The organism is Vibrio sp. 10N.286.48.F5 (assembly GCF_041469785.1).
GTDB lineage: Bacteria > Pseudomonadota > Gammaproteobacteria > Enterobacterales > Vibrionaceae > Vibrio > Vibrio crassostreae_C.
This window is the reverse complement of record NZ_JBFRLG010000007.1, coordinates 115,343-173,013: the sequence shown is the minus strand read 5'-3', so window position 1 is coordinate 173,013 and position 57,671 is coordinate 115,343. Positions and strand designations below refer to the sequence as shown.

Below are 57,671 nucleotides of genomic sequence, written 5' to 3'. Positions count from 1 at the left end.
GTGGCGACCTACCTGTGAGTGTCGCTGTTGTTCCTACTCAGTTTACGGGTGATTTAGCGAAATCTGGCGCTTATGAACTAAGCATCTCGGAAGAGGGGATTGCAATTAAAGCGTTTGATAAAACGGGTGCTTTCTACGCAGTTCAGTCTATTTTTGGCCTAATAGATAGTCAGAACGCTGAATCATTACCACAACTGTCAATTAAAGATGCGCCGCGCTTTGATTATCGTGGTGTGATGGTGGACGTTGCTCGAAACTTCCACTCAAAAGATGCCATCCTAGCAACGCTAGATCAAATGGCGGCATACAAGATGAATAAACTGCACCTTCACCTAACGGATGATGAAGGTTGGCGTTTAGAAATTCCAGGTTTACCAGAGCTAACGGATGTAGGGTCTAATCGTTGTTTTGATTTGGATGAACAAAGCTGCTTACTGCCTCAGCTAGGTTCTGGTCCAACAACAGACAACTTTGGCTCTGGTTTCTTTAGTAAAGCGGATTACGTCGAGATCCTAAGCTACGCTAAAGCGCGCAGCATCGAAGTTATCCCTGAAATTGATATGCCAGCACACGCTCGTTCAGCTGTGGTATCAATGGAAGCGCGTTACACTCGTCTCATGGCGGAAGGCAAAGAAGCAGAAGCGAACGAATACCGCTTGATGGATCCGCAAGATACATCGAATGTAACCACGGTTCAGTTCTACGATAAGCAAAGCTTCATTAACCCATGTATGGAGTCATCAACTCACTTCGTCGATAAAGTAATCTCTGAAGTGGCGGCAATGCACCAAGAAGCGGGCGTACCGCTAACGACTTGGCACTTCGGCGGCGATGAAGCGAAAAACATCAAGTTAGGCGCAGGCTTACAAGATATTAATGCAGAAGATAAAGTGGCTTGGAAAGGCAACATCGATTTGTCTAAGCAAGATAAGCCGTTCCAACAATCACCACAATGTCAGTCATTGATCGCTGATGGTACTGTAAGCGATTTCGGTCATCTACCAAGCCACTTCGCAGAACAGGTTTCTAAGATTGTTGCTGAGAAGGGTATTCCCCACTTCCAAGCATGGCAAGATGGTCTGAAATACAGCGAAGGCGAGGAAGCATTTGCGACCGAAAGTACACGCGTGAACTTCTGGGACGTTCTTTACTGGGGCGGAACTTCATCAGTATACGATTGGTCAGCAAAAGGGTATGACGTGATTGTCTCTAACCCAGACTACGTATACATGGATATGCCATACGAAGTTGATGCAGCTGAGCGTGGTTACTACTGGGCAACACGTGCAACCGATACTCGTAAGATGTTTGGCTTCGCACCAGAAAACATGCCACAAAACGCAGAAACATCATTAGACCGTGATGGCAATGGTTTTACTGGTAAAGGTGAGGTTGAAGCGAAACCTTTCTACGGTCTGTCAGCTCAACTTTGGTCAGAAACAGTACGTACTGACGAGCAATATGAATACATGGTGTTCCCTCGCGTATTGGCAGCAGCAGAGCGCGCATGGCACCGAGCAGATTGGGAAAACGACTACAAGGTTGGTGTTGAATACTCTCAAGAAACTAACTTAGTGAATAAGCAAGCGTTGAACAGCGACTTTAATCGCTTCGCGAATATTCTTGGTCAACGTGAGCTAGCTAAGCTAGAAAAAGCGGGTATTGATTACCGACTACCAGTTCCAGGTGCGAAGGTTGTTGACGGTAAGCTAGCGATGAACGTTCAATTCCCAGGTGTAGAGCTGCAATACTCTGCTGATGGCGAAAACTGGCTAACATACGATGAGCAACAACGTCCATCAGTTTCTGGTGAGACTTACATCCGCTCTATTTCAGAAAGTGGTGAGAAAGTAAGTCGAGTGACCTCAGTTAAATAATCGATAAGCACTATTAGTAGAAGAGCTCCTGACCTTTATCTTATTCAAGATAAAACGGGAGCTCTTTTTGTTTACTGCGAATTAGGTGCATATCCAAAACTGAAACATATAGAAATCGCCTTTGGTAATATCATCAACAATGCACATAAGGTGACTTTAATCCCAAAAGTGACGCGCTTCTCATTATTCTCTTCAAAAAATAAGCTCCCTGTAAAAAACTCTAAATCAGATGTGATTCAACTATCTAGATCTAATTTTTCTTCGTGAAATAACGTGATCCCGATCTGTATATTTTTCCATCTTAAGTTTTTTATCAATTTTTATGTTTTTAAGTTGTTGATTTTAAAGTTTTAAATAACTTGTCTTTTTTTGATAGTGAGAGGGATCACTCTGCTGTCCCTTTTATTTTTAAACGCGAATTAATTCGAGCAACATAGATTTCATGCCAGGGAGGCTACCAACTACTCAAGCGGTGAAGGTGAATGATGTACCGAAGATGTGCCGCTGAAAAATTAAACTAAGGCAGTTTACTATGAAAAAAATTATCGCTCTAAGTGCTCTTTCTCTTGCTTTCGCTTCTAGTGCTTTTGCTGGTTCTTCTTACGTAACGGGTAACATCCAAATTCATGACGATGGCCGTATCCACGGTTCTGACATGACTTCTACGCTAGAAGCTGGTCACACGTTTGACAACTCTCTAGGCGGCTTCACGGTTTATTCTGAGTTTGATGGTATCCAACTGGGCAAACTTGAATCTGAAAATGGCGGTGCAGGTAATACTACTCCAGGCATCACTGTAGGTGGTGAGCAATCTTTCAACATCACTGACAACCTATGGGTTGCTGCGGGTTACCAACACCTATTCTCTGCAGGCGAAAGCATTCAGTTCCGTCCACTAGTTAAGATCGGTTACAACTTCGACAACGGCATCTCTATTAGTAACCGTACTCGTGCACACATCGATGATACTTCAGCTAATGCTGACACAGACTACCGCATGGATAACCGCATTGCTTACACAGTGAATGCTGACCTAGCGCTTAGCTACAACAACGTATACATGATTGATGCTGAAGCGATGGACCACGAGTTACGTGCAACATGGACTCGTCAAGGCGTTCAACCTTACTTTGAGTTCCGTAGCCAAGCTAACGGTGTAGATTTCGCAAACGGCGATTCTAAGCAGAACAACGCATTCGTATTCGGTGCTTCTTACGGCTTCTAAGCTGATTCGCTTGGTTGCTTAGTCTATTAGATTATTAGCCGAGTGAGCTTCTTCGCTAAATAGCTTTTTGCTAAATAGCTTGCTAGCTAATTAGCGAGGGGAACATAGCGGTACTAACAGCCCGGTTGGTGCCGCGACAAGATTTGCTTTACTGTCCAAAAGCAAAGAGCCTAGCAAGTAAACCACAGTCTTGGGATTACTGAATGCTAGGCTCTATTTTTATGACTTCTTTTTATTGCTGTGTGTTGGTCTGTTTAGGTTCTATTTCCCGTTGTAGTGACGGTATTCAAACACCTGACCTTTTTCATTAAACGCATACACAGAATACTCGTCTTTCTTATCGCCATATTCCATGCCTGGCGAACCCATTGGCATACCCGGAACCGCTAAACCAATCGCATTACGTGGTGGGTTTTCTAGAAAGGCTTTAATGTCATCTGCTGGAATGTGTCCTTCAAATACGTATCCGTCGATCTCTGCAGTGTGGCAAGAGGCTAGCTCTTGTGTTATCCCTAGTTTTTGCTTGATTGGGTTCATATCATCGTGGAGCTTCTCAGTAACATCGAACCCAGCATCTCGCATATGTTCAGTCCATTCTGTGCAGCAGCCGCAGTATGGAGATTTGTGGTTTAGAACATCAGTAGCTAAAGCTTGTCCTGAGATTGCAGCGAGTGCAGTAAGAGTCATAATTTTACGAATCATGGTTAACCTCATGAATATGGTTTTTGTTGATATTAGAATGAGTGGGTTTGAACAGTCTTAATCTGTTGGCATTGCTGACTACGGTGATTGATGACATCGCCATCGCAGCGCCTGCAACGACAGGGCTAAGTAAAAATCCAAAGAATGGGTAGAGCACACCAGCCGCAATTGGAATACCAAGTGAATTATAGATAAAGGCACCAAACAGGTTTTGCTTCATGTTTCTCACGGTCGCTTGGGAAAGCTCAATCGCGTTACTGACAGACAGTGGCGACGAGTTGAGTAGCGTCATTTGCGCACTTTCAATCGCGACATCACTGCCACTGCCCATTGCTATGCCTATATCTGCTTGAGCAAGTGCAGGCGCGTCGTTAATACCGTCTCCGACCATGGCAACACTCTTATATTGCTGTTGCAGCTGAACAATGTGTTGAGCTTTCTGCTCTGGAAGCACTTCTGAAATCACTTCGTCGATACCGACGTTTTTACCTATCGCTTGAGCTACAGAGTCGTTGTCGCCCGTTAATAGCACAGTGTGAATTCCGGCGGATTTTAGTTGAGCTATCGCCTGTTTGCTATCTATTTTTAACGCGTCTGAAATGCCCAATATGCCTTCCAGTTTTTGGTCAATCGCAATGAAAATAGGCGTCCACGCTTGCGAGCGGCAAAGCTCGATGAAATCCGCGCCAACCTCTGTATTGATACCTAATTGGGTGAGGTACTTAAGCGAGCCAACTTGCACTTTCTTGCCGTTAATTGTTGCTTGAACCCCAAGCCCTCGTTGGTTTTCAAATTCGCTGTGTGGGAGTACTGAAACTTCCAAGCTCTCTGCATATTGGCAAACGGCTTTGGCAAGTGGGTGCTCAGATCCTACTTCTACTGAATAAGCACAAGCCAGTAATTCTTGTTCTGATAAATCGCCATAAAAGGCTTGCTGAACGGTTGGCTTACCTTGGGTTAGGGTGCCTGTTTTATCAAACACGACAGCATCAATTTTGCTTGCAGATTGCAACACATCGGCATCTTTGATCAGAACGCCAAACTCAGCGGCTTTGCCAACGCCGACAGTAATTGAAAGTGGTGTCGCAAGGCCTAAGGCACATGGACAAGCGATGATCAGCACTGTGGTTGATACCACTAACATGTAACTGGCGCTTGGTTGTGGGCCAACAAAAAACCAAACTAAGGCGGCAGCAACTGCGATTGCGACCACAACCGGAACAAAAACGGCTGAGATAGAGTCGGCAAGCTTGGCGATTGCTGGTTTACTGCTTTGCGCTTGGCGAACCATTTGAATGATGCGTGCCAACATAGTGCTTGAGCCAATTCCTGTCGCTTCAATAACTAAGCTGCCATCACCATTGATAGTGCCCGCTGAAACGCCATCACTCATCGATTTAACGTTGGGAAGTGGTTCACCGGTCAACATGGATTCATCGATGTAAGACTCACCCGATACCACAACACCATCAACTGGCACTTTCTCACCCGGTTTGACGCGTACTTGCATGCCTACTTGGATAGCTTCTACAGCAATAGTTTGTTCTTTGCCATCGACAATCACCACCGCTTTTTGAGGTTGTAGGTTAATCAAAGCTTGTAGTGATTTTGTGGTGCGAGCTTTGGCTTTGGCTTCAATGTAGTGGCCCAAAGAAATTAGACCAACGATCATCGCACTCGCCTCAAAGTAGACATGGCGAGAGGCCTCAGGGAACCATGACGGAATCAACACAACTAGCATGGAGTAGAACCATGCTGCGCCTGTACCCAAAGCAACTAACGTATCCATGGTCGCGCGCTTGTGCATCAGTGATTGCCAAGCATTGGTGAAGAAGCTACGACCTGAAGTGGCTAGCAGTACCAAACAGACGACACCGATTAAGCCCCAAGCCAATTGGTCGTTAAATGTAGCAATAGTCATGCTGCCACCAAACAGACCCCACGCCATCAGCGGAGCACCGATAAGCAGCGCGCTTACCGAATTTTTTAGGAAAGCTTTTTGGGTACGAAGTTGTTGTTCTTGCTGTTTTTGTTGTTGAGTCGCCGCGTCATCAACGAACTCTGCACCATAACCTGCGGTTTTTACGGATTCTATTAGCGCGCTTTCGATGACGTCTCGTGTTTTAGAGGTGAAAACTAAGGCTGTCTGTTCTGCGAGATTGATCTGAGCTTGGTCGACGAACTCATTCTTTTTCAGTGCTTTCTCTACCGAAGAAACACAACTCGCACAAGTCATCCCCTCAAGAACAAGGTGATAGGTATATTGGCTAGCTGCGGTTTTATCTTCACTCTTTTTATCTGCTTGTTCGTCTTCTAAATCTGAACTCGATGAAAGGTCATTCGTTTCTGAGTAGGGAGCTGCGTGGTAACCCAGGCTTTCGACCAGCTTAATCACCTCAGACTCAGAAAGCAGAGTAACCAGTGATAATTCCTGTTTGCTGACTTCTAGGTTTAAGGCTTGCTCAGTTTGTTCAAGCGCTTTAGTCAGTTTGCTCACACACTTGCCGCAACTCAGACCGGATAGCGAAAGGTGCAGCTGATTACCCATAGAATAGCCAAGCGTTGCTAACTGTTCGTTGAGCTGAATGTAACTAAATGGAGTCGAAATATCGATGTAGGTCGGCGATATGTCATTAATCATCGTGCTGTCGAGATCGCTAAACAGTGTGCGAACTTTCTTCGCGCAACCCATGCAATTTAGGCCGTTGAGCGCCGTTGTGTAGTAGTTCATATCGATACTCCAATTCTCATCTACGCCTAACATAAACCTTCCCGTAAGGGTAAGGTCAAACATAAATTCAAGAATTTGATCTTGGTGGAGTGCTAGCTGGTGGTTTCAGTTTGGAATGGAAGAGGGAAATTAAGAATGTGCGGCTATAATCTACTTGCTAAGACTATCTATTTACGACTTTAAGGGCGTAATTGGCCTTTCAATAACGGCTTTCGTACAACAACAGCGCATTAATCATTCACTACTGATTGTAGATTTAAGCGGTGGTGATAAAATAGCGCCCAAAATTTAGTGATGTTTGACTATTGCAGGCCTTGTAATGGCGAGCACTAAAAGAATCACCTACATAATCAAGGTATTTAAATGACGGTTAAAACTCGTTTTGCTCCTAGCCCAACTGGCTATCTTCACGTTGGTGGTGCACGTACTGCACTTTACTCTTGGCTATTCGCTAAAAACCAAGGCGGTGAATTCGTTCTACGTATCGAAGACACAGACCTTGAGCGTAACTCTCAAGAAGCGGTTGATGCAATTCTAGAAGGCATGCAATGGATGGGTATGGAATGGGACGAAGGTCCTTACTACCAATCTAAGCGTTTTGACCGTTACAACGAAATGGTTGATAAGCTACTTGCTGAAGACAAAGCATTCAAATGCTACGCGTCTAAAGAGCTGCTTGATGAAATTCGTGCAGAGCAAGAAGAAAACAAAGAAATGGCTCGCTACGATGCTAACCACCCTAAAATTGTTGCAGCAAACGAAGCAGCAAAAGAAGGCGATGCGTGCGTTATCCGTTTCCGTAACCCTAAAGAAGGCAGCGTAGTATTTGATGACCAAATCCGTGGTCGCATTGAAATCGCAAACAGCCAACTTGATGACCTGATCATTCGTCGTACAGACGGTGCACCAACTTACAACTTCGTAGTAGTAGTGGATGACTGGGACATGGGTATCACACACGTTGTTCGTGGTGAAGACCACATCAACAACACACCTCGTCAAATCAACATCTATGAAGCACTAGGCGCGCCAGTTCCAACGTTCGCTCACTGTGCAATGATTCTTGGTGATGACGGTGCGAAACTTTCTAAGCGTCACGGTGCTGTTTCTGTAATGCAATACCGCGATGAAGGTTACCTACCAAATGCATTAAACAACTATCTAGTTCGTTTAGGCTGGTCTCACGGTGACCAAGAGATCTTCTCTCAAGAAGAGATGATTGAATTCTTCAGCCTGAACGCTATCAGCAAGTCTGCTTCTGCATTCAACACTGATAAGCTACTTTGGTTGAACAACCACTACATCAAGACATCCGAGCCTGAGTACGTTGCAAAATACCTGCAATGGCACCTAGACGCACAGAAGATCGATACAACAAACGGTCCAGCTATCACTGAAGTGATCAAGCTAGTTGGCGAGCGTTGTAACACGCTTATCGAACTTGCTGAGCAATCTCGTTACTTCTACGAAGATTTCTCTGAGTTTGAAGCTGGCGCAGCGAAGAAGCACCTACGTGGTGTTGCTAAAGGCCCACTAGAGCTTGCGCTTGCTAAGGTTGAAGCGCTTGAAGATTTCACGACTGCAAACATCAAAGACGGTGTTATCGCAGCAGTATGTGAAGAGCTAGAGATCGGCATGGGTAAAATCGGTATGCCACTTCGCGTAGCAGTAACAGGCGGCGGTCAGTCTCCTTCTGTTGATGCAGTGATGGAGCTCGTTGGTAAAGAGCGCGTAATCGCTCGTATCAAGATGGCTCTTGAGTTCATCGCTGAGCGTGAAGCTAACGCTTAATTTGAGCGATTGATAGAATCAAAAAAGGGTCAGTAACTTGGTTACTGGCCCTTTTTATTTACTTAGCGTTTTATGTAGCTAAGCTTAGACTTTCTTGAAGATGATAGAGGTGTTGATTCCACCAAAAGCAAAGTTGTTGCTCATCAAGTATTCAACATCCAATTCGCGACCTGAGCCCGTGATGTAATCGAGCTTGCCGCACTGTTCATCGACATTCTTAAGGTTTAGGGTTGGGCTGAACCAACCGCTATGCATCATCTCTAGGCTGAGCCACGCTTCAATTGCACCACACGCACCAAGCGTATGGCCAAAGTAACTCTTAAGAGAGCTGATTGGTACTTCACCAAAGATATTCGCTGTCGCGTTACTCTCTGCAATATCACCTTTTTCAGTCGCAGTACCGTGCGCAGAAACATAGCCAATCTTCTCAGCTGGAAGTTGTGCGTCTCTCAATGCTTTCTCCATACAGATTTGCATGGTTTCCATCTGAGGTTGAGTCACATGAGCCGCATCACAGTTGCTCGCAAAACCTATGATTTCTGCGTAGATCTTTGCGCCACGAGCAACAGCATGTTCGTACTCTTCAAGGATCAGGGTTCCAGCGCCTTCGCCGATAACCAAGCCATCACGCTCGCTGTCGTATGGGCTAGGGGATTTCTTGGGTGTGTCGTTTTTTAAACTGGTAGCGAAAAGGGTATCGAAAACGGCAGACTCAGTTGGGCATAACTCTTCACCACCACCGGCAACCATTACGGTTTGGTAACCATGCTTGATCGCTTCATAGGCGTAACCAATGGCTTGGCTTCCTGAAGTACAGGCGCTGCTGGTGGGAATCACGCGGCCACGCAGACCAAAGAACAGACCTACGTTTACCGCGGCTGTGTGTGGCATCATTTGAACGTAAGTGGTTGCTGTGATTGCTCGTGTCGACTTCTCGTTCAGCATTACTCCGAAAGCACCAACCGCATCGGTACTGCCAGTTGAAGAGCCGTAAGCGATACCAGTTTCGCCATTGGTCAATACATCGTGACCAATTAAGCCGGCTTGCTCCAATGCATTCTCAGTCGCAACGGTAGCTAGGCGTGATACACGGCCCATGCCACGCACTTGCTTACGCTTGTAGTGTTTAGGCAGTTGGAAGTCATCAATAGGCGCGGCAAGTTTTGTGTTGAGACCATCATATTGCTCGAAGCTTGGCATATATTGAGTCGCATTTTCACAGGCCTTTAGCTTAGGCTCTATCTGTTGCCAGTCGTTACCAAAAGCAGTAACACCAGACATTCCAGTTACAACAACGCGGCGGGTCATACTAAGCCTCCATTTACTGAAATCACTTGGCGAGTTACGTAGCCTGCAATATCAGACATTAGGTAGCTGACTAGGCCAGCTACTTCTTCCGGCTCACCCATACGGCGCAGTGGTACTTGAGGAAGTGCATGATCTTTCACGTGCTCGTCAACCATACCTGTGTCAATTAAGCCAGGAGCGACACAGTTTACCGTGATCTTGCGTTTTGCGAGTTCTAGAGCAAGAGACTTAGTTGCGCCAATCACCCCCGCTTTTGCTGCAGCATAGTTAGTTTGACCACGGTTACCCATAATGCCGGATACCGACGCTAGAGTGACGATACGGCCACCTTTACGCTTTTGAACCATAGGCATTACACAAGGGTGAAGTACGTTGTAGAAGCTATCTAGGTTGGTATGGATCACACCATCCCACTCTTCTTCCGTCATCGCGGGGAATGCAGTGTCACGAGTAATGCCCGCGTTGTTCACTACACCATAGTAAGCACCATGTTCAGCGATATCAGACTCAAGCTTTTCGCGACACTCGCTTCGTTTGCTGATATCAAATTGAATAAGACGTCCAGCGCCACCCAGTTCGGTGATCGACTTTAGCGTCTCTTCAGCACCTTGCTTGTCACCCATGTAATGAACGGCGATTTCAAACCCGTCTTTCGCGAGTTGAATAGCGATCGCTTTACCAATACCTTTACTGGCACCAGTGACTAAAACCTGACGGCTCATGATGGGCTCCTAGTTTTCATTTCTTGTAATTTTTGTTCGGTCGGCACGTAGACGTTGAGTTGGCATTGAGCCACTAACTCACCTCGGTCTTCGACTCTTGCGGTAAACACAGCCATACCGCTGTCTTCCATCATCTGTTCGGCGTAGATATCAAGGGTCTGACCTTGAGTAAACTCATCACACAGTGATTTATAGCGACGAGAGCCGAGTAAGAATCCGATTGGGGGCGTGGTGCCGTTTTTAAGTGCGTGATATCCAGACCATGCCGCTACAGACTGCGCCATAAACTCGATTCCAACATATGCTGGTACCGTTTGAGATTCGGCGTCAAAGAACAGATTATGGTCACCAATATCGACCTGACAGTGGATCGACAACGCCTCTACGCTGATAGCACGATCGATTAATATCATCGGATCATCGTGAGGGAGAAGTTGGTCTACAGAAGGGATATCAGTCATTTACTACACCAAAAATCAGGCTAATGTTGTTGCCACCAAAAGCAAACGAGTTGCTTAAGATGTTCTTTGCTTTAAGTTTCTGTGAACAGTTTACCAAATCAATCTCAATATCTTCAGCTTTATCCTGACATTTTTGTAAGGGAAGCGGTAAGTCATATTTCAAAATATGCCACGCAATTGCAGCCTCAATCGCACTTGCTGCGCCTAGAGTATGCCCGGTCAGCGGTTTGGTAGAACTGACGGGAACCTTGTTTGCAAAAATACGATGAATGGCTTTACTTTCCATCGAGTCATTGAGTGGCGTTGCTGTACCATGTGCATTGATATAACCAATGTCTTCTGCGTTTAACTGTGCAGAATGTAACGCTTTTTTCATTGCTTGTTCAGCACCATTGCCTTCAGGGTGAGGCGCTGAAATGTGGTGTGCATCAGAGCTGTCACCACAGCCCAATAAGGCAATGTTTGACGTGTCTTGTGCTGCATTAACACTGGCTAGTTTTGTTCTGCTGAGCAACATAAATGCCGCCGCTTCGCCGATATTGATACCATCACGAGAGGCGCTAAACGGCTTACAATGTGTTGTTGAGAGTGCTTCTAGGCCATGAAAACCGTTGAGTGTCAGCTTACATAAGGTGTCCACACCACCGACTAATACAGCATCAGCCATGCCTGAATCTAGCAAACGTTGTGCAGTGAGAAACACACGACCACTGGATGAGCAAGCCGTAGATATGACGTAGTTTGGCCCCGTTAATGCGCAATACTGGCTAACGAACTCTGAGGTATCACCAAGCTCTTGTTTTGAGTAATGGTAATCTGCTGGAAACTCGCCGTTTGCCAATTTTTGTTTGAAGACTGCTTCACCATCGGAGATCCCAGATGTGCTGGTGCCAATAACAACAGCAATTCTATCTGCGCCAAACTGAGATTTGGCTTGCTCGATAGAATCTTCAATTTGGTGAAGAGCCGACAGCGCCAGTTGATTGTTGCGAGTGGCGTATTGCGTAAGATCTGAAGGAATCGGTGGTAGTTCACCCGCGATCTGACCAACGACAGTGTGTTTACCATCGTTCAGCATATTGTGCACTTCGACCATATTTGATTCACGCTCGTCTTTTAGACAGCCATGAATATCGGCAATCTCTGAGCCTAGCGCTGAGTGGAAACCACAGTCTTGGATGTAAATAGGCATAGTGTTCAACTCTTACTTGGATTGTCGACAATCGTTGAGTTCAACGTTTGTACGGTGATGTTGTAGCCCAGGGTCAAATGTTTGAAAACAATGTCGCCTGCCGTTTTGTGTGTACCAGGATCTGTTTGGTAATCAATTTGAATGATTGCCTGTTGGTTTTCATCAAATACGGTTCTTGTTTTGTCGGTATCGACTAGGTGCCAACCTATGCTTTGTAAAGGCTGAGCCCATGCTTCAGCCGGCCATAAGGTAAGCATTAAATTAAATAGCACCTGTTCAGGTTGTGGCAAAGTTGCACCAAGCCCAGACAAAACCTGCGTATCAATTACTTGATTCTGGTATTGCAGCGATAGAATGCGAGTACCCCAAGAGGAGAACCCCGCCAAAACCACTTTACCTGGTGTGACTTCGACTTGAACCGGAAGCTGCTGTGTATCATTTTCCCACGTAGCGCTAATCAACTGACTGGCTGTTAATGAGTATCCCAGTTCAGCTGGCAGTGGTAGTGCTAGATCGGTGTCTTGATCGATAGACACGCTCGCACCACTTGGCTGCTGAGAAACCATCGAGCAGGCACTCATTAGAATGCCCACTAGTATGGCGAAGGTTACCTTTAATGTCTGGATCATCTAAAAGCCTCTCGAGTAATTGGTCCTTCTACGTTTTTACTACTGTTGATCGCGAGTGGAGAAAGCAACCACGCGACGAAAATACCAGTTAGGACGGTAACACCGAAGCTATGAATGGCATGAGTTTGACTCAACGATAATAAGCCAAACGAGAGTAACGTCGTGAGGCCTGACAAAGTAATCGCCAATAAGGTGCTTAGTGATTTCTTTTGCTCAGCAAAGAACAGGGTATAATCGATACCAATCCCTAAAATTAGAATCAGTCCAAGCAGGTTAAACAGATTCAGTGTCGAGCCTAAAATGCCCGTGACCGCCAAACCTGCTACGCCTGCAATCAATGAAGGCAACAGCATTAACAGGCTTTGCTTCACACCATAGCGCCAGCCTAACAGCATGCCAATAGCTGCCAATGCTATCAATAACAGCTCGGTAATCTTGACGCGGTACTCAGCAAAAAGAGAGGAGATTTCATCCGCTTTATTGAGGTGTTTCACACCTTGCTTCTGAGAAAAATCTGACTCCAACCACTGTGAGAACAGCTCAGCATCAGTAACGTCTTTTATCAAAATGACCGACGCTGCTTGCCCGTCTATCGGCTTTAACCAAAGTGGTCGAACAGGTTCTGACACTGGTGATTCTAAAAATCCAGATACCGTGATTGCTTCGAATTTTGGTAGTTCTGGAAACGTAGGCCAACCAAGCGTGTTCTGTAAGATATGGCTTTGCTGGCTGTAGAGTTGTTCAACCAATTGATAGTTATCATGTTGTTCTTGTTTGCTTAACAATTGTTGGTTGATGCTGCGATATCCGGAGATACCTTGGCTATCGACCAAAGAATCTAAGCTCGTGGTGATCTCAGCCAGTTTTTTTAGCAGTTTTTGGTCGCTCTTGGCGGTCACCAGCAGCATATTTTGACCGCTGCCTAATCCTGAGATATCAGTAATGGCTTGCTCTTGCTGTTTGAGTTGATCTGGCATCGCTTGAAGTTGACGAATATCGTCGTCGTAGCGAATTTGGCTGAGTGATATCAAACTAACGACAGTCACTATTAATGGTAAGCCAATTCTAAATTTTTGGTTGCTCCAGAGGCTTAACCAAGTATGCCAAAGCTTCGATAAGGGAAGAGGTCGTTCTTGGCTTGGTTTTGCCGCTAAAACCGGATACCAACACACCACACTGGCGTAAGCTGCGATCAGTCCAATCGACGAAAACAGAGCCAGTTGCTGCAAGCCTGGGAATGGCGCAACCAGTAGCCCTAAGTATCCGATTAAGCTGGTGATTAAACCTAGAGTGATGGCAATGAAAATATGCTTTAGGCCTTTATCGCTCTGCCAGTGGCTTCCTGCGGCCAAACGGTCAGTGAGATAGTGAAAAGAGTAATCGATGGATACGCCAATCAAGCTAGCGCCAAACACCAAGCTGAATAGATGCACCTTACCAAAGATAGCGACAGTGCTTGCCAGTGCAACCAATAATCCTGTACTGATTGAGAGTAAAGATAAGGCAAGTGGTAGCGCACTACGAAATGTCAGCCACACCAATAAAATAACGCCTGCCAATGAGCCCAAACCAATGGTACTGATTTCTGATTTCGCGCTTTCGGTACCGTAATTGGCGTAGAACACCACACCAGTATGCTGCACCTTGACGCCAAATTGTTTTTCGACCTCGCGCTCAATTGAATCAAGATCTGGAAGTTGTTCTTGAATCGCCAAGCTATAAGGTGAGTCCGCCAGAGTAGCCGTGACTAAAATATGAGTTTGCTCATTCGACTGGGCCGTGAGATAGCCCTCTTTCAGAACAAAGTTACTTGATTGGACGCCAATAGCACTGATGTAGTCGCGAAATAACAAGAATGGGTCGAGAGATAACTCTGCTGCAGTGACGCCTGAGAATGGATTGTACAGAGACTGAATGACATATTGAGCTCGCGAATCAGGCGAGTGTGTCAGCGTCTCTTTTTGTTGTTGGGTCAGCAGTTGAGATCGGTGACGAAAATAGAAATCGCTCCACTGGCTTTGAGTGCTGGCGTTGATTTTACCTTGAACTTGCTTAAACAGAGTTGGCTGACTTGAAAAAGTTCTTTGGTTGAGAGCTTTTTCAAAAGCGTCGGTCGCAACCATGGTTTGTTCGATATCGGGAGCGCTTATGATAAATACCACTTGCTCGCTCATCGAGCTGGATATCTGCTGAAAGGCTTGCTCTACCATTGGGTCTTGCTGGTTTTCGGGCAGTAACTTTAGAATGTTGCTTTCAATCGGTACCGACGAAGAAAAAGCGAATTGTTTGGTCAACAACCCGCTAAACAGCATTACAACAACAAGCCAAACAAGGGCAAGACTAGAGTTGGAATTGTTTCGCTTCAGCATCTGATAATACTTCCGGTAGATGGCTTAACTGACTGAATTCGATCACTGTTCTATCTCCACGAATCTCTTTCAACTCAATACGTTCAATATCGCTGTTGCCTTGCAGCGTGATAGCCTCAAACACCGCATTCATCGGTGCATTTTTGGGCTTTAGAGTCAGTGTCCATGCTTGTACATTTTCATCAGAGCTGGTGTTAGTTGCGGGCTCAAAATTGAGTGCGAACTGTTCCTGAAGTTTTTGCGTGTCCCCATGAAACACTGACAAGAAGATATGGCTGAAATAAAACGCCATTGGATTTTCTTTGTCGGTGATGATTTTTGCGGGTTGATCGGCAAACCTTTGGCTCAGTTTGTTATCGGTGAGCACTAAGTTCACGGGAAACGGAGTGGTTTGTGTCCAGAGTAAGCCACTTGATTTGTCTAACAGAAATGTACCTTGTGACGTTAAAGGCTGGGCGAACATCTCCATATTACGTGTTTGAGTGAACTCACCACGCACAATACTATTTTCGCTGAGCACCGTCTGCAGCTCTGAAATAGAATTGACAGCAGCAGAGTTTTCTTTGGCGCTTACAAGGCCGCTTGCCATCATCGCAGTAAGTCCAATTAGCGCGATATTGATGTATTTGCGACTGCGTTTAAACAGATTCATGGTTCACCTGCTGTGGGTTAGAGGTTTGTGTTTGATGTTCAGTTGCTAGAGGTAAGCAACCAAATTGGTGCCAGTGTTCGACTTTGTCAGTAAACACTTTGGGTGAGGCAAAGCACATCTCTTGTTCTTCGATGGTGACGGCAACCTGCATGGTGTGAGCACGTGTCATTCGAGCACCGGTTAGAGCATCATGAATTTCATAATCGACGCGCAGGCGATTTTCCCACTCGGTGAGTTTCGCCGTTACCTTAATCTTGTGATTAAACGGTATCGCCTTAATGTATTTCACGCGGGTATCGATGATAGGCCACATGTAGCCAGAATCCTTCATCTCATGGTAGTTGTACTCAATCTTATCCATCATGATGCGCCTAACTTCTTCAAAGAATCGGAAGTAGTTGCCGTGATAGATCACGCCCATTGGGTCGGCATCTTGGAATGAGGTGATAAGCGTCACCTCAGATTGTAATGGGTGAAGGATTTCAGACATAAATCGCTCTCAACAATATTGCGTAAAGGGTTGGCTACTTTATGAGTAAAGTGACCAGTGCTGACTTTGAATACGAGCAATGAAGTGGCGTAGATCGCCTTCAAGTGGTCGATCTTCTACGATAAATTCAAACTCCTTAAGCACTTCGTCGCGAATGTGCTTGAGGTTCTCACTCATGTGGTGCTCATCAAGCTCATTGTGGCGCTTACGAAGTTCGAGTGCTTGTGTCCCCGCCAGTAGTGACGCTGCTGCCACTTGTTCGGTTAGCTCTAGAACGCGTAAACAGTCACGAGCTGCGATGGTGCCCATACTCACTTTATCTTGGTTGTGACACTCAGTTGAGCGAGAGAATACGCTTGCTGGCATGGTGTGTTTCAATGCTTCTGCTGTCCAAGCTGAAACGCCAATCTGTACTGCTTTAAAGCCGTGGTTGATTGGCTTACGTTCGCCTTCAGCACCCGTTAGGTTGAATGGCAAACCGTTGTTGAACTTGTAGTCCATCAGCTGAGCCATTTGACGGTCAAGCAGATCAGCAAGGTTCGCAACTGCAGTTTTTAACGTATCCATCGCCATTGCAATGTGTCCACCGTAGAAGTGTCCACCGTGCAGTACGCGCTCATTATCACCATCGATAATTGGGTTGTCGTTGGCACTGTTTAGCTCGTTCTCGATCATTTGGCGTAGCCAAGGCAGAGAGTCTTGAACCACGCCGATAACATGTGGAGCACAGCGCAGAGAGTAACGATCTTGGAGGCGATCACTGTTACTTGGCGGGCGATCCGCTTGCAGATCATCACGCAGCCATGCAGCAACTTGTTGTTGACCAGGATGAGGTTTGACTGCAAACAGCGCTTCATCGAAATGGAAGTCATTGCCGTGCATACCGACTGATACCATAGCGGTGATCTTAGTTGATAGCTGAGCTAGATATTCCGCACGCTTGTAAGCGATACAAGCTAATGCCGTCATTACAGACGTACCATTCATCAACGCCAAGCCTTCTTTTGGCTTAAGTTTGATAGGGCTAATTCCTAACTCTTTGTAGACGTCACTGGTTGGGCGAACTTCGCCTTTGTAGATAACATCGCGCTCGCCGATTAGGGCTGCAGCCAAATAAGATAGCGGCGTTAAGTCGCCACTGGCACCCACCGATCCTTCTTGAGGAATGCGTGGTGAGATGTCTTGGTTGATTAGGGTAACGATCTGGTTGAGTAGATCGTGAGTCACACCAGAGACACCTTGTGATAACGAACACAGGCGCGTTGCTAATACTGCACGAGCTTGTTCGTGAGACAATATTTCACCTAAACCACAGCCGTGAAAACGTGTTAAATGCAGTGGTAGCTCGTCAACTAGGTTTGGCGGAATCGCAACCGTACATGAGTCACCGTAACCCGTCGTTACACCGTAAATCACACCTTCTTCTTTCAATAGGCGTTCTAAGAAAGCGACACCACGGTCGATCTTAGATGTGAATGCTTCACTTGTGTTCATCGAGGCTTTTGCGCCTTGTGAGATAGCGACAACATCCTCAATCGTGAGGCGCTCGGCACCAAAGGTGATGCTATTTGGATTCTTTTTCGTCATGGTGCTTGCTCAATGTCCAAAAATTAAAAAAGTTGTACCACTGAAGCGGTGCTTGCAGTGTGTAGTGCTGAAGTCGATTTGCGTATTTTTGCACGACTTGCTGTAAAGATTGTTCGCGAGTCTTTCTTGGTAGCTCGATCTTGTTGCTAAAATGCTCGAAATAGACATTAAAATGCGGCTTAGATTGTGAGTCGTCACGTAACCCAAACAGCAAAAATACGGGTGCTTTGAGAACCGAGGCTAACATAAATGGACCTTGAGGGAATGGAGCTTCCTTACCTAAGAACTCAGCCCATACTGAGCGGCTCTCTTTGCTGGTGGAAGTTCGATCGCCAACAATCACGATCCATTCGCCTTGCTCTAGTTTCTGTTGTAACAAGATAGCGGTATCAGGCCCCATCGATGTCACCTGAATCAGATTTAAATCAGACTGCGGGTTAACCGCTTTCATCACGGAATTAAAACGTTCGGCGTGTTCTGTAAAAACCAGGGCGTTGATTTTGATGTTCGAGTGTCTGCGACCTAAAGCTCGGCACAGCTCAATATTGCCAAGGTGAGATCCAAGGATTAGCACACCTTGCTTATTTGCCACCATGCTCTCGAACTGGTCTTGGCCATGAATAGTCAGGTTATCTGCCGAGAAATCACCTTTCCATGCCGCGAGCTTGTCGAGCATCGTATGGCCAAATGAAAGCAGATGGTTGTAACTGGTTAGTTCTCCGGGGAGCTCAATATTTTGCTGTTCCGCATAGGCTTTTAATTGGAATAGATATTGTTCGGAAGCGTTTCGCGCACGCTGGCCCGTCAAGTGGTAGTAACGCATCACACCACGCAGAATGAGGTTGAACACACCGCGACCTAACAAGGTATAAATGGCTAATAACAGCTTAATGCCTAATACTGTGCCGCGTTCTTGAGTGCGGGACCAGTGTGGTTGTTCAGAAGCTTGCGGCTCTGAATCAGTCGATAAATTTGGGTTATTATCAGCTGAATCGGATTTGAAATGGCGAGCAATCAGTTTTGGTGCTCTTGGCAGCATGCTGAAGAATAGACGTGTATGCATCCAACTGATTTTGACGTTATCCCACAACGCATCGAAATGAGAGATGCCGTTCTCAGGATAGATAACGCGCGTTTCAACGAAGTCTATGTCGCAACCTTCCCAATACAGGCGAACCAAAATCTCGATATCGAAGTCCATTCTCGAACCAACATCGTACTTATTCAACACAGTTTGAGTTTGGTTGATAGGATACGCTCTAAAGCCACACATGCTGTCTTTAATTGATAAAGAAAGGGTTTCTATCCATACCCAGATATGTGTCGCGTAGCGCCCATAGAGCCTTGCTTTGGGTACGCTGTCGTCGTAGATAGGCTGGCCTGATATCAGACGTTGTGGCTTAGCTTGTGAGGCCTCAATCAATGTTGGCAAGGCTTCCAGGTCGTGTTGCCCATCAGCATCTATCTGAATAGCGTGGCTAAAGCCTAGTTGCTGCGCTTTTTTGATTCCGGCTTTTACTGCGCCGCCTTTACCTTGGTTCTGTTCAAGCGTCACCAAGGTTACGTTTGAATTCTCTGCTAGGGGAGACAGAAACTGTTTTGTTGTGAGTTCACTGCCATCGTCAACGATGATGATCGGTAACTCAAAATGATGAAGTGACGACACCACAGCCGGCATGGTTGCGCCATGGTTAAAGCACGGGATAAGGAAGCAAGCCTTGTAGCTGCTTTCTTTTGTGTGGTGTTGAGAAGTAGCCTCGACGGGAGCGCTATTCACTTTTTTCTCCCAGCTTCATTTTGCCTGAAGAGTGGGTCTGTTCACCGTTGTTTGATGTGTAACTAAAGCTCAGCTTGTCTTTGTCAGCATCCCATTTGAGTGATAGCTGGATTGTAGCGTCAGGCAGGATAGGCTCTTGGAACTTAATGACTTCCATTCCTTTAAAGAAACCAGGAACGCCTAACTCTTGGACTGCGTAGTGAAGTGCCCAATCAATTTGCGTGACGCCAGGTAGAATAGGGAAGCTCTTGAAGTGCCCATTAAAGTCGGTGATATCTCCGCTAACATGAAGTGTCAGGGTCGATTCATTTTCTACCGTGTCTACAGCAATGATGTTTGGTTTTCTTTTATCCATAGGGCGTGCTTAGAATCCTTGGGCAAATATTGGTTCTTTGACAAAAATATAAAAAGATAATCTCAGTGTAAAATACGATCAGCGGTTTCTATGATTTTATTAGCTGTTCTATGTGAGATGTTAATCGCTTACCTTGGCTGTTGAGGGGGATCTCATCGACAACACGGTATTTTCTCGGGATTGCGATTGGCTCTAACCACTTTCTGAGTTCTGTACGCAGCATCAACCAGAATTTACCTTTGCTCATGGTCGATAGAGCGGCTTGGCCTTCATCTGATAATACCAAAACAGAGGCTAATATTAATCGCTCAGGCTCCTCAAATGGAATAACCACGCACTCACTTATCCAAGGCAGTTGCTCCAGTCGCTTTTCCACTTCAACCAGTGATACTCGCTTTTCTTCTATCTTGATCACTCGGTCCGTTCGGCCCTTCAATATGAATTGATTCTCCGAGACCATCTCGCACTCATCAGAGGTTTGATACCAGTTATTCTTATCGATGTACGGCGACAATAACTTAATGCAACTCTCACTGTTGAGACTAGCCTCAATACAGGCAAAAAGCTGCCAAGGCGTTTGAGCGCTCTCTTGCTGACGAAATGCGATGCCACCGGTTTCTGTGCTACCAAAGACTTCAATCGGTAAATGACCAAGCAGATCTCGTGACTGGTGAGCCGACTCGGTAGGCAATGGACCACCCGAAGAGAAGATTCCTGCAAGTTGTACCTTGTTGGTCTCATGCTTTAATCGTTTAAGTAGCGCTGGGCTGCTGATCAGTACACAGTTTTGATTTGCGTGAGATAAGATCTGTTCTGGGTATTCAAGGTTGTGTCGAGCAAATGGAACACCAGAGCATAGTGGCCATAAGATTCTAAACAGCAAACCATAGATATGTTGATGAGAAACTGTGCTTTGGATTTGGTTTCCCTTGAGTAACTCACCCCAGTTCTTGTGTAACTGAGCGGTCTCAATATCGAGGTGCTCTAACGTTTTATCTATCGCTTTTGGCGTGCCACTTGAACCTGAAGTGAACAGAGTTAATGGGACTGTTGCCAAATCAATGGTCGTAAGATTCTCGGTTAGAGGTTTTTGTGCTTCAGTGTTTGAATCCAATAAGGTTTGGATATTACGAACGTCATTCACCTCAACTTCGCCAATCGAGTTATCAACTAGCAGGCAATCAAACTGCTTACTTAACTCAGCAAGCGCACATGGCTGGTAGTTGCCCGGTAAGATGATGTGTTTGTTGGCTGCTGTACATGCCAAAAAGGCCACCGCAAATAGGTAGCTGTCTTGGGTACAAATCGCGATTCGTTGAAAAGGGGATAAAGACAAAAATTGTACGAGTTGAGATAAGTCGTCGTTAAATGTTTGCCACGTAATCTCGCTATTGTCGTCAAAGCAGACAATAGATTCAGGGGCTCTGTCCTGGCTAAGAAGCTCAGACAACGAGGTGTAAGATACGGTTTGGGTCATAACAATTTAACTCTGACGAATGCGCTGTCTTACTACCCACTCTCCTGCAAAGAGTAACCCTGCAAACAGATAGCTGAGTAAGCCATTGTATAGGGTCCATACTTCTAGCGGTTGGAAGCAGGTGTAAAGGGCAATAGAGCCATTGATAACAAAGAACAAGCACCACACTTTGGTGACTTTTCGTGTGTAATCAACGCCACTTTGCGGAAGTTCAGGCTCTTGAAGGCGAGCAAGACGTTCGATAATCGTTTGTGGTTGCCATAGGCTCGAAGCGAATACAACCAGCATACAAACATTAACGATAACGGGATAATAGGTTAGCCAGCCGTGTTGCTTAAAGGCTAAGCCTAAAGCCAGCAGAACAATACCGGCACTTCCACTGATCCAAGCTAGGTGTTTTAGCTCTTTGATTTTAGCCTGACCGCCGGTGAAAATGCGTACAGCAAAGATAGCGGCTAAGGCAATACCAACGGTTTGTAAGCCAAACTTGTTGAGTCCAAAGTAAACCGCTATTGGATAAGTGAAAAGTATAATTGCCGACAGTAAAGTCAGCAGAGGACGCATTAGGCGTCCTTCAATAGTTCAACCACAGATTCGACAACGTCATTAACGGTGCGCACTGCTTTGAACTCTTCAGGTTTTATCTTCTTACCTGTGACGTTCTGTAGGTGAACGACCAAATCAACGGCATCAATGCTGTCTAGGTCTAGATCAAGATAGAGATGAGCTTCAGGGGTGATATCTTCAGCGTCAAGCTCGAACAGCTCAATAAGCGCATCTTTAACCTGGTTGTATACTTCTTGTTGGTTAGCTTGTGTCATAAAGATCTGTCTAGTTATTCGTTTGAGAAGAGATGTAGTTCGCTAGATTTTCAACTGACGCAAAGTGCTGTCGAGTGTTTGAATCATCTGCATCGATAACAATGTTGTACTTTTTCTTGATAGCAAGGCCAAGCTCAAGGGCATCGATAGAGTCTAGTCCAAGTCCATCACCAAATAGTGGAGCTTCCGTTTCAATCTCATCAATGCTCATGTCTTCAAGGTTCAATGCGTCGATGATCAGTTGTTTCAGTTCGTTGTGTAATGTTTCCACTTTGGCCTACTTAATGCTTTATCTGAATGCTGCTTTAAGGGGGCGATTCTACATTATATGAGGTATTTTCGAAATGCCGATATCGCCTGTTATGTTATTGATACGCTAAATGTTTTCTTCGGAAGGGAAAATTGTTTGTGCAAGATGATGATTAAGGCGCCTTGCTGCCGAAGTTAAATTATTTGAGCCTTCAATAAATGGTTCGACTTCTATTTTACCTTTCACCGCGACATGAAAAAAGGGCTTCGACGCAGGAACTTGATACCATTTTTTCTCTTTCGTTAAGAATGTCGGAGAAACCGTAATATGAATCACGCGTAAATCGGTTTGTGTTCGAGTCGCGATTTGTGCCGCCCCACGCTGTAAGGATGGTTCAATTCCTGGCGTTGTGCGAGTTCCTTCGGGAAAAATCAGCATGACATTGCCACGTGAGAAGCGTTCTTCACAGCGCTCTAAAAGATCGTCAGGGGCTTGGTTCGGTATATAACCTGCCGCTTTGACAATCCTTTTCATAAAAGGGTTTTCCCAAATGGCCGCTTTGACGAGGCAATCACATTGAGGAAGTTTAGAGGCGATCAGCACATAGTCAATCAAACTTGGGTGGTTGGCGACGATAATGCAGTTACGGTCGTTACGCAGTAGTTCTGCACCATCAATTCGGTAATCGATTGCTCCGGTGAACTTCATGATCTGGCAAAACGCATTGAATGAGAAACGGATTAATCGCTGTGCTTTAAGCTCTCTTTTAATGGTATTGGGATTGGTTAGCGCGATAGTCGGTAAGATTAAGAAGCTTAATACTAAGCCACCTAGACCAAAGATGGTAAAGCACAGCCCTGTCGCGAATACTCGCCAATATTGGTCGATTTTGCTCATGATTGTGGACCTGTCTCGGTGTTATTTACCCAAGACCAAGTTTGGTGCTTGCCAGCAATAGCCCACTTATTTGCGCCCAATAAGATATGTTGGAGCGTTTGTAGCCCTTGTGGTAACACGGAAGGTGCTTGGTTGGCTTCTACTGTCCTAGTAATAGAGTATTCACTGCCAGCGGTGAGCACTAAGCCCAGCGCATAATCAGCAAAGTTCTGTGTTTCGTACTCTTGGTAGAGCTCGGGCAGAGGTTGGTCGAAATCGATAACTAACACTCGATGCGACGGATATTGATGAAGGTAAAGATAAGCTTCGATCAGAGCGTTATGGAAAGTATCTTGCCCTGCGGCTATTGAAGTCAGTGGAATCGGTGCTTTGGCGGCAATGGTGGTTAGACCAGCTGCGGTATTATGTACCGACTGCGAGAACGCCATTGGTGAGGCATCGTCACCTTCTAATATCGACTGAATCAAAGTGGCGGTTCGATGCAACTCACCATGTCGGCTAGCAAAAACCAGATAATCAATCGAGTTGTCTTTTAAGAGTGTCAATGCAGTTTGAACGGCCAATTTACTTTGTAGGCTCATTCGGCGGCGCATCATCGGTGGGATCGCTTTAAATTCAGTTGAGCCATCTTGTGGCCAATCTAAATTAGTGCTCCACGCTTGCCATTGGGCAACAGAATTGAGACCAGCCGAATTTGCAGACCATTTCTCAATATTAAACGACATTAATTGGGATTGATTTGACATAGAGTATTGATTTGCTTTGAGTCTAACTAAATACTATGCGCGCTTATAAATAAACACAGATAAGGAATTTAAATGAAATTACTAAAAATAGCAGTTTCAATGTTATTCATATTCGTTCTTGCAGGATGTGGACGCGTCCAACCTGTAATGAATGTTGAGGATACTCCAGTTGCACTGAATCTTCAAAGTAAACAGGTTAAATCAGCTATTTCTGAATCTGCTGAAAATCGAGGCTGGTTGGTTTCAGAAATAAAGCCTGGTTTGATCCGCGCTGAATTGTATGTTCGTTCGCACCACGCTGTGGTTGAAATTCCTTATAGTGATAAGTTTTACTCTATTCTTTACGTTGAATCAGAGAATTTGAAGTACGACGATGGTGAAATACACCGTAATTACAACCGTTGGGTTAATAACTTAAACGTTGATATTAAACGTAAGCTTGCGCAAATGGCAGCTGAGTAACTCTCTATTATTTAAAGTTAGGTTTTTCGTGTCGGAATATAAATTAGATCCATTCAACGCATTAGAAGCAAAAACAGAAGCGCAGAAATTGTCTTTCGCTCCGATTGTTTTTCATACTGCTCGTACACTTCGTGATTTAGGCATTTTGAAAGCGTTAGATGACGCGGGCAACGAGGGTTTACCAGCAGAGTCTATCTCTGAATCGACCGGTGTCTCTGAGTACGGCGTTAAAGTCCTGCTCGATATGGCGTTAAGTGCTCATATTGTGACTTGGGAAAAGCCTAACTACAAAATGGCTAACCTTGGTTTCTACCTTCTGCATGATGGTATGACTAACGCAAACATGGATTTCACAGCCGATGTTTGTTATGCCGCGATGATGCATCTAACAGAAGCGATTGAAGAAGGCACACCTGCAGGCTTGAAAGAGTTGGGTGATTGGGAAACCATTTACCAAGGCTTGTCTCAATTGCCAGAAAAAGCAAAAGAGAGTTGGTTCAAGTTTGATCACTTCTATTCGGATCGCTCGTTCCCTGTGTTACTTGAAAAAGTCTTCAGCAAGAAACCTAAGTCGCTGGTGGATATCGGCGGCAACACGGGTAAGTGGGCGATGCAATGCTGCAACCATGATGCGGACGTTGAGGTGACGATTGTTGATTTGCCACAGCAGCTAGAAATGGCAATGGCAAACGCGGCAAAGCATGGTCATCAAGAGCGAGTCACGCCATTCCCAGCGAATATGCTCGATAAACAGCAAACTCTGCCAACGGGCGCGGATGTTTGGTGGATGAGTCAGTTCCTTGATTGTTTCTCGCCAATGGAGATTCTGAGCATATTAAAGCGCGTTCGCTCTCATATGTCAGAAGATGCGACTGTCTATATCCTTGAACTGTTTTGGGATTCACAGAAATACGATGCGGCTTCTTATAGCTTAAACGCGACGTCTCTCTACTTTACCTGCTTGGCCAATGGCAACAGTCGTTTTTACCGCAGTGAAGATTTCTTAGAGATTGTTGAAGAAGCGGGCTTTGAAGTGGTAACGCGTACCGACGATATCGGTCTTGGTCACACGCTTCTAGAATTGAAAGCTGGCGCGCAATAAAAATAACAAACATGGCTTAAATAATGAAAAAACTATCAACTCAAGTGGTGATCATCGGAGCTGGGCCATCAGGGTCTATTGCTGCGTCTTTACTTCATAAAAAAGGCATCGATGTTCGAGTGATTGAAAAGAGCGTATTCCCTCGCTTTTCTATTGGTGAAAGCCTATTACCAGCTTGTATGGAAGTGATTGAACAGGCTGGGATGACTGACGCAGTGATCAACGCTAACTTCCAATACAAAGATGGCGCTGCCTTTCGCAAAAATGGCGTTTATACGGCGTTTAATTTTGAAGACAAGTTCTCTTCTGGCCCTGGAACTACGTTTCAGGTTCAGCGAGGTGCCTTTGATAAGGTTTTGGCAGATACGGCTGAGGCGCAGGGTGTCTGCATTGATTACCAACATGAGTTAATGGGCATTAATTTCACCGACGACAGCACCATTTTAGATGTACAAGTGCTGGGTGGAGAGCGTTATCAGATAGAAGCGCAATACGTTCTGGATGGCAGTGGTTTTGGTCGAGTGCTACCAAAAATGCTTAACTTGGCAGAGCCGTCATCGCTCCCTCCACGCAAAGCTATTTTTACGCACATTAACGATCATATTGCAGAGGTGGATACCGATCTTGAATATGACCGAAATAAAATTCTTATCTCTGTACATCCAACCAACCCTGATGTTTGGTATTGGTTGATCCCGTTTAGTAACGGTGTCTCTTCGTTTGGTGTCGTAGGAGAGCCTAAGTTCTTTGAGTCCTATCCAGAAGACAAGATTGCTGCAATTAAACAGCTGGCAGCGGAAGAGCCGGGCTTGGCTGAGATACTGGCAAGCGCCGAGTATCCAAACCCTGCGGGTGAAATTGGTGGCTATTCTGCCAATGTAAAACATTTGGCGACGGATAAGTACGCGTTGCTTGGCAATGCCGGCGAGTTCCTTGACCCGGTGTTCTCGTCAGGCGTGACGATTGCGATGAAGTCGGCACAGTTTGCGGTTGAGTGTGTCGAAAAGCAACTTAACGGTGAGAAGGTAGATTGGGAACGCGATTATGCCGCTCCTTTGATGGTTGGTGTAAACACCTTTAGAACGTATGTTGAGGGGTGGTACTCAGGTACTTTGCAGGATGTGATTTTCTATCAAGATCCAAATCCAAAGATTAAGCAGATGGTGTGCTCAATTCTGGCGGGTTACGCATGGGATCAAGCCAACCCTTATGTGAAAGAGTCTAAGCGCCGATTGGCGACACTGGCTGAGATATGCCGAAACTAGGTAATCGATTTTGTATGTAGCAATACTCTAAATTGCCACGATGGATCGTCATAAATTAAAAACAGCCGCAATGTGCGGCTGTTTTTGTATCTGAAAAATATGGGCGGTCAGCTTAATCGGATTTAAGCCTATTTTAAGTCGATGCTGTTCAATCGTCCCATAAATATAAGTAGATCAATTACGTCTTTGTGAGCATCAAGCAGCGCACGTTTGGTTTGGCTATAAGCTGCAAGTCGGCCGTGCTTTCTGATTGAACATACCTTGGTTTTGTACTTGTAGTCACCATTCTCAGAGAAGACGCGCCACTTAGCGATGTAGCACTCGTCGCGGTGCTCAGGATCACTCTGAGTTGGATTTGGCTTGAATACAATTTTGGGTTCTAAACTATGAGGCAGGCGCGTCATTAGGTAGGGCTCTTTGAGGACTTTGGGCCAAAATTTACCCCAAAGCTGTCTGCCCAGTTCATCTCTTAATTTAATGGTTTTCTTTAGTGCTTTGTCTTCACCCATACGAACAAAACCGACCGACCGATGCAGCACCGTATCTTCGGGAGTATGGATGTGGATCTTAAAAGCGGTTTTACCTTTCGAGATAAAGCGGTAACCGGTAGCACCAATTAGATTATTCTGACTCATAGTTTGCTAAGTGATGATTATGTTATCAATAAGATTACGCCAAATACTGCAAAACCGAAACTAATACCCATGAAAAAAATAAAGCCTTAGCATCTTTGCTAAGGCTTTATTAGAAACTCTGAGACGAGAGTGTCGCTAACTACATGATTTTCTGCATCACATCACCAATTTGAATGCTTCCGGCAAGGCTTGGCTGATCAATCGTGAGTTCCGCTTCGTTTTCGTAAACGCGAGAAACCGTTAGGGTGATGTCGCTTTGAGAAACCTTGTTGCGTGGCAAACCGCGTTGGTCGATAAACGAACCTGTGTGCCACAGTTGCAACTTGTCACCTTGTTGTACGCCATGCATTCGACCTAAATCAATGGTCACAGTGTTACCAAATACCGCTGCCACCTCTGGAAGGGTGATCTTACATGACACTTCCGATTCTAAGTCCAACATAATATTACGGCTAACACGCAGCATCATGCTGCCGTAGGTTGATGCCCAGAAACGGGCACTGCGGGTGTCGACTTCACTGGTCTTAGCAAATGGCCACTTTGCCACTTCACGATAGCTACGGTTGTAAACCTGATGTCCTGTTTTACCATCGAAGACTTGCATCTCTAACGCAAACTGACGATTGATGATGTCGTCTTTCAAAAGCTTGGACTCGATGGTCGCGGTTAAATCGGTAATGTCGCCACCAATGATGTATTGTGCGCCAGTGTCTTGGGCGATCATCTTGATCACTTCAGGTCGACGTTTGTCGATGTCGTAATTGGTCGTGCCAACGGAAACAAAGCTGCGAGACTCTTGCGCCAGCTGTCGATCTACGACATGACCAAAATCATCACCGATGTTATAGATTCTGCCCATTACAGCTTGCTGTGGGGAAGTCACATCGATGTTGCCGACCAAAAATGTCTTCTTATATTGGCTCTCATGGCAAGCATTTGCCGAAGGATAGATATCGATCCTTGCGGTGATCATTATATTGCCACTGCGTTTTTTCTCTTTTTCTACCAAGATGTAGCGCACTTCATGATTGGTAAATTGAAACTCTTTTTTGTTTGCGTCGAGGTAGGGCGTGAGGTTGGCAATGCTACCAATGTCGGCTCCTGAGAACTGGATCGCTTTATATACCGCGTCTTCCAGAGCATGGACCCTTGCCGTTTCCTCTGACGATACGATGGCTGCGGTACCGGTAACCTCATACCAAGAGGCATGAGCACTGAAGCTTATGGTTATCAGTGAACTTATTGAAAATAAGTAAGAAATTATTTTTTTCATCTATTCGTTACCAGTTGGGTATAAATATTGCTTAACAAATAACTATAAGCTTGAAGCTGACTTAAGTGCGTTTTTCTTAATCTGAACCATTAATGAAAAGCAAAGACTGTTCCAACATTGTAATCCATTGAAAAGAATAATGGTGAGAACATATTGGAACAGGTGGCACTAAAACTATCTGGAGATTAGAGAATGAAAAAATGGCTCGTAGTAATGAGTGTCATGTTACTGACATCATGCGCTTATTCGCCGATCTATAACGGCAAGTCTGAATATTCAGGCAGTCAGTTTATGTTGATGGACAGCCCTCGTCATACCATGGATTTTTTTGTGGAAAGTATGACTGAAGATTTGATCATTTCGAATACAAGTATTTCAGCGAGAACGCCAATAGCAATTACTTCGTTTGTGGACCTGCAGCACATGGACACAACGAACTGGCTAGGCAACTCGGTATCAGAAGGCTTCATTCATCAGTTTCAGCGTCGTGGCTTCAAGGTGGTTGATTTTAAAACTACTGGCTCTATCCAAGTGACTCACCAAGGTGACTTTGCGTTGAGCCGCGATTGGAAAGACTTAGCTCAAGAGCAAGACGTACAGTATGTACTGACAGGCACCATGCTTCGCCAAGAAGGCGGTGTACTAGTAAATGCTCGTGTTGTTGGCATGCAAACTCGCATTGTCGTGGCGACGGCACAAGGCTTCTTGCCTGCAGACCGTATTGGTCGTGACCTAGATACTCTAAACAGTATTCGAACTCAAGATGGCGTTATCATTCGTTCTGACCCAACGATCAGCCAGCCTTATACTGTTATTCTTCGCCCTTAGGAGTTCGAGATGAAGAAGTTAATATTTGTTGTTGCCGCTTTACTGCTTGTTGGCTGTCAGCCACTGCAAAACATGAGGCCAGACGACTACTTAGTCGCCGTTGGCTACGCGAGTATCAGTGAGCAGAAAGGACGTAACGATGAAGAAAGACGTATCCGTGCGATGAGAGCTTCTAAGATCGACGCCTATCGTGAACTTGCAGAACAAGTTTACGGTATGCGAGTGAGTGGTCGGGCAGAGTTGGAAGATCAACGCCTTGGTACGGAACGTACTTCTGGTGCGGTTGATGGCGTAATCCGCGGTGCAGAAGTAGTACGCAGCTACCCTGTGGGCGATAGCTATGTTACTGAGCTTCAGCTTGATATCCGTAAGATGGAACAGCTACGTAATTACGGTGAAGTTCAACCTGTACCTGAAAAGAGACAACAAACGCTGTTCTAGCCCAAGGGGCGTCTAGCGATAGGACTATCCAGTTATATTGGCTGCTTTCGTTTTCCAGATGGCGTATCGGCAACCAATAACTAATATGAATGTAAAAGCGGCAAGTATGAAAATACTTGCCGCTTTTTTGTTTATCGATTTTGTCAGGGCGTTCAAAGGCTGATTAGGTGTTTTAATAAAAGATAACGACAGGAATAGTCTGAGATACAGATAAACGGTTAACAAGGGGTATTACTGAAGAGGAAGAGTTAACTTAACTAGGCTTTTACGTTGGTTCCCAGCGTAGAGATAGTATGCGTTTGACCACCGGCATTGTAGGTCATGCCAATTTTTCCGTGACTTTGCTGCATCATATTGCTGAGTTTTTTGAAGCTAAGGTGCGCTCGATTTAAGGCTTCGCCATTCACAAGGTTCGCTTGCTGGCAATCGTGCACTATGGACTGGATCTTAGTGACTAACTGAGCAAGTTCAGGGTTCTCGGTCAGTTCTGAGATATTGGTATGGGCTGCGATTCGCTGATCGGTTGATCTTAGTTGTTCAACTAGGACCACTTTTTCTTTGGCGATTCGCTCAATATCGTTTGATTGTCGGCTCGTAATAGCGGTTTTCTCTGAACTTAGTAATTCAGATAAGGCTTTGGCATTTTGAAGTTGAAAATTAACTAAATCTGCTAGTGCCGCCATAACGTAAACCTATTCATAACCTCGTGTACTTTAAGACAATAACTTCAATGAAAAGTTAGTGTTTTCTTAAAGGCCTTTTAATTCATCTTCGAACTTGATCATGTTGTCAGCCAGTTTCTCTGGATCGACAGTGTATGAACCATTCGCAATTGCTTCTTTGATCGCTGCTACTTTCACAGAATCAAAGCTTGGCTGTGCTGCCATATCTTGGTGGAGCTGACCAATCGCTTTGCCTTGTTGGCTCAGTGAAACCGCATCTTTGCTTGCTGGTGATTTAGTTGATACATCAGAGCGTGATGCCTCAGAACTAGAATCAGAGCGTACTGCTGATCGGTTAGTGGTCGTTAGGGTTTGCCCTGAACGAATATTATCAATGCCTGCCATAGTTAAGCCTTTTTCTTCAAAAATGGGAACCTGTACAGTCAATATCGACCAAGGGTTCGAATACTTTAGCAATTTTTAGCTCAATAGTCGAAAAGGGACAAAACACCGCAGCCGTTATATTTGGCGTTAGAGTTGAGGGTGAAATCGCTAACGATACCGTCAATTTAGAAGTAAAGAGTTAAAAGTAAACCGTGACTTCAGACATGCTGGTAACAATCCCTTCAATTATACGCTGTGATTTATCATTTTTCACTCTTACTTGATCACCCATAGAGCCATCGGTAAGCGCAGTTCCTTTGGTGGTAATGGTCATGCCACCTTTTACTGCCTGTATGATAACCTTCTCGTTTCGGCACACGACACAGATATCACCTCTTTCTACAACATCGCCCGGTCTTAGGCTCTTTTTTACCTTAGCGCCGATGACCTGATGTGGAGCTGTGAAACCTTGGCGACGAAACTTGTTAAGAGAAATCATAGCGGTGGTGACATCGTATTGACCGACGATTTCGCCTCTCGCGAGTGAGCGAGTGGTGGTGACAAGAGGCACCGACATCGAAAGGCGCACCGGTACATAAACTCGCCACTCATCAGGAACACATTGAACTAAAACCGTAATACTGCTGCGGGTATTGGTGGTCGTTGAAGCGCTGGTCTCTAAAGGCACTGGGCAGTCTGTCGCTTTGATTCTTGAGTCAACATTTGCTGAATTAACAAAGAGTTCGCCACCTTGTGGCTGCTCAACTGTATCAAGGATATGTTGCTCCGCTGCAGACTGAATCATCTCAATTTGTTCTGGGGTCGCAGCTTGTACAAAAAAACTAAACAATATTGATAAAATGCCGATAAACTTAGCGACAGTTTTAAAAGTAGCTCTACACATTGCTATGGAAAGAGGTGGCAAATTTGTTTTATAATACGTCATTCCGTTTCTCTGGTGGTTCGTAGCCTGCAGTAGACTAACACTTTTTATACAAAAAAGTTTGATATGGAGATGAGCTCATGACGGGTATTCTTGATTCGGTGAATCAGCGTACGCAACTCGTCGGTCAAAACCGATTAGAATTACTAACCTTTCGCCTAATGGGGCGTCAGCGTTACGGCATTAATGTCTTTAAAGTAAAAGAAGTGCTGCAATGCCCTAAGCTGACAAAGATGCCAAACTTGAACCCACTGGTTAAAGGTGTAGCACACATTCGTGGCCAAACGATCTCTGTGATCGACTTGAGCTTAGCGATTGGTGGCCGTCCTACAACGGATATTGAAAAGTGTTTTGTGGTTATCTCTGAGTTTAACCGAACCATTCAAGGTTTCTTGGTAAGTTCAGTTGAGCGCATTATTAACATGCACTGGGAATCGATTCTTCCGCCGCCAGATGGCGCAGGTAGAGCTAACTACCTGACAGCGGTAACCAACATTGATAATGAATTGGTAGAAATTCTTGATGTTGAGAAGATCCTTGCAGAAATTTCTCCTGTTGATGAAACAATGGACAGCAAGATTGCTGAAGATATTGCGAAAGTAGAACAAGAGAAAGAACTGGTTCGCCGCATCTTGATTGCTGATGACTCGACCGTTGCTCGTAAGCAGGTTCAACGTGCTATTGAGTCGATTGGTTTTGAAGTTATCTCGGTGAAGGATGGTAAAGAAGCCTACGAGAAGCTGATACAGATGTCATCAGAAGGCAGTATTTACGATCAGATTTCATTGGTGATTTCTGATATCGAAATGCCAGAAATGGATGGATACACGCTGACTGCTGAGATTCGTCGTCACGCCGAACTTAAAGATTTATACGTAATTTTACACTCATCTTTGAGTGGTGTATTTAACCAAGCCATGGTTGAGCGTGTTGGAGCTAACTCCTTCATCGCTAAATTCAACCCCGATGAGCTTGGTGCAGCTGTAAAAGCTGCGTTAACTAACTAAAAGAGACATTAATGACTGCTATAACAATAAGTGATCAAGAGTATCGCGATTTCAGCCGTTTCTTAGAATCTCAATGTGGCATTGTATTAGGTGACAGCAAGCAGTATTTAGTGCGCAGTCGTCTAAGCCCATTAGTAACGAAGTTTAAGTTAGCTTCTTTGTCTGATTTGTTGAGAGATGTAGTAACAGGTCGAAACCGTGAGCTGCGTGTGGCTGCTGTCGATGCCATGACGACGAACGAGACACTTTGGTTCCGTGATACTTACCCGTTTGTTGTGCTTGCGGATAAGCTTCTACCGGAAATAGCGGCAAATAAACGTCCTATTAAGATTTGGTCTGCGGCAAGCTCTTCAGGCCAAGAAGCATACTCAATGGCAATGACGATTCTTGAAACTCAAGCTCGTAAGCCAGGTATGCTGCCAAATGTATCGATTACCGCAACTGACATCTCAGCAAGTATGTTGGATATGTGCCGCACTGGCGCTTACGACAACCTTGCATTGGGACGTGGACTTTCTCCAGAGCGCCGTCGTACTTTCTTTGAAGATGCGGGCGATGGCCGTATGAAAGTGAAAGATAACGTCAAGCGCATGGTGAACTTCCGCCCTCAGAACCTGATGGACAGCTATGCATTGTTAGGCAAGTTCGACATTATTTTCTGTCGTAACGTGCTGATTTACTTCTCGCCTGATATGAAGTCAAAGGTACTTAACCAGATGGCAAATAGCCTGAACCCTGGTGGGTACTTACTATTGGGCGCGTCTGAATCGTTAACAGGCTTAACCGATCGTTTTGAAATGGTTCGCTGTAATCCAGGCATCATCTACAAATTAAAGTAACGAGCGGCACCGATATTAGGTGTAAGGTTACCGTCTAAATTTAAAACCCAGCCAAGTGCTGGGTTTTCTTTTTCCTGCTTAAGCTATATCTTTAAGTCAGAGTGACATTCCAATTTACTCTATTTTTTGGCTTGTTTATTGCAAGTTTACCCACGAGTAACCTGTAAAAGCATTGATAGACCGCCTTGTTTCAAAAGTTGGTATATATATTGCTTTGGTTATTTTATAACAGTCAGTTCTTGAGTTGAGGTTTACATGGCTATTTCTTTTGACAATGCTTTGGGCATTCACCAGCACACAGTTGGTGTACGTGAGCGTAACGCTGAGGTGCTTTCCACCAATATCGCGCAAGCAAACACGCCTGGGTATAAAGCAAAGGGATTAGACTTTAAGAAATCACTGCAAGCGGCAAGTTCTGGGGCAAGCATTGGTCTTAGCCGTACAGATGGTCGGCACATTTCTGCCTCAACAACGGTGAACGGGGAAACGAAGTATCGCATTCCTACCCAACCTGATACAGGAGATGGCAACACGGTTGATTTGGATTTGGAAAGAAACCTTTTCATGCAAAACCAAATTAGGCATCAAGCCTCTCTCGACTTCTTAGGAAGTAAGTTCAAGAATTTAACTAAAGCGATTAAAGGGGAATAATTAGATGAGTTTATTCAATGTATTCAATGTGACTGGTTCTGCGATGAGTGCTGAATCTGTTCGTCTAAATACGACCTCGAGCAACCTTGCGAACGCGGACAGTGTAAGTAGTTCTGCTGAAGAAACTTACAAGGCTCGTCACGCAGTGTTCGGCGCTGAGTTAAATAAAGCACGCAACAGTGGTCACACTGTGCCTGTGAAAGTATTAGGTATTGTGGAAAGCGATAAGCCGCTAAGCGCGGAGTACAACCCGGATCACCCATTAGCGAACAACGAAGGCTATATCTACAAGCCTAATGTCAACGTTATGGAAGAAATGGCAAACATGATTTCGGCATCACGTGCGTACCAAACAAACGTACAGGTTGCTGACTCGAGTAAACAAATGCTGCTGCGTACGCTGCAGATGGGTCAATAAGGATAAGGAGGTAGCACATGGCTGGAATCAACAACAATGTTGGTCAAAGCGGCTTGTCCTATGTTGACCAGCTGAAGAGTCTTCAAGATGGCGCTAAAAAGCCCGACGAAACAACAGGTAAGCAGGATCTTAAACAAGAAGACTTCTTATCTTTGTTGACTAAGCAACTAGCACAACAAGACCCTTTCAAGCCGGTTAGCAATGACCAGATGATTGCGCAAATGGCTTCATTTGCGACCGTAGATGGCATTGGCAAAATGAATACACAGTTTGAAAGCTTGAATTCATCAATGACCTCTAACCAAGCTCTTCAGGCCTCCTCTTTAGTTGGGCGTGATGTATTGGTTCCTGGTGCGGCAGGTGTAAAACCCGGTGATGGCGGTATGGCGGCAATGGTTAAGCTTCCTCAGGCAATGGACAATGTAATGGTCCGTGTTGAGAACGAAGTTGGCCAATTGGTTCGCACATTTGATATCGGCTCTAAACCATCTGGTGATACACGTGTTGAATGGGACGGAAAAGACGAAGACGGTAACCCATTGCCGGCCGGTAAATACAACGTGAAAGCGTCGGGTTTGCTGGATGGCGAGAACACAGAGTTCCAAGTTTCCAGTTATGCGAACGTGAACAGTGTGCTTCTTGGTAAGGGCGATGGCAACGTACTACTCAATCTGGCTGGTTTCACATCGCCAGTACGACTTGCTGAAGTACTAGAAGTTGGTAAAGCGTAGCTCTTTATTGAGTGACTATGCTAGCTAGATAGATTAGGAGAATAATGGAATGTCATATGTAGCTTTAAGCGGCCTATCCGCTGCACAATTAGACCTTAATACAACCAGTAACAACATTGCGAACGCGAACACATTTGGCTTTAAAGAGTCTCGTGCCGAGTTTGGTGATGTTTACTCAAGCTCGTTGTTCACTAACGCAAAAACGACGGCAGGTGGCGGTGCGCAAGCTAGCCAAGTGGCGCAACAGTTCCACGAAGGTTCAAGTATTTATACGAACAACCCAATGGACTTACGTGTAAGTGGTACAGGTTTCTTTGCAGTATCTAAAGACCGCATGGTACCAGAGATTAACGAATTAACGCGTAATGGTGCATTTCACCTAAACAAAGACAACTACATGGTTACCGCTAATGATGAGTTTCTTTTAGGTTACGATGTTGATCCAAACTCGGGGGAAGTTCTTTCTTATGCGCCAAAGCCTCTCGACATTCCTGCTGAGTTTGGTAAACCAAAACAGACAGAAAACATTGAAGTAGGGGTTAACCTTCCTGCAAACGGTGATCTTAAAGACCCGGCTGCATTTAACTTCAAAGATGCTGATACTTATAACCGTGCAACGTCTTCGACGGTATACGATTCTATGGGTCAGTCTTACAAGTTAACGACTTACTACCTCAAAGATCAGACTCAACCAAACACTTGGCAAACGTACTACACCATGTCAGATGAGAACGGTGAAAAGCCGGTCAACATTACTGGTGGTGATGCGACGAATGCACAAGGTCATGTTGGTCACACAATGAAGTTCAACAATGACGGTACGTTAGCAAGCCTAAACAATGGTCAGCCGATTAACTCGGAACCACTGGGTGCTGGTGCGAACCCTATTGACTTGAACGGTGCTGATCCAACTCAAGTGCTTAAGTTTGGTCTAGATTCGTCAACTCAGTTTGCCGCTCCGTTTGAATTGACTAAGTTTGATGAAGATGGCGCGACAACAGGTTTCTTAACAAAAATCGATTTCGATGAGTACGGCAGTGTTCTAGGTACTTACTCAAATGGTGAAAACGTGATGCTTGGCCGTGTAGGCTTGGTTCGTGTACCAAATGAGCAAGGTCTGGATAAGAAAGGCGGTACTCAATGGGATTCTACCAACGACTCTGGTGACAAGATCTGGGGTGAATCGAACAAAGGTTCATTTGGTAGCATCAACAACGGCTCACTAGAGCAGTCGAACATCGATATGACTCAAGAACTGGTTGATTTGATTTCTGCTCAACGTAACTTCCAGGCGAACTCGCGTTCTCTAGAAGTACACAACCAGCTACAACAGAATATTCTTCAGATTCGTTAATCGTTTAAAGCGTTTGAATCATCTGCGAATACCCAATTCAATGTTATTGAATTGGGTATTGTTGTTTGTCTTTTTATTTGCCGCCCCTATTGCCGCCCGGTAATGCTACTGGCAACAATTCATTCCTCAATGATCCTTTGATGATCACCCTTCTTGTTCGTTTTCTATTTAAATTATTGATAAATAACAGTTAAAAATATTGGCACAGTGTTTGCTTTATTAGCCCCAGAAGATGATTTTTGGAGCAAAATTATGGATCGCGCACTGTTTCTTGCCATGAGTGGCGCTAAGCAAAATATGCAAGCTTTGCAGCTACGTGCAAACAACCTTGCCAACGTAAGTACAACGGGTTTCCGTGCTGATTTAGCACAGGCACGTTCAATGCAAGCGTATGGCGAAGGCATGCCTACTCGTGTTTTCAGCATGACAGAGCGTCCGGGTCATAATTTCGCTCAGGGTAGTGTGGTTACTACTGGCCGAGATCTAGACGTTACCATTCAAGGTGATGGTTGGATTTCAGTGATGGACAATACTGGCCGTGAAGGTTTAACACGTAACGGTAACCTAAGGGTTGACCAAAACGGTTTACTAACCAACGCAAGCGGTCACTTAGTGCTTGGTGAAAACGATGCACCAATCACGCTGCCAATCCCAATCAGCAAAGTAGAAATTGGTACAGACGGTACGATCTCTGTCATTCCTCAAGGCGCTCCAGCTGAAGAATTGGCCGTGGTTGATCGTATTAAGCTTGTACGTCCAGACAACCAAAGTTTGTTTAAAGACACGAATGGTCTATTCCGTTCGAAAAACCCAGATCAGGCATACGAAGCAGATGCAGCGGTAACGTTGCTAAAAGGTGCTATCGAAGGCAGTAACGTAAATGCCGTAGGTGAAATGACCAGCCTAATTGACTTACAACGTCAGTTTGAAATGCAGGTCAAAATGATGAGCACAGCAGAGGAAATGGACAAGTCGTCTGATTCACTGCTTCGTATGAGCTAATAGAATTTAAAGGACATTGCTATGCATCCAGCATTATGGGTAAGTAAAACGGGTTTAGACGCCCAACAAACCAATATCTCAACGATTTCGAACAACCTTGCCAACGCCTCAACCATTGGTTTTAAAAAGAGCCGCGCGGTATTTGAAGATCTGTTCTACCAGAATATTAATCAACCGGGTGGTCAATCGTCTCAGAATACTGAGCTGCCAAGTGGTTTGATGCTGGGTGCCGGTTCTAAGGTCGTCGCGACTCAAAAAGTGCACACTCACGGTAACGCACAAACGACATCTAACAGCCTAGACATGATGATTGAAGGCGACGGTTTCTTCCAAGTTGAAATGCCAGACGGTGAAACAGGTTACAGCCGCAATGGTCAGTTCACACTGAACGGTGAAGGCGCGATCGTAACGTCGGGCCAAGGTTATCCTCTACAACCAGAAATTGTGATTCCTGAAGACGCGATCTCGGTAACGGTTGGTAACGACGGTGAAGTATCGGTTCGTCTACGTGGCGAGCAAAACAACGTCGTGGTTGGTCAAATTACCATTACTGACTTTGTAAACCCAGGTGGTCTAGAGCCAGTAGGTCAAAACCTTTATTTGCCAACTGGCGCGAGTGGCGACCCACAAGAGGGTGTACCGGGTTTTGATGGCCTGGGTAACATCCGCCAATCGATGCTAGAAACATCGAACGTAAACGTAACCGAAGAGCTGGTAAACATGATTGAAGCTCAGCGTGTATACGAAATGAATTCGAAAGTTATCTCGTCAGTAGACAAGATGATGAGCTTTGTTAACCAACAGCTGTAATTGGTTTATTCGCCGTTTACTTTTTTAATTAATCTATCTGTTTTTGCTAATTGACCCATTCACCACTGCCTGCTGAGAGTATATCGCCATGAAACGTATTTTTTGTTTAGCCCTGTTAGCTTCGATGACTGGTTGTACAGTACTGGATCCAATTGAGACGCCAGCACAAGAGAACGCGACCACAGTGGTTGATGCGGTTGAAGGCGATAAGTCGGCAGAAGAAAGTTCAGGAATTATCGACACGCTTCGTGGGCGAACCGATCCAATTGCTGGTGACCCTGCATGGGCGCCAATCAACCCCAAGCAGAAGCCAGAGCATTATGCAGCGGCAACGGGCTCACTGTTTAATGTGAACCACATTGGCAGCATGTATGACGACTCAAAGCCTCGTGGTATTGGTGACATCATCACTGTAGCGCTAGATGAGAATACTCGAGCGACCAAAAAAGCCAACGCAGACATGTCTAAGTCGAATGATGCATCGATGGAGCCGCTGGCTGTTGGTGGTCAAGAGCTGACGATCGATAAGTACAACTTCTCTTACGATCTGAGCAACACCAATACCTTCGCTGGTGATGCGTCAGCCAACCAAAGTAACAGCATCAGCGGCTATATCACCGTAGAAGTGATCGAAGTATTAGCCAATGGCAACCTAGTGGTTCGTGGTGAGAAGTGGATGACACTGAACACAGGCGATGAGTATATCCGCCTAAGCGGCACCATCCGTCCTGATGATATTGATTTTGAAAATACCATCGCTTCAAACCGTGTTTCTAACGCACGAATTCAGTACTCGGGCACGGGCGTGCAGAAAGATATGCAAGAGCCTGGATTCTTGGCACGATTCTTTAATGTATCTCTGTAGAGCTTGATAGGACGACGACATACTGACAGCCTCTATCACTGAGCCACATTTAGCTAAGCTATTATAAATTAAAGCAATACAGACAGGTTACTCAATGAAAAAACTGACACTCGTACTATTCGGCATGCTATTTCTTGCCACCAGTGCCCATGCTGCGCGAATCAAAGACGTGGCAAAAGTGGCGGGTGTTCGTAGTAACCAACTTGTCGGTTATGGTTTGGTCACGGGCTTGCCGGGTACTGGTGAGACAACTCCCTTTACCGATCAAACATTTAACGCAATGCTGCAAAATTTTGGCATCCAATTGCCGCCCGGCACTAAGCCAAAAACCAAAAACGTCGCGGCTGTTATTGTGACTGCTGAACTGCCAGCATTCTCTAAGCAAGGCCAAGAAGTTGACGTAACCGTTTCTTCTATCGGTTCAGCAAAAAGCCTTCGTGGTGGTACCTTGCTACAGACCTTCTTGAAAGGTCTAGACGGTCAAGTGTATGCGGTCGCGCAGGGTAACTTGGTGGTAAGTGGCTTTAGTGCACAAGGTAACGACGGTTCTAAGATTGTCGGTAACAACCCTAACGTTGGTATCATCTCTAGCGGTGCGACGGTTGAACAAGAGATCCCAACGCCATTCGGTCGTGGTGACTACATCACCTTCAACCTAATCCAATCAGATTTCACAACGGCTCAGCGTATGGCTGATGCGGTTAATAATTTCCTAGGCCCACAAATGGCTTCAGCGGTAGACGCAACTTCAGTAAAAGTTCGTGCACCGCGTGAAATCAGCCAGCGTGTAGCATTCTTGTCGGCTATCGAAAACATCGAGTTCGACCCTGCTGAAGGCTCTGCAAAAATCATCGTCAACTCTCGTACAGGTACGATTGTGGTTGGTAAGCACGTTCGCCTAAAAGCGGCGGCGGTCACCCACGGTGGTATGACGGTTGCAATTAAAGAAAATCTAAACGTAAGCCAACCGAATGCATTCTCTGGTGGCCAAACGGTAGTGGTCCCTGATTCTGATATCGAAATCACGGAAGGCGATGGTAAGATGTTCAAATTTGAACCTGGCCTAACGCTGGACGATTTGGTACGCGCAGTCAATGAAGTGGGCGCTGCACCTTCTGATTTAATGGCAATCCTTCAAGCACTGAAACAAGCGGGTGCGATTGAAGGCCAATTGATCATTATCTAAGGAATAAAGCATGATTAAGAATAACAATGACATCGGCTTTATTCACGACATCGGTAGTTTAGACCGTCTTCGTCAACAAGCGGTAAACGGTGAAGAAGGTAGCGAGAAAGAAGCATTAACCGCGGCGGCAAAACAGTTTGAATCGATTTTCACCTCGATGTTGTTTAAGTCAATGCGCGATGCTAACTCGAGCTTTAAGTCGGATATGTTGAACAGCCAGAACGAGCAGTTCTATCGTCAGATGCAAGATGACCAAATGGCGAGTGAGTTAAGCGCTTCAGGTTCATTAGGTCTTGCAGATATGATCGTGGCTCAACTAAGCGCTGGCCAAGCAAGCGATACGTCTGAAGAGAAGGTTCGCAGTGAAGGTTTCGATACTTCATTGCAACGACCGCAATACTCAGGCCGCTCAGAAGATAGAGCATCTGAAGTGCAACCTGCGCAAGCAGCAAAACAGCCAGTATCCTTTGATTCTCCAGAATCGTTTGTGACCTCAATGAAGCCTTACGCGGAAAAAGCGGCAAGTGCGCTTGGTGTGGACTCGTCTCTTCTGTTGGCACAAGCTGCCCTTGAAACGGGTTGGGGTTCTAAAATGGTTAAGAACTCTTTGGGCAACAGCAATAACTTATTTAACATCAAAGCAGATAGAAGTTGGAAGGGCGATAAGGTCGCGACTCAAACTCTTGAGTTCCATGGCAAAACCGCCGTTAAAGAGTCGGCTTCTTTCCGTTCTTACTCAAACTTTGAAGATAGCTTTAACGACTATGTGAAGTTCTTGAACGAAAACCCAAGATACGAAACGGCATTGCAGCATCAAGGCAATTCAGAGAATTTCATCAAAGGTATTCATCAGGCTGGTTACGCAACTGACCCTAACTATGCAGACAAGGTTTTACGAGTTAAAGCCAAGATTGATGAGATGAACTAGCGTCATAAATCAACATAGAGAGCTTGCTACTGGCAGGCTCTTTTCTTCTCCGCCCCTTCAGTTCTTACGCGTAATCCATAGTTATCTCCTTACACTTCAATAAATTATCGTCTTTTAATTTCCTATTGTTTTTGTTGGCACATATATTGCAATTATCTTAGTAATATACGGTTGTAGTTAATCAGTTCATTCTGGTTTTGTTAAGTTTTTTGGGGGCAATATGGCGTCGGATCTTCTGAATGTAGGGGCACAAAGTGTTCTTACGGCTCAGAGACAGCTCAACACCACAGGTCATAACATTTCTAACGCTAACACAGAGGGCTATAGCCGCCAGTCTGTGATTCAAGGTGTGAATGACCCGCGCCAGTATGGTGGGCAATCCTACGGTATGGGGGTACATGTGGAAAATGTTCGCCGCTCTTGGGATCAGTTTGCCGTCAAAGAACTTAACTTATCGACAACCAATGCCGCCAACAAAGGCGATACCGAAGCCAACCTCGATATGCTGTCGAGCATGTTGTCGTCGGTCGCTTCAAAGAAGATTCCAGAAAACCTCAACGAATGGTTTGATTCCGTTAAGACTCTGGCCGATACCCCAAATGATGTGGGTGCGCGTAAGGTCGTGTTAGAGAAAGCAGGGCTTGTAACTAAAACCTTGAATGAATTTCATGAAACAGTTCGTCAACAGTCTGATTCTACGAATAAAAAATTAGATATGGGTATCGAGCGAGTTAACCAACTTGCGTACGAGATCCGTGATGTTCAGCGTTTAATGATGCGAACTCCTGGGCCTCATAATGACCTACGAGATCAGCATGAAAAGTTGATTAATGAGCTTTCTGGTTACACCAAAGTTACGGTGACACCACGCTCAAATGCCGAAGGGTTTAATGTCCATATTGGTAATGGCCATACCTTGGTCTCTGGTAGTGAAGCGAGTCAGCTGAAGATGGTTGATGGCTTACCCGATGCACATCAGCGCCGCCTAGCGATTGTTGAAGGTAAGTCTTTAAAACCGATCACCAGCAGTGATATCGACGGAAAAATCGGCGCCATGCTAGACATGCGTGACGAACATATCCCAGCAATCATGGATGAGCTTGGTCGTTTGGCGACCGCGTTTTCATATGAGGTCAATAGTCTTCAAGAACAAGGTTTGGATCTTAACGGCAACGTAGGTAAGGACTTGTTTACCGACGTGAACTCAGAGCTGGTGGCAAAATCTCGTGTCACGGCTAGCGGGCAATCGAAAGCCGATGTTGCGGTATACATTGATGATACTTCTGCCTTAAAAGGCGGTGAGTATGGACTGAAATACGATGGCAGTGATTATGTCGTGACTAAGCCGAACGGTGAGACCGTTAAGATGGCGACCGACTCTAGCGGTAGTGCTTTTTATCTTGATGGCATGCGAGTGGAAGTACGTAACCCTCCTGAACTAGGAGAGAAACTGTTACTGCGTCCAACGCGTAATTTTGCTGCGCAGATTCATATGGAAACCAAAGACCCGAAAGACATTGCTGCGCAAAGTTATGAGGCATCGACCACGTTTGCCAAGGGTACAGCGGGATTTAAAATCCTAGAAGCAGGTCAACTGCGTGAGTTTGAAGTGATTGTCTCACCAAAAGGTGAGCAGTTTGCTGTGACGGATCCGAAGGGTAACATTTTAATGCAGCCTCAACCGTATCCGCCACAAGGGCCAGTGACCATCAACGGTACAACGTTTGAGCTCACACCCGGTGCGGTGGCAAATGATAAGTTTACGGCAAACCTTGTCCCATCAGAAGGTGACAACGGTAACCTGCGTAAGCTACAAGATCTTCAAACAGGAAAGCTGTTGAATGATGGTGAGTCTACGATTTTAGACCTTTACCACAACTTGAATACTAATACGGGCTTGAAGTCTTCAACGGCAAATCGCCTGAGTGATATTGCGACATTAGAAAAACAGTCGGCTCAAGAACGTATTGCTTCTATCTCGGGAGTAAACCTCGATGAAGAAGCGGCAAACATGATGAAATTTCAGCAAGCGTATATGGCTTCTTCACGTATCATGCAAGCAGCCAACGATACGTTTAACACTATTTTGGCTCTGAGATAGGAAGGTATAAATGTTGAATCGTATCTCTAGCTTCCATAATTATCAGTCAGTACAAAACGACTTGCGCCGTCAAGAGAACAAGGTGCATCACAACCAAGCACAACTTGCTTCGGGTAAGAAGTTACAGTCGCCAAGTGATGACCCATTAGCGACGCACTATTTACAGAACATTGGTCAGCAGTCAGAACAGCTTAAACAGTATGTCGATGCGATTACTCTAGTCAGAAACCGTCTTGAGCATCATGAAGTATTGGTTTCTAACACTGAAGGCTTTGCTGATGAAGCAAAACGAACCGTGATGGAAATGATCAACGGTGCGCTTTCTCCGGAAGACCGTTTAGCTAAGAAGCGTGAAATTCAAGAACTGGCGAATAACTTCCTGCATTTAGCCAACTCTCAAGATGAGTCGGGTAACTACACGTTTGCAGGCACTAAGCCGAAAAATCAGCCTTTCTTTCGAGATAACGAAGGGAATGTGACATATCAAGGTGATGACTACCAACGCAAGATGCGTGTGGCAAGCAGCTTTGAAATGGCAATGAATGATCCGGGCAGCAAGATGTTTATGGAAATAGACAACCCGTTCGGTGACTACGAACCTCAGTACGAGCTTGAACCTGCGTCTGAGTTATTGCTCGGGCGTGCGACCAACAGCGATGAAGATGGGTCTACTTATAAAGTGACGTTTGTCGACATGCAGACGGGCAATTTCGCTTATCAGCTTGAAAAAGACGGCGCAGTGGTTGCGGCAGAAGATTTTGATCCTTTGACAGGCATTGTTTATGAAGGGCTGAATATTCAAATCAAAGGCCAAATCACTAAAGGTGATTCGATCACCTTAGAACCACGAGAGACTTTCTCTATCTTTGATACGTTCAAAGAGGCTGCTGAGCAGGCTGAAAACCCGGTATCGGATGCATCAGCAACAGCGAAACTGCACCAAGTAACTGAAGAGTTCCACGCTGCATTTATCCATTTGACCAAGGCAAGAACCGATGTTGGTGCACGCTTGAGTACTTTGGATATTCAAGAGCAACAACATGAAGATTTCAAGTTGTCTTTAGCAAAAGCAAAAAGCAACTTTGAAGACTTGGATTACTCGAAAGCGATCATTGAGTTCAATGAAAACTCTCGAGCACTACAAGCTTCTCAACAAGCGTTTGGCAAAACCAAAGACCTGACCTTGTTTAACTATATTTAATGATCAATCGGTATTTAATGGTGGCTTGTCGATCACCATGGCGTTGATTCCTTGCCGTATGTGCTATGCCATACGTGCGAATGACGCCACAGTTTGCCGCTTTTTTGTACGAAGCATGATGTTTCTAGAATAGCGGCAAAAAACGGCAATAAGGAAGGTGAATGTTTTTCATCTTCTAATAGTAGAAAATCATAATTGCGCAGTGTTGTTTGTAAGCTTCTGATTTTTAGATAATTAAAAAATTATTTATATGATATTAAACTTGGCATACAACTTGTATCTGTGTTGGTTATAAATGATTAATACAGATCTTAAACCTTGTATAGGGTTTATCGAGTAATACACGGTCAGTGCTTATCCATATGAGAGTAAAGCTGGCCGCTTCGCAGAAACTTTGCGAACTCATAAGGAGAGCAAAATGGCTATCAATGTAAGCACTAACGTATCTGCTATGACAGCACAGCGTTACCTGAATAAAGCATCTAATGACTTAGCGACTTCTATGGAGCGTTTGTCATCTGGTCACAAGATCAACAGCGCGAAAGATGATGCGGCAGGTCTGCAAATCTCGAACCGTCTAACCGCTCAGTCTCGTGGTCTTGATGTGGCAATGCGTAATGCCAACGACGGTATTTCGATTGCTCAAACAGCAGAAGGCGCGATGAACGAATCGACTAACGTACTACAACGTATGCGTGATCTAGCGATTCAATCATCAAACGGCACTAACTCGCCGGCAGAGCGTACTGCACTGAACGAAGAGTCAATGGCACTTCAAGATGAGCTTAACCGTATTGCGGAAACCACATCGTTTGGTGGTCGTCGTCTACTGAACGGTTCATTCGGTGAAGCTTCATTCCAGATCGGTTCTAACTCTGGTGAAGCAATGATCATGGCTCTGACAAGTATCCGTGCAGATGACTACCGTATGGGTGGCACGACGTTCGATTCAGAAAACGCGAAAGATAAGAACTGGGAAGTGCCGCCAACAGCGAGCGATCTTAAGTTCGAATTCAAAACCAAAGCGGGTGAAGACATCGTTTTAGATATCAATACCAAAGCGGGCGATGATATCGAAGAGCTTGCGACTTACATTAATGGTCAGTCTGATCTTGTGAACGCATCGGTTACTGATGATGGTCGCATTCAACTGTTCGTTGCTGAACCTGACCTTGACGGCCCAATGTCTATCTCTGGTGGTCTAGCGTCTGAGCTAGGTATTAAGAGTGAAGGCCGCGCAACCTCGGTTCAAGATGTTAGCTTAACCAGCGTTGCGGGTTCACAGAACGCGATCAGCGTGATTGATTCTGCAATGAAGTACGTGGATTCACAGCGTGCTGATTTGGGTGCAAAACAGAACCGTCTAAGCCACAGTATTAATAACTTGGCAAACGTACAAGAGAACGTAGACGCTTCAAACAGCCGAATCAAAGATACGGACTTTGCGAAAGAGACGACGCAAATGACCAAATCACAAATTCTGCAACAAGCAGGTACTTCAATACTTGCTCAAGCAAAACAGTTGCCTAACTCTGCAATGTCATTATTGCAATAGTTATTGGTTGAACTTGCTGCTCGTGTTCAGACGTGAGCCATGCAGCAAGGGAAACTGGCAAGCATACTTACTATTGAATGTTTAGCTCTCTCATCTCTCACCTGCTATCCATTTTTGCAGTAAGAATGCAACGGCAAGTCGGAAATGTGTTCATTTCTCGATGATCTCCACACAGGCTCTGACGCGCCAACTAGCCCCGGTTCTCTCAAAGGAAAAGGGGCTTTTTCCTTTCTGTATTTCTTGTTTTTGCTATTTATTTTCCTGTGAACTTTCTCGCACTACCTTTTCCAAATCTCTATTTGATGGTTCTTCTTCACGACAAATAATGTCATCTATTACACAAGATTTGCGTAAGTCAGAGATCTTTGGCGATTGATCATTTCTCGACCTTGAGCCATTTAGACGGCGGTTCGTACGCTTTCTGAACAGGTTAAGATCTTTTTCCAATTGAAATCTATCGCTGTATTAGAAAATGATGAAAATTAAGTTGTTGATAAATATTAGATTAATATTTTTTTTGTGGTTTTTTGAAAGTTTTTCTAAAGCTTCTGATTTTCGCGCCGTTATTAAAAGTAACTTTGAGAGAACTACTTGGTTTTCCGAGACGTCGGAAACCGCTATACCGGAAAATCAATTGGAGAAATCACCATGGCAGTGAATGTAAATACAAACGTTTCAGCGATGACAGCGCAACGTTACCTAAACAACGCAAACAGCGCACAACAAACATCAATGGAGCGTCTAGCTTCTGGCTCAAAAATCAACAGCGCAAAAGATGACGCTGCGGGTCTACAAATCTCGAACCGTTTGAACGTTCAAAGTCGTGGTCTTGATGTTGCTGTACGTAACGCGAACGACGGTATCTCAATTGCACAAACAGCTGAAGGTGCAATGAATGAGACGACTAACATCCTGCAACGTATGCGTGATTTGTCTCTACAATCTTCAAACGGCTCAAACTCAAAATCTGAGCGTGTAGCGATTCAAGAAGAAGTAACAGCGCTGAACGACGAACTGAACCGTATCGCGGAAACGACGTCTTTTGGTGGCAACAAGTTGCTTAACGGTACTCACGGTACTAAATCATTCCAAATCGGTGCAGACAACGGTGAAGCGGTAATGCTTCAACTGAAAGACATGCGCTCTGATAACGCTCAGATGGGTGGTAAGAGCTACCAAACTGAGAACGCGAAAGATAAAGATTGGAACGTTCAAGCAGGCTCTAACGACCTAAAAATGTCGTTCACTGATAACTTCGGTCAAGCACAAGAAATCGACATCAGCGCAAAAGCGGGTGACGACATCGAAGAGCTAGCAACGTACATCAACGGTCAACAAGACTCTGTTAAAGCGTCTGTAACTGAAGACGGTAAGCTACAAATGTTTACTGGTAACAACAAGGTTGAAGGCGAAGTGGCATTCTCTGGCAGCCTGGCTGGCGAACTAGGCATACAACCTGGCAAAGACGTAACGGTTGATACTATCGACGTAACATCAGTTGGCGGCGCACAAGAGTCTGTAGCTATTATCGATGCGGCACTTAAGTATGTAGATAGCCACCGTGCTGAGCTAGGTGCTTTCCAAAACCGTTTCGACCACGCTATCAGCAACTTAGACAACATTAACGAGAACGTTAACGCATCTAAGAGCCGAATTAAAGATACCGACTTCGCGAAAGAAACGACTCAGATGACTAAATCTCAGATCCTTTCTCAAGCTTCAAGCTCGATTCTTGCTCAAGCGAAGCAAGCACCGAACTCGGCACTTAGCCTACTAGGTTAATCGATTAAAAAGCCACGTTGACTATAAGCGTCAACGTTAGGCTTCCACAAATTAGCTCGTGGTGAGAGATGAGCGCTAAACAGACCCAGCTTCGGCTGGGTTTTTTATTGCCTGCAATTTGGAGAAGGGGGGAGTTTTGGTGTTGGTCGTTGATTGGAAAGCGAGATTCCCTATCACGCTCGCTCCTCACTGTAGGGAGTGACGGGAATTGGGAAATGATGGTTTCCTCGCTTACTACATCGAAGCAGTCTTTCGTCACCCCAGAATCGAGTAGAACGAGATATCAGGGATCTCTTCTGACTTTATATTCAACACTACGCTCATTAACTTAAATAATGGGGCAACTTTAGCGAATGTCGCCCTATTAATTGAAGCCCGATCACACTTTCCTTTGTTGTTGAAAAGAATATGAAAAAAAGCGCATTTTTTATTAAAGCTTCTAATTAAGGCGCCGTTAAAGGGATTGAGAGAAATGATATGTACCAATGTAAGGTGAGAGAGACACTGGTGCATAAACAAAATTGACATGTATTAGTGTGAGGTGAGAGTCACATAAGTACATTAAAAAATGCCTAAAGGAGATCAACTATGGCGATTAATGTAAGCACAAATGTGTCTGCAATGACGGCTCAGCGCTACCTAAATAGCGCGGCTGAAGGTACTCAAAAATCAATGGAGCGTTTGTCTTCTGGCTATAAAATCAATAGCGCAAAAGATGATGCTGCAGGCCTACAAATCTCTAACCGCTTAACGTCGCAAAGTCGTGGCCTAGATATGGCTGTGAAAAACGCGAATGACGGTATCTCTATTGCACAGACAGCTGAAGGTGCAATGAATGAGTCAACCAACATTCTGCAACGTATGCGTGACCTTTCTCTTCAATCTTCAAACGGTTCGAACAGCAAATCTGAACGTGTTGCGATCCAAGAAGAAGTCTCTGCTCTAAACACAGAACTTAACCGTATCGCTGAAACGACCTCTTTTGGTGGTAACAAGCTTCTGAACGGTACTTACGGCAGCCAATCTTTCCAAATCGGTGCTGACTCAGGTGAAGCAGTAATGCTATCTATGAGCAACATGCGTACTGACACTCAAGACATGGGTGGTAAGAGCTACGGCGTTACAGAAGGCAAAGATGCTTCTTGGCGTGTAGGTGCGGGTGCTGATTTAACAATCAAATACAACGATAAGTTTGGTGAAGCGCAAGAGCTATCTATCTCTGCTAAAGAAGGCAACGATATCGAAGAGCTAGCAACTTACATCAATGGTCAAAGCCAAGACGTTAAAGCGTCTGTGGGTGAAGGCGGTAAACTGCAACTTTTCGCTTCAAGCCAAAAAGTTGAAGGTGATGTTGAGTTTGGCGGCAGCCTTGCGGGCGAACTAGGTATCGGTGCTGGTAAAGACGTTACCGTTAACGATATCGACGTAACTTCTGTTGCAGGTGCAAACGAAGCAGTATCTATCATTGATGGTGCTCTAAAATCTGTTGATAGCCAACGTGCTTCTCTAGGTGCTTTCCAAAACCGTTTTGACCATGCAATCAGCAACTTAGACAACATCAACGAAAACGTTAATGCGTCTAAGAGCCGTATCAAAGATACCGATTACGCGAAAGAAACAACAGCTATGACGAAGTCTCAAATCCTACAACAGGCGAGTACTTCTATCCTAGCTCAAGCAAAACAGTCACCATCAGCAGCTCTAAGCTTATTGGGCTAAACTTACCTCGGTAAGTAGCGGTAAACTCTACTCTGGGTAGAGTTTTACTGTTTGGCTCATAAAGGAGGGAGGGAGAGTGTTATGGAAATATCATCCAACGCATCGAACATCCAGCCTTATGGCTCACCTAATGGCATTAAAATTGCAAGCGATGAAGGTAGTAGTGCGTCGAGTCTTTCGCGACTAAAAGAAGCAACATCTTATGACAAGGTAGAGAAATCGAAAGAGGAAGCTACCGAAGCGGCGATTCAATTAGCTCAACATAGACAAGAGTTAAATGATGAAGAGCGAGTCAAAATGGTGGAGAAGGTAAACGAGTTTATCTCCTCTCTCAATAAAGGTGTGGCTTTTAAGGTCGATGAAGAATCTGGGAGAGATGTGGTGACCATTTATGAGACCACAACCGGTGATATTATTCGCCAGATCCCTGATGAAGAAATGCTTGAAATTCTAAGACGCCTAGCAGCCCAAAACTCGAATAGTCGAATATTTGAGGTGAAGGTTTAAGTCGTATTATTGAGGTGATTTAATGAGTTTTGGCCCAATGGGGATTTCGTCTGGCATGGATATCAATTCCATGGTCAGCAAAATTGTTGATTCGGAGCGTGTACCTAAACAGCAACGAATCGACAATGAACGAACGCGAATCGATACCAGCATTAGTGCCTATGGAAGACTCAGAGAATCCCTTGATTCGATGAAAAACCTGATGACAAACTTTCGTCAGGAAAAAGCTTTTGCTGTGCGAACAGTGGAAAGTACCGATGAAGCGCTTGTCTCTGCAACCGCGACTACCGAAGCGATCGCTGGCAAATATGCCATCGATGTGTTGCAGCTTGCCCAAAGCCATAAAGTGGCTTCTGATGTACTGTCAGAGGACATGAAATTTGGCCCAGGTAAGCTGCAGGTTTCGCTTGGTGATGACAGCTTTGACGTGCAAGTTGGCGACAGATCGAGACTTATCGAAGTTGTTCGTGGTATCAACGGTGCAGATAGCAACCCAGGCGTTCGTGCATCTATTATCAACGATGTCGAAGGTCCAAGACTTATTATTGCCTCGAACCAGTCTGGTTCAGATCAGCAGATCAGCATTAATGTTGAGTCAGATGCTGCCAATCCCTTAAAAAAACTCGAATACAAAACGCTTGAAGAACGTGTTAAAGCGCTAGAGAAAGCGCGCGTTGCTGCTCAAGATATTCTAGCTCTAACCCCTGCAGGAAAAGCCGTTGAACTCATCGATGAAGTGATCGCTAGCGATGACCCAAATGCGAATGAAACACTCGATAAAGATGGCAATATCATCCCAGCAGCCCAAACCGATTCTACTTCAGATGTTGACGGAGACTCTAAAAGTCTCAGCTACGGTGAGCAAGCAGCCGCCGACGGCCAAGCCGCCCTAGACGCAGCTCAAGCGGCAAAGTCTGTGATGCCTGAAGATAATATCCCTGGCTGGACTGAAACCGCGTCAGGTACGCTTTTAGATTCTTACTACACACCAGAACTTGAGCTTGATGAAAAAGCGATAGAGAAGGCACCCGATGTGCCGGGGTGGTCAAATGCTGCCTCAGGTACTCTGACCGATTCATACGTGACACCGAAAGAAGCCCAACAAAAGCTTGAGGCTGAGCAAGCGCGTATCGAAGAGAAGATTTCACAAGAAAAAGCGGAGTTGGCTGAGAAAGTTCAAAAAGGCGAACTCACCGCAGAGCAAGCCAAGAAAATTGAGCGTGCCAAATTAGAACCCGAAGAGCGCGAGCTCTTAGAGAAGGTCGATAAAGCGCAAGCAGATCTTGAACAAGCACAGCAATCTTTTGATACCTATAGTGGAATGACTGAAGTTCAGGCTGGCCAAGATTCTATGATTGTCCTAGATGGTGTTGCTCAACTCTCTAGTAATAACAATGTGATTGAAGATGCCATTGAAGGTATTGATATTACGGTGAAAGGAAAAACGCCAAAAGATAAGCCGCCGGCAGAAATTGGTGTGGAGTACGACCGTAACAGTGTTCGCCAAGATATCGAATCCTTTGTGAGCTCTTATAACCAGTTCTATCAAGTGTCGAAAGACCTCGCGGGTGTTGATCCAACGACTGGTCAAAAAGGCCCGCTCTCTGGTGACAGTACAGTGCGTAACGCCGACTCCCGATTGAAAGGGGTGTTCTCATCAAGTATCGAAGGTGCGCCAGACAATCTAAAGTCTTTGACTGAATTCGGTATCACCACCACAAGACAAGGCTCGCTAGAAATCAACTACGATATGCTTGACCGTCAACTCAACAATAACTTTGATAAGTTGGGTGAGTTCTTCGGTGGCAACAACGGTTTCGCTAAAAAAGTCGAAGACGCGATTCAAGGTATCACAGGTATTACTGGCTCGATTCGCACAAGAGAAAAGAGCTTGGTCGAGCAAAACTACCGTTTGGTTGATGACCAAAGCGCGCTCGACCGCCGCATGGACAGCCTAGAGAGCCGTACCCACTCTAAGTTCACAGCCATGCAAGATGCGACCAGTAAGATGCAATCTCAGCTGGGCAGTATGATGAATGCGTTGGGCTAATAGATGAATAGCCAGCTACAAGAGCTTTGTGAACTCGATCAACTAATTATCTCTAAACTGGAATTTAGTGAAATTAATGCTGAAGAAATAACGCAGCTTGTCGATAACAGAGAACAGTTATTGCAAAACGTGCTTCAAATAATCGACTCACATCCCGACGTTAAGCAAAGTTCTGAATGGTTTGAAGCCATTATCAGAACCAGAAAATTAGTCGAATTGATGCAGTCTGAGACGAGTCGAGTAGGTAAGGCCCTACACAAATATCGTCACGGTGCTAAATCAGTTCAACAATACAAAAAGTTTTTATAGAAGAGGTTTACTATGCGCGGTTCTTTACAGGCATATAAAAAGGTATCAGTGGATAGTCAGCTAACGGCTGCCTCACCGCATAAGATTGTACAGATGCTAATGGCAGGTGCTATCGAGCGTTTGATTCAAGGCAAAGCGGCAATGCAAGCAGGCAACATCCCAGTGAAAGGTGAGCGACTTGGTAAGGCTCTAGATATCATTATTAGCCTACGTAGTTGCCTATCTATGGACGATGGTGGCGATATTGCGAAAAACCTAGATCAACTTTATGAGTTCATGATCACGCAAATTTCTGCGGCAAATCACAAAAATGACCCACAGCCTATTGATGATGTTATCGATATTATTCGCGAAATTAAGAGCGCTTGGGACCAAATTCCGAACGAATATCACAACTTGACGTCCGCTGACGTAGGTATTTAAAGAAAAATTGCAGTTTTAACCAATCTCATATCCCTTAATTGGTTGGTTGCCTTATTTTTTTAATCAAATAAAATAGAAGCCATTAGATAGCCTAATGGCTTTTTTCGTTGCTGATTTCCTAAATTTGTCCACGTAGACCATAATCATTGATACTTTTCTCTGTTTTATCGATTACGTCGCTCACCGTTTTTCTGCATCGCACCAAAATAAAGGCAATAATTCCTACTTATGCAAGGTTTGGCAAAACTGCTTGTCGTCGACGATAACGCTCAAGATCGTCACAATTTAAGCACAATATTAGAGTTTGTAGGAGAGAGCTGCGAAGTAATCAGCTCTGAACAAGCACGTAAAGTTGACTGGTCACTACAGTGGGCCGGCTGCATTATTGGTACCATTAAAGGTAAAGGCTTCAACGCATTACTGAATGAGAAGCTTGTTCACGCCAATCACATCCCTTTACTGGTGATTGGCAAAAACAATCACCCGGTTGACGAGTTGACTAACTATGTTGGTGAGCTTGAACTTCCTCTTAACTACCCGCAATTAAGTGATGCATTAAGACACTGTAAAGACTTCTTAGGCCGCAAAGGTGTTCAAGTTGTGTCTTCGGCACGCAAGAACACCCTGTTTCGCAGCCTAGTAGGACAAAGTGCTGGCATTCAAGAAGTACGTCACTTAATTGAACAAGTCTCTTCTACGGAAGCGAACGTGCTGATTCTTGGTGAATCTGGTACAGGCAAAGAAGTTGTAGCGCGTAACATTCACTATCACTCTAAACGTCGTTCAGGGCCTTTTGTTCCTGTAAACTGTGGCGCGATTCCACCTGATTTGCTTGAAAGTGAACTGTTTGGTCATGAGAAGGGCGCATTTACTGGGGCGATTACCGCACGTAAAGGCCGTTTTGAATTGGCTGAAGGTGGCACACTGTTTCTTGATGAAATTGGCGATATGCCGATGGCGATGCAAGTTAAGCTGCTACGAGTACTGCAAGAGCGATGCTTTGAGCGTGTAGGTGGCAATAGCACCATACAAGCTGATGTTAGAGTGATTGCGGCAACCCACCGCAACCTTGAAGATATGATCGACGATGATTCGTTCCGTGAAGATCTTTACTACCGCTTAAATGTATTCCCGATTGAAATGCCGGCGCTTCAAGATCGTAAAGAAGATATTCCACTGTTGCTTCAAGAGCTGATGACTCGAATGGAAGCGGAAGGCAGCATGCCTATCTGTTTCACGGCTCGTGCTATCAACTCTTTGATGGAGCATTACTGGCCAGGTAACGTTCGTGAACTAGCGAACCTGGTTGAACGAATGGTTATCTTGTATCCAAACAGCTTGGTTGATGTGAATCACCTGCCAACTAAATATCGATACAGCGATATCCCTGAGTTCCAGCCAGAGTTTAATAGCTTTGGATCTGAAGAGGAGCAAGAGCGTGATGCACTTGCTGACTTATTCTCAGAAGATTTCAGTTTTGATCAGCAAGATGATATTGCCGACAATGCTAATGCGCCTCAAGAGTTACCGCCAGAAGGGGTTAACTTGAAAGAGCTACTCGCGGATATGGAAGTGAATATGATCAATCAAGCGTTGGAAGCGCAGGGCGGCATTGTTGCTCGTGCTGCTGACATGCTTGGAATGCGTAGAACCACTCTGGTTGAAAAAATGCGTAAATATAACTTGCAGCGATAGTGTCCAGTTTTCGATGAAAACGAAAAACTAGCACACACTTTTTAGCTATTTGGTAACTCTAGCTAAGTGAACAGATAAACCATAGTCGAGTTGTTGCTTGCTTAACTATGTGATAAATATAGCAAATAGCCTGACTCGTGTTGTACGTCTCAGGCTGTTTTAGTATTTGAGGCAAATTTTTGACATGCGCGTATCTAACGAACCAGAAAATCAATCACACCTAGATTCTGTTGAACAGCAGGTTGAGCGCTATAAGCAAGTACTCGACGTGATGCCAGCAGGGGTTATCTTGTTAGATACACACGGCGAAGTGAGAGAAGCGAACCCTGAAGCGCATCGTATTCTTGGTGTTGAGTTGGTTGGCGAGAAGTGGTTTTCAGTGATTCAAAGTGCCTTTGACCCAAAAGACGATGACGGTCATGAGATCTCATTGAAGAACGGGCGAAAAGTGCGTTTGGCGATTTCAGCCTCTACCACGGGTCAGCTGATTTTGATTACCGATCTGACCGAGACCCGACTATTGCAGTCTCGCGTGAGTGATCTTCAGCGTTTGTCTTCATTAGGTAGAATGGTGGCCTCGCTTGCCCATCAAGTGCGAACGCCGCTTTCAAGTGCGATGCTGTATGCATCAAACCTTGCCGCGCCAAATCTGCCGCCGGCAACAAAAACGCGTTTTCAATCTAAGCTTATGGATAGATTGCATGACTTAGAGAAGCAAGTCAACGACATGCTGTTGTTTGCCAAAGGTGGTGACAACAAAGTGGTTAAGCCATTTACTGTGGCTGAATTGATCACTGAATTTCACCCTATGGTGGAAGCGGCATTGAAAACTAACCAGATTGATTATTGCCAAGAAGTTGAGGGCGAACAGACTCAAATGTTCGGCAACGCCAATGCTATCGCCTCAGCGTTAAGCAACCTAGTGTTGAACGCGGTTCAAATTGCGGGTAAGGAATCGCAGGTCGATGTGTTTTTTAGGCCCGTAAATGGCGAGCTTAAGATATCAGTGCAAGACAGTGGCCCCGGCGTACCGAAAGAGCTTCAAGGTAAAATAATGGAACCCTTCTTTACCACTCGTTCACAAGGTACAGGTCTAGGCTTAGCGGTTGTACAAATGGTATGTCGAGCACATGAAGGCCGACTGGAATTGATATCAGAAGAAGGCGACGGCGCATGCTTTACCATGTGTCTACCGCTTGAAAGAAGTGCTTCTTCTGAAGACTAATAAGTTTTAACTGAATTTACACTGGAGAATCCTATGGCTCAAAGTAAAGTGTTAATCGTCGAAGATGATGAAGGTCTACGCGAAGCCCTTGTCGACACACTCGCGCTTGCTGGCTATGAATGGCTGGAAGCGGATTGTGCGGAAGATGCTCTGGTCAAATTAAAATCGAACTCCGTTGATATTGTCGTATCTGACGTGCAGATGGCGGGCATGGGTGGCTTGGCACTATTGAGAAACATTAAGCAGCATTGGCCAAATTTGCCGGTATTGCTAATGACAGCGTACGCCAACATCGAAGATGCCGTTGCTGCAATGAAAGAGGGCGCTATCGACTATATGGCAAAGCCATTTGCGCCAGAAGTGCTGCTCAACATGGTCAGCCGTTATGCGCCTGTAAAGTCGGATGACAATGGTGACGCTATCGTTGCTGATGAAAAAAGTATCAAGCTAATGATGCTGGCTGATAAAGTTGCGAAAACCGATGCCAACGTCATGGTGTTGGGCCCGAGTGGTTCTGGTAAAGAGGTGATGTCTCGCTACATTCACAATGCTTCTAGCCGAAAAGATGGCCCGTTTGTCGCGATTAACTGCGCGGCGATCCCAGACAACATGTTAGAAGCGACCCTGTTTGGTTATGAAAAAGGCGCATTTACTGGCGCTATTCAAGCTTGCCCGGGGAAATTCGAGCAAGCGCAGGGCGGTACAATTCTGTTGGATGAGATCAGTGAAATGGATCTTAGCCTACAAGCCAAACTACTGCGTGTTTTGCAAGAGCGCGAAGTTGAGCGATTAGGTAGTCGTAAGAGCATCAAATTGGATGTTCGTGTATTAGCGACCAGTAACCGAGACCTTAAACAGTATGTTTCTGAAGGGAATTTCCGTGAGGATTTATACTACCGCCTGAATGTATTCCCAATTTCTTGGCCTCCATTGTGCGAGCGTAAAGGCGATATTGAGCCTTTAGCCAAGCACTTAGTTGAGCGCCACTGCACCAAACTTGGTATGCCTGTACCCGTTATGTCAGCACAAGCGATCAGCAAACTCGTCAATTATCCGTGGCCGGGCAATGTTCGCGAATTAGACAATGTGGTACAGCGTGCGCTAATATTGAGCGAACAAGAGAACATCTCTGGTGAGCATATCCTTCTTGAAGGTGTCGATTGGCAAGACGCAAGCAGCCTACAACAAATCGTCGAAGGCAGTGACGTAGCTGCGCCAGAAATTAAGCCTATTGCCGAAGCAAACCCAATCAATAAAAT

At 45.1% G+C, this 57,671-nt stretch carries 55 protein-coding genes (2 of these 55 running past the window's edge); 31 read left to right on the top strand and 24 right to left on the bottom strand.

Annotated elements, in window-relative coordinates:
• Together AB4185_RS07670 and AB4185_RS07665 are read left to right on the top strand one after the other, a co-directional pair.
• Positions 1–1,877 carry the 3' portion of a beta-N-acetylhexosaminidase gene (locus AB4185_RS07670; protein ID WP_017071188.1) on the top strand. Its footprint begins 775 nt before the window's first position, so the window shows 1,877 of its 2,652 coding nt (coding positions 776–2,652); its start codon lies off the left edge, out of view; it ends in the stop codon at positions 1,875–1,877.
• Between the two features lie 532 nt (positions 1,878–2,409).
• Positions 2,410–3,102 (top strand): oligogalacturonate-specific porin KdgM family protein, encoded by a 693-nt coding sequence (locus tag AB4185_RS07665; RefSeq protein ID WP_017064150.1) that lies wholly within the window; start codon positions 2,410–2,412, stop codon positions 3,100–3,102.
• Between the two features lie 261 nt (positions 3,103–3,363).
• Here AB4185_RS07665 and AB4185_RS07660 read toward each other — a convergent pair whose 3' ends face one another.
• Positions 3,364–3,804, bottom strand: a complete 441-nt coding sequence (locus tag AB4185_RS07660; RefSeq protein ID WP_017064149.1) for a DUF411 domain-containing protein — start codon at positions 3,802–3,804, stop codon at positions 3,364–3,366.
• Positions 3,794–6,598, bottom strand: a complete 2,805-nt coding sequence (locus AB4185_RS07655; protein ID WP_372135282.1) for a copper-translocating P-type ATPase — start codon at positions 6,596–6,598, stop codon at positions 3,794–3,796. Before AB4185_RS07655 ends, AB4185_RS07660 begins: the two co-directional genes overlap by 11 nt.
• Positions 6,599–6,898: 300 nt before the next feature.
• Between AB4185_RS07655 and gltX the strand changes: the two genes are divergently transcribed.
• Entirely contained in the window at positions 6,899–8,326 is a 1,428-nt protein-coding gene (gltX, locus tag AB4185_RS07650; RefSeq protein ID WP_017069020.1) for a glutamate--tRNA ligase, read from the top strand.
• Between the two features lie 84 nt (positions 8,327–8,410).
• On the opposite strand, the gene AB4185_RS07645 is transcribed toward gltX, so the two are convergent.
• From AB4185_RS07645 to AB4185_RS07565, 17 genes are all read right to left on the bottom strand, one after another.
• The gene (locus AB4185_RS07645; protein WP_017062286.1) at positions 8,411–9,634 is read right to left on the bottom strand and encodes a beta-ketoacyl-ACP synthase; all 1,224 of its coding nucleotides are present in this window, start codon (positions 9,632–9,634) and stop codon (positions 8,411–8,413) included.
• Positions 9,631–10,356: a 3-ketoacyl-ACP reductase FabG2 gene (locus AB4185_RS07640; RefSeq protein WP_017062285.1), complete on the bottom strand. Its 726-nt coding sequence runs from the start codon at positions 10,354–10,356 to the stop codon at positions 9,631–9,633. Before AB4185_RS07640 ends, AB4185_RS07645 begins: the two co-directional genes overlap by 4 nt.
• Complete coding sequence (locus tag AB4185_RS07635; protein ID WP_017062284.1) at positions 10,353–10,817, bottom strand: hotdog family protein; 465 nt, start codon at positions 10,815–10,817, stop codon at positions 10,353–10,355. The genes AB4185_RS07640 and AB4185_RS07635 overlap by 4 nt, the downstream gene beginning before the upstream one ends.
• Complete coding sequence (locus AB4185_RS07630; protein ID WP_372135280.1) at positions 10,810–12,009, bottom strand: beta-ketoacyl-[acyl-carrier-protein] synthase family protein; 1,200 nt, start codon at positions 12,007–12,009, stop codon at positions 10,810–10,812. The genes AB4185_RS07635 and AB4185_RS07630 overlap by 8 nt, the downstream gene beginning before the upstream one ends.
• A gap of 5 nt (positions 12,010–12,014) precedes the next feature.
• Positions 12,015–12,638, bottom strand: a complete 624-nt coding sequence (locus AB4185_RS07625; RefSeq protein ID WP_029235408.1) for a DUF3261 domain-containing protein — start codon at positions 12,636–12,638, stop codon at positions 12,015–12,017.
• Positions 12,635–15,007, bottom strand: coding sequence for an MMPL family transporter (locus AB4185_RS07620; protein WP_372135278.1), 2,373 nt, complete (start codon positions 15,005–15,007; stop codon positions 12,635–12,637). The genes AB4185_RS07625 and AB4185_RS07620 overlap by 4 nt, the downstream gene beginning before the upstream one ends.
• On the bottom strand, positions 14,979–15,659 hold the full coding sequence (locus tag AB4185_RS07615) for an outer membrane lipoprotein carrier protein LolA (RefSeq protein WP_372135276.1): 681 nt from the start codon (positions 15,657–15,659) through the stop codon (positions 14,979–14,981). Before AB4185_RS07615 ends, AB4185_RS07620 begins: the two co-directional genes overlap by 29 nt.
• The gene (locus AB4185_RS07610; protein WP_017062279.1) at positions 15,646–16,149 is read right to left on the bottom strand and encodes a thioesterase family protein; all 504 of its coding nucleotides are present in this window, start codon (positions 16,147–16,149) and stop codon (positions 15,646–15,648) included. The genes AB4185_RS07615 and AB4185_RS07610 overlap by 14 nt, the downstream gene beginning before the upstream one ends.
• A 39-nt stretch (positions 16,150–16,188) precedes the next feature.
• The gene (hutH, locus tag AB4185_RS07605) at positions 16,189–17,736 is read right to left on the bottom strand and encodes a histidine ammonia-lyase (RefSeq protein ID WP_372104567.1); all 1,548 of its coding nucleotides are present in this window, start codon (positions 17,734–17,736) and stop codon (positions 16,189–16,191) included.
• The gene (locus AB4185_RS07600) at positions 17,714–19,513 is read right to left on the bottom strand and encodes a glycosyltransferase (RefSeq protein WP_017062277.1); all 1,800 of its coding nucleotides are present in this window, start codon (positions 19,511–19,513) and stop codon (positions 17,714–17,716) included. Before AB4185_RS07600 ends, hutH begins: the two co-directional genes overlap by 23 nt.
• Complete coding sequence (locus AB4185_RS07595) at positions 19,506–19,868, bottom strand: 3-hydroxyacyl-ACP dehydratase (protein ID WP_017062276.1); 363 nt, start codon at positions 19,866–19,868, stop codon at positions 19,506–19,508. Before AB4185_RS07595 ends, AB4185_RS07600 begins: the two co-directional genes overlap by 8 nt.
• A gap of 88 nt (positions 19,869–19,956) precedes the next feature.
• On the bottom strand, positions 19,957–21,345 hold the full coding sequence (locus AB4185_RS07590; protein ID WP_017064141.1) for an AMP-binding protein: 1,389 nt from the start codon (positions 21,343–21,345) through the stop codon (positions 19,957–19,959).
• 6 nt (positions 21,346–21,351) lie between these two features.
• The gene (locus tag AB4185_RS07585; RefSeq protein ID WP_017062274.1) at positions 21,352–21,909 is read right to left on the bottom strand and encodes a septation protein IspZ; all 558 of its coding nucleotides are present in this window, start codon (positions 21,907–21,909) and stop codon (positions 21,352–21,354) included.
• Positions 21,909–22,166 (bottom strand): acyl carrier protein, encoded by a 258-nt coding sequence (locus AB4185_RS07580; protein WP_004739745.1) that lies wholly within the window; start codon positions 22,164–22,166, stop codon positions 21,909–21,911. The genes AB4185_RS07585 and AB4185_RS07580 overlap by 1 nt, the downstream gene beginning before the upstream one ends.
• Positions 22,167–22,176: 10 nt before the next feature.
• A complete protein-coding gene (locus AB4185_RS07575) occupies positions 22,177–22,437 on the bottom strand; it encodes a phosphopantetheine-binding protein (protein WP_004736154.1) in 261 nt (86 codons plus the stop codon).
• Between the two features lie 105 nt (positions 22,438–22,542).
• Positions 22,543–23,313, bottom strand: coding sequence for a lysophospholipid acyltransferase family protein (locus tag AB4185_RS07570; protein WP_372135274.1), 771 nt, complete (start codon positions 23,311–23,313; stop codon positions 22,543–22,545).
• Positions 23,310–24,059, bottom strand: coding sequence for a beta-ketoacyl synthase chain length factor (locus AB4185_RS07565; RefSeq protein WP_372135272.1), 750 nt, complete (start codon positions 24,057–24,059; stop codon positions 23,310–23,312). Before AB4185_RS07565 ends, AB4185_RS07570 begins: the two co-directional genes overlap by 4 nt.
• A 72-nt stretch (positions 24,060–24,131) precedes the next feature.
• Between AB4185_RS07565 and AB4185_RS07560 the strand changes: the two genes are divergently transcribed.
• From AB4185_RS07560 to AB4185_RS07550, 3 genes are read left to right on the top strand one after another with little or no spacing between them, the layout of a single operon-like run.
• Positions 24,132–24,521 carry a hypothetical protein gene (locus AB4185_RS07560; protein ID WP_017062271.1) on the top strand — a complete coding sequence of 130 codons (390 nt, stop codon included), beginning with the start codon at positions 24,132–24,134 and terminating at the stop codon, positions 24,519–24,521.
• Between the two features lie 28 nt (positions 24,522–24,549).
• Positions 24,550–25,623, top strand: a complete 1,074-nt coding sequence (locus AB4185_RS07555) for a methyltransferase (protein ID WP_017062270.1) — start codon at positions 24,550–24,552, stop codon at positions 25,621–25,623.
• A 23-nt stretch (positions 25,624–25,646) separates the two neighbouring features.
• The gene (locus AB4185_RS07550; protein WP_017062269.1) at positions 25,647–26,888 is read left to right on the top strand and encodes an NAD(P)/FAD-dependent oxidoreductase; all 1,242 of its coding nucleotides are present in this window, start codon (positions 25,647–25,649) and stop codon (positions 26,886–26,888) included.
• Between the two features lie 128 nt (positions 26,889–27,016).
• On the opposite strand, the gene AB4185_RS07545 is transcribed toward AB4185_RS07550, so the two are convergent.
• A complete protein-coding gene (locus AB4185_RS07545) occupies positions 27,017–27,523 on the bottom strand; it encodes a hypothetical protein (protein WP_017062268.1) in 507 nt (168 codons plus the stop codon).
• A gap of 139 nt (positions 27,524–27,662) precedes the next feature.
• Complete coding sequence (locus tag AB4185_RS07540) at positions 27,663–28,796, bottom strand: flagellar assembly protein FlgT (RefSeq protein WP_017062267.1); 1,134 nt, start codon at positions 28,794–28,796, stop codon at positions 27,663–27,665.
• Positions 28,797–28,988: 192 nt separating this feature from the next.
• On the opposite strand from AB4185_RS07540, the gene AB4185_RS07535 reads away from it, so the two are divergent.
• Positions 28,989–29,624: a FlgO family outer membrane protein gene (locus AB4185_RS07535; RefSeq protein WP_017064137.1), complete on the top strand. Its 636-nt coding sequence runs from the start codon at positions 28,989–28,991 to the stop codon at positions 29,622–29,624.
• Between the two features lie 9 nt (positions 29,625–29,633).
• Positions 29,634–30,065, top strand: a complete 432-nt coding sequence (gene flgP, locus AB4185_RS07530; protein ID WP_017062265.1) for a flagellar assembly lipoprotein FlgP — start codon at positions 29,634–29,636, stop codon at positions 30,063–30,065.
• A gap of 257 nt (positions 30,066–30,322) precedes the next feature.
• Here flgP and AB4185_RS07525 read toward each other — a convergent pair whose 3' ends face one another.
• From AB4185_RS07525 to flgA, 3 genes are all read right to left on the bottom strand, one after another.
• A complete protein-coding gene (locus AB4185_RS07525; RefSeq protein WP_017064136.1) occupies positions 30,323–30,748 on the bottom strand; it encodes a flagella synthesis protein FlgN in 426 nt (141 codons plus the stop codon).
• Positions 30,749–30,814: 66 nt separating this feature from the next.
• Positions 30,815–31,132 carry a flagellar biosynthesis anti-sigma factor FlgM gene (flgM, locus tag AB4185_RS07520; RefSeq protein WP_017062263.1) on the bottom strand — a complete coding sequence of 106 codons (318 nt, stop codon included), beginning with the start codon at positions 31,130–31,132 and terminating at the stop codon, positions 30,815–30,817.
• 178 nt (positions 31,133–31,310) lie between these two features.
• Entirely contained in the window at positions 31,311–32,057 is a 747-nt protein-coding gene (gene flgA, locus AB4185_RS07515; RefSeq protein ID WP_372135270.1) for a flagellar basal body P-ring formation chaperone FlgA, read from the bottom strand.
• 77 nt (positions 32,058–32,134) lie between these two features.
• Here flgA and AB4185_RS07510 point away from each other — a divergent pair, with 77 nt between their 5' ends.
• The 23 genes from AB4185_RS07510 to AB4185_RS07400 all read left to right on the top strand — a co-directional run.
• A complete protein-coding gene (locus AB4185_RS07510) occupies positions 32,135–33,061 on the top strand; it encodes a chemotaxis protein CheV (protein ID WP_017066180.1) in 927 nt (308 codons plus the stop codon).
• Positions 33,062–33,072: 11 nt separating this feature from the next.
• A complete protein-coding gene (locus AB4185_RS07505; protein ID WP_229647685.1) occupies positions 33,073–33,900 on the top strand; it encodes a protein-glutamate O-methyltransferase in 828 nt (275 codons plus the stop codon).
• Between the two features lie 255 nt (positions 33,901–34,155).
• Entirely contained in the window at positions 34,156–34,551 is a 396-nt protein-coding gene (flgB, locus tag AB4185_RS07500; RefSeq protein WP_004736175.1) for a flagellar basal body rod protein FlgB, read from the top strand.
• Positions 34,552–34,555: 4 nt separating this feature from the next.
• Positions 34,556–34,969 (top strand): flagellar basal body rod protein FlgC, encoded by a 414-nt coding sequence (flgC, locus tag AB4185_RS07495; RefSeq protein ID WP_004736176.1) that lies wholly within the window; start codon positions 34,556–34,558, stop codon positions 34,967–34,969.
• Between the two features lie 17 nt (positions 34,970–34,986).
• Positions 34,987–35,700, top strand: a complete 714-nt coding sequence (flgD, locus tag AB4185_RS07490) for a flagellar hook assembly protein FlgD (protein WP_010439286.1) — start codon at positions 34,987–34,989, stop codon at positions 35,698–35,700.
• A 49-nt stretch (positions 35,701–35,749) separates the two neighbouring features.
• A complete protein-coding gene (gene flgE, locus AB4185_RS07485; RefSeq protein WP_017062260.1) occupies positions 35,750–37,054 on the top strand; it encodes a flagellar hook protein FlgE in 1,305 nt (434 codons plus the stop codon).
• A gap of 252 nt (positions 37,055–37,306) precedes the next feature.
• Positions 37,307–38,056 carry a flagellar basal-body rod protein FlgF gene (gene flgF, locus AB4185_RS07480; RefSeq protein WP_017056855.1) on the top strand — a complete coding sequence of 250 codons (750 nt, stop codon included), beginning with the start codon at positions 37,307–37,309 and terminating at the stop codon, positions 38,054–38,056.
• 21 nt (positions 38,057–38,077) lie between these two features.
• Positions 38,078–38,866 carry a flagellar basal-body rod protein FlgG gene (flgG, locus tag AB4185_RS07475; RefSeq protein WP_017062259.1) on the top strand — a complete coding sequence of 263 codons (789 nt, stop codon included), beginning with the start codon at positions 38,078–38,080 and terminating at the stop codon, positions 38,864–38,866.
• A gap of 88 nt (positions 38,867–38,954) precedes the next feature.
• Positions 38,955–39,731: a flagellar basal body L-ring protein FlgH gene (gene flgH / locus AB4185_RS07470; protein ID WP_017062258.1), complete on the top strand. Its 777-nt coding sequence runs from the start codon at positions 38,955–38,957 to the stop codon at positions 39,729–39,731.
• A gap of 94 nt (positions 39,732–39,825) precedes the next feature.
• Positions 39,826–40,917 carry a flagellar basal body P-ring protein FlgI gene (locus AB4185_RS07465; protein WP_017062257.1) on the top strand — a complete coding sequence of 364 codons (1,092 nt, stop codon included), beginning with the start codon at positions 39,826–39,828 and terminating at the stop codon, positions 40,915–40,917.
• Positions 40,918–40,927: 10 nt separating this feature from the next.
• Positions 40,928–41,845, top strand: a complete 918-nt coding sequence (gene flgJ / locus AB4185_RS07460) for a flagellar assembly peptidoglycan hydrolase FlgJ (protein ID WP_372135268.1) — start codon at positions 40,928–40,930, stop codon at positions 41,843–41,845.
• Positions 41,846–42,065: 220 nt separating this feature from the next.
• Positions 42,066–43,946, top strand: coding sequence for a flagellar hook-associated protein FlgK (gene flgK / locus AB4185_RS07455; protein WP_017067655.1), 1,881 nt, complete (start codon positions 42,066–42,068; stop codon positions 43,944–43,946).
• A gap of 10 nt (positions 43,947–43,956) precedes the next feature.
• Positions 43,957–45,147 (top strand): flagellar hook-associated protein FlgL, encoded by a 1,191-nt coding sequence (gene flgL, locus AB4185_RS07450; protein WP_372135266.1) that lies wholly within the window; start codon positions 43,957–43,959, stop codon positions 45,145–45,147.
• A 418-nt stretch (positions 45,148–45,565) separates the two neighbouring features.
• A complete protein-coding gene (locus AB4185_RS07445; RefSeq protein WP_017064128.1) occupies positions 45,566–46,702 on the top strand; it encodes a flagellin in 1,137 nt (378 codons plus the stop codon).
• Between the two features lie 648 nt (positions 46,703–47,350).
• Positions 47,351–48,484: a flagellin gene (locus tag AB4185_RS07440; protein WP_372135264.1), complete on the top strand. Its 1,134-nt coding sequence runs from the start codon at positions 47,351–47,353 to the stop codon at positions 48,482–48,484.
• 588 nt (positions 48,485–49,072) lie between these two features.
• On the top strand, positions 49,073–50,203 hold the full coding sequence (locus tag AB4185_RS07435; protein WP_017066381.1) for a flagellin: 1,131 nt from the start codon (positions 49,073–49,075) through the stop codon (positions 50,201–50,203).
• Between the two features lie 81 nt (positions 50,204–50,284).
• A complete protein-coding gene (flaG, locus tag AB4185_RS07430; protein WP_017066380.1) occupies positions 50,285–50,710 on the top strand; it encodes a flagellar protein FlaG in 426 nt (141 codons plus the stop codon).
• Between the two features lie 22 nt (positions 50,711–50,732).
• Positions 50,733–52,760, top strand: a complete 2,028-nt coding sequence (gene fliD / locus AB4185_RS07425; protein ID WP_372135262.1) for a flagellar filament capping protein FliD — start codon at positions 50,733–50,735, stop codon at positions 52,758–52,760.
• A 3-nt stretch (positions 52,761–52,763) separates the two neighbouring features.
• Positions 52,764–53,069 (top strand): flagellar protein FliT, encoded by a 306-nt coding sequence (locus AB4185_RS07420; RefSeq protein ID WP_372135260.1) that lies wholly within the window; start codon positions 52,764–52,766, stop codon positions 53,067–53,069.
• Between the two features lie 12 nt (positions 53,070–53,081).
• Positions 53,082–53,492 (top strand): flagellar export chaperone FliS, encoded by a 411-nt coding sequence (gene fliS / locus AB4185_RS07415; protein WP_004736194.1) that lies wholly within the window; start codon positions 53,082–53,084, stop codon positions 53,490–53,492.
• 228 nt (positions 53,493–53,720) lie between these two features.
• Complete coding sequence (locus AB4185_RS07410; protein ID WP_017064122.1) at positions 53,721–55,187, top strand: sigma-54 dependent transcriptional regulator; 1,467 nt, start codon at positions 53,721–53,723, stop codon at positions 55,185–55,187.
• Positions 55,188–55,371: 184 nt separating this feature from the next.
• Positions 55,372–56,412, top strand: coding sequence for a PAS domain-containing sensor histidine kinase (locus AB4185_RS07405; RefSeq protein ID WP_372135258.1), 1,041 nt, complete (start codon positions 55,372–55,374; stop codon positions 56,410–56,412).
• Positions 56,413–56,445: 33 nt separating this feature from the next.
• Positions 56,446–57,671, top strand: the 5' portion of a protein-coding gene (locus AB4185_RS07400) for a sigma-54 dependent transcriptional regulator (RefSeq protein WP_017060685.1). 184 nt of this gene lie beyond the right edge of the window; the window shows 1,226 of its 1,410 coding nt (coding positions 1–1,226); its start codon is at positions 56,446–56,448; the stop codon falls past the right edge of the window.

What these genes read in the sequence shown, in the direction of transcription:
- AB4185_RS07665 (WP_017064150.1), top strand. Translation starts at nt 2,410, where the DNA reads ATGAAAAAAATTATCGCTCTAAGTGCTCTTTCTCTTGCTTTCGCTTCT.
- AB4185_RS07660 (WP_017064149.1), bottom strand. Translation starts at nt 3,804, where the DNA reads ATGATTCGTAAAATTATGACTCTTACTGCACTCGCTGCAATCTCAGGA.
- AB4185_RS07655 (WP_372135282.1), bottom strand. Translation starts at nt 6,598, where the DNA reads ATGTTTGACCTTACCCTTACGGGAAGGTTTATGTTAGGCGTAGATGAG.
- gltX (WP_017069020.1), top strand. Translation starts at nt 6,899, where the DNA reads ATGACGGTTAAAACTCGTTTTGCTCCTAGCCCAACTGGCTATCTTCAC.
- AB4185_RS07645 (WP_017062286.1), bottom strand. Translation starts at nt 9,634, where the DNA reads ATGACCCGCCGCGTTGTTGTAACTGGAATGTCTGGTGTTACTGCTTTT.
- AB4185_RS07640 (WP_017062285.1), bottom strand. Translation starts at nt 10,356, where the DNA reads ATGAGCCGTCAGGTTTTAGTCACTGGTGCCAGTAAAGGTATTGGTAAA.
- AB4185_RS07635 (WP_017062284.1), bottom strand. Translation starts at nt 10,817, where the DNA reads ATGACTGATATCCCTTCTGTAGACCAACTTCTCCCTCACGATGATCCG.
- AB4185_RS07630 (WP_372135280.1), bottom strand. Translation starts at nt 12,009, where the DNA reads ATGCCTATTTACATCCAAGACTGTGGTTTCCACTCAGCGCTAGGCTCA.
- AB4185_RS07625 (WP_029235408.1), bottom strand. Translation starts at nt 12,638, where the DNA reads ATGATCCAGACATTAAAGGTAACCTTCGCCATACTAGTGGGCATTCTA.
- AB4185_RS07620 (WP_372135278.1), bottom strand. Translation starts at nt 15,007, where the DNA reads ATGCTGAAGCGAAACAATTCCAACTCTAGTCTTGCCCTTGTTTGGCTT.
- AB4185_RS07615 (WP_372135276.1), bottom strand. Translation starts at nt 15,659, where the DNA reads ATGAATCTGTTTAAACGCAGTCGCAAATACATCAATATCGCGCTAATT.
- AB4185_RS07610 (WP_017062279.1), bottom strand. Translation starts at nt 16,149, where the DNA reads ATGTCTGAAATCCTTCACCCATTACAATCTGAGGTGACGCTTATCACC.
- hutH (WP_372104567.1), bottom strand. Translation starts at nt 17,736, where the DNA reads ATGACGAAAAAGAATCCAAATAGCATCACCTTTGGTGCCGAGCGCCTC.
- AB4185_RS07595 (WP_017062276.1), bottom strand. Translation starts at nt 19,868, where the DNA reads ATGGATAAAAGAAAACCAAACATCATTGCTGTAGACACGGTAGAAAAT.
- AB4185_RS07590 (WP_017064141.1), bottom strand. Translation starts at nt 21,345, where the DNA reads ATGACCCAAACCGTATCTTACACCTCGTTGTCTGAGCTTCTTAGCCAG.
- AB4185_RS07585 (WP_017062274.1), bottom strand. Translation starts at nt 21,909, where the DNA reads ATGCGTCCTCTGCTGACTTTACTGTCGGCAATTATACTTTTCACTTAT.
- AB4185_RS07580 (WP_004739745.1), bottom strand. Translation starts at nt 22,166, where the DNA reads ATGACACAAGCTAACCAACAAGAAGTATACAACCAGGTTAAAGATGCG.
- AB4185_RS07570 (WP_372135274.1), bottom strand. Translation starts at nt 23,313, where the DNA reads ATGAGCAAAATCGACCAATATTGGCGAGTATTCGCGACAGGGCTGTGC.
- AB4185_RS07565 (WP_372135272.1), bottom strand. Translation starts at nt 24,059, where the DNA reads ATGTCAAATCAATCCCAATTAATGTCGTTTAATATTGAGAAATGGTCT.
- AB4185_RS07560 (WP_017062271.1), top strand. Translation starts at nt 24,132, where the DNA reads ATGAAATTACTAAAAATAGCAGTTTCAATGTTATTCATATTCGTTCTT.
- AB4185_RS07550 (WP_017062269.1), top strand. Translation starts at nt 25,647, where the DNA reads ATGAAAAAACTATCAACTCAAGTGGTGATCATCGGAGCTGGGCCATCA.
- AB4185_RS07545 (WP_017062268.1), bottom strand. Translation starts at nt 27,523, where the DNA reads ATGAGTCAGAATAATCTAATTGGTGCTACCGGTTACCGCTTTATCTCG.
- AB4185_RS07540 (WP_017062267.1), bottom strand. Translation starts at nt 28,796, where the DNA reads ATGAAAAAAATAATTTCTTACTTATTTTCAATAAGTTCACTGATAACC.
- AB4185_RS07535 (WP_017064137.1), top strand. Translation starts at nt 28,989, where the DNA reads ATGAAAAAATGGCTCGTAGTAATGAGTGTCATGTTACTGACATCATGC.
- flgP (WP_017062265.1), top strand. Translation starts at nt 29,634, where the DNA reads ATGAAGAAGTTAATATTTGTTGTTGCCGCTTTACTGCTTGTTGGCTGT.
- AB4185_RS07525 (WP_017064136.1), bottom strand. Translation starts at nt 30,748, where the DNA reads ATGGCGGCACTAGCAGATTTAGTTAATTTTCAACTTCAAAATGCCAAA.
- flgM (WP_017062263.1), bottom strand. Translation starts at nt 31,132, where the DNA reads ATGGCAGGCATTGATAATATTCGTTCAGGGCAAACCCTAACGACCACT.
- flgA (WP_372135270.1), bottom strand. Translation starts at nt 32,057, where the DNA reads ATGACGTATTATAAAACAAATTTGCCACCTCTTTCCATAGCAATGTGT.
- AB4185_RS07510 (WP_017066180.1), top strand. Translation starts at nt 32,135, where the DNA reads ATGACGGGTATTCTTGATTCGGTGAATCAGCGTACGCAACTCGTCGGT.
- AB4185_RS07505 (WP_229647685.1), top strand. Translation starts at nt 33,073, where the DNA reads ATGACTGCTATAACAATAAGTGATCAAGAGTATCGCGATTTCAGCCGT.
- flgB (WP_004736175.1), top strand. Translation starts at nt 34,156, where the DNA reads ATGGCTATTTCTTTTGACAATGCTTTGGGCATTCACCAGCACACAGTT.
- flgC (WP_004736176.1), top strand. Translation starts at nt 34,556, where the DNA reads ATGAGTTTATTCAATGTATTCAATGTGACTGGTTCTGCGATGAGTGCT.
- flgD (WP_010439286.1), top strand. Translation starts at nt 34,987, where the DNA reads ATGGCTGGAATCAACAACAATGTTGGTCAAAGCGGCTTGTCCTATGTT.
- flgE (WP_017062260.1), top strand. Translation starts at nt 35,750, where the DNA reads ATGTCATATGTAGCTTTAAGCGGCCTATCCGCTGCACAATTAGACCTT.
- flgF (WP_017056855.1), top strand. Translation starts at nt 37,307, where the DNA reads ATGGATCGCGCACTGTTTCTTGCCATGAGTGGCGCTAAGCAAAATATG.
- flgG (WP_017062259.1), top strand. Translation starts at nt 38,078, where the DNA reads ATGCATCCAGCATTATGGGTAAGTAAAACGGGTTTAGACGCCCAACAA.
- flgH (WP_017062258.1), top strand. Translation starts at nt 38,955, where the DNA reads ATGAAACGTATTTTTTGTTTAGCCCTGTTAGCTTCGATGACTGGTTGT.
- AB4185_RS07465 (WP_017062257.1), top strand. Translation starts at nt 39,826, where the DNA reads ATGAAAAAACTGACACTCGTACTATTCGGCATGCTATTTCTTGCCACC.
- flgJ (WP_372135268.1), top strand. Translation starts at nt 40,928, where the DNA reads ATGATTAAGAATAACAATGACATCGGCTTTATTCACGACATCGGTAGT.
- flgK (WP_017067655.1), top strand. Translation starts at nt 42,066, where the DNA reads ATGGCGTCGGATCTTCTGAATGTAGGGGCACAAAGTGTTCTTACGGCT.
- flgL (WP_372135266.1), top strand. Translation starts at nt 43,957, where the DNA reads ATGTTGAATCGTATCTCTAGCTTCCATAATTATCAGTCAGTACAAAAC.
- AB4185_RS07445 (WP_017064128.1), top strand. Translation starts at nt 45,566, where the DNA reads ATGGCTATCAATGTAAGCACTAACGTATCTGCTATGACAGCACAGCGT.
- AB4185_RS07440 (WP_372135264.1), top strand. Translation starts at nt 47,351, where the DNA reads ATGGCAGTGAATGTAAATACAAACGTTTCAGCGATGACAGCGCAACGT.
- AB4185_RS07435 (WP_017066381.1), top strand. Translation starts at nt 49,073, where the DNA reads ATGGCGATTAATGTAAGCACAAATGTGTCTGCAATGACGGCTCAGCGC.
- flaG (WP_017066380.1), top strand. Translation starts at nt 50,285, where the DNA reads ATGGAAATATCATCCAACGCATCGAACATCCAGCCTTATGGCTCACCT.
- fliD (WP_372135262.1), top strand. Translation starts at nt 50,733, where the DNA reads ATGAGTTTTGGCCCAATGGGGATTTCGTCTGGCATGGATATCAATTCC.
- AB4185_RS07420 (WP_372135260.1), top strand. Translation starts at nt 52,764, where the DNA reads ATGAATAGCCAGCTACAAGAGCTTTGTGAACTCGATCAACTAATTATC.
- fliS (WP_004736194.1), top strand. Translation starts at nt 53,082, where the DNA reads ATGCGCGGTTCTTTACAGGCATATAAAAAGGTATCAGTGGATAGTCAG.
- AB4185_RS07410 (WP_017064122.1), top strand. Translation starts at nt 53,721, where the DNA reads ATGCAAGGTTTGGCAAAACTGCTTGTCGTCGACGATAACGCTCAAGAT.
- AB4185_RS07405 (WP_372135258.1), top strand. Translation starts at nt 55,372, where the DNA reads ATGCGCGTATCTAACGAACCAGAAAATCAATCACACCTAGATTCTGTT.